This is a genomic window from Mucilaginibacter sp. UR6-11 (assembly GCF_020880695.1).
Lineage (GTDB): Bacteria > Bacteroidota > Bacteroidia > Sphingobacteriales > Sphingobacteriaceae > Mucilaginibacter.
Map to the genome: position 1 here is coordinate 288357 of NZ_JAJIWO010000006.1, position 46628 is coordinate 334984.

Consider the following 46628-nt stretch of genomic DNA (forward strand, 5'->3'; position numbering starts at 1 on the left):
TTTTAAACCCTGAACATATTTTATATCGGTAAAGTTTATTTTTACCAGCATGTAATCTGACTGTACAAATAAGTATTCTTTTTGGAGCATAGCCGGCGCGACTACAGACGGTAAATTAATTCTTGATATAAAAAGCTGATAGGCCTTCTGGCAGGCTTTCAAAAACCGTTCCTGGGGTACCGGCTTAACCAGATAATCAAGCACCTCCAGTTCAAAGCCGTCAATAGCAAATTTTTCATAAGCGGTTACAAAAATTACTATAGGCTTGTTAATTAAACTTTTAACCAATTGCAATCCACTCAGGCCAGGCATATGTATATCGCAAAATAGCAAATCCACCCGTTGTGTTTGCATAAAAGTCAGCGCCTCCGTAGCGGTGCGGCATCGGCCTATAATATTAATATAACCCACATCTTTTAAATTGTCTTCCAATAGCTTAAGAGCCAATGTTTCATCATCAACTAGCAGACATTCCATCATATAAACTGTATTTGCAGATTAACATTATAATTATCAGCGTCCTGAGTAATACTGAGGCTGTATTTGCCGGGATACAACAGCTCAAGCCGTCGTTTTACATTATTTAAGCCGATACCGTGATGGATGTCTTCATACGGACGATCAGCAGGATTATACCTATTACTCACATAAAAAAAAAGCATTTTATGGGTAGTTTTAAGGCTGCCTTTGATTGCCGGGTGTAAGACATCGCCGGTGCCATACTTAAATGCATTCTCAATAAACGGTATAATTAACATAGGCTCGATGGTTTGTTCCGGATTATTTACTTCAAAGTTGAAATCTACGTCCACTGTATCCTCAAATCTTAGTTTTTGCAGGTCGATATAACTGCGCAGGTATTGGGCTTTTTGATTCAGCGTAACTTTTTCTTCGTCAGTAATGTAAAGCATATAGCGCATTAATTGCGACAATTGCATTAAGGTAGGTTCAACCGCCGGCGGATTTATTCTTGACAATGCCACAATGCTATTTATTACATTAAAAATAAAATGCGGGCTTATTTGTGATCGCAAAAACGCCAATTCTGAAACCAGCGTCGAATTAGTTATATCACGGGTTTTGTTAATCTGCTTAAACCTGTCAACCAGGTAATGATAAGCAAAGGCGGCTGCCGTGATAGCCGTCAGCGGCAATAAATTAAAATGCGCCATTAATGGTGCCCCGCCAAACGGGGGCCTTGGACCAACATGTAGTAACGGGGGCTTAACATAAATGATGCAAAAATCAATTACAACAAACGATATTAATAACAAGCCGACATATAGCCAGGGTTTATTTAATCTATTTAAAAAATGAGGAATGAGTATGAATGCGTTAAGGTAGAACTGTGCCGCAAGCAACACATTTATAGCCAGCAAATGCCATGGCGAAAATAACATCTTAAAGGCTGGATCAGATGGGCGTAACACAATGGGCAATATTGTAACACACGCCCAGAACAGTAAATGCAAGAGAACCTGGAGGAATGAAACCGTTTTAAATCGCCTGAACCACATAACATAATCTACCAAAGACCGAAATTCGCCTGTATCAACCACAATTATAGCTATAAAAAGCCTCAGCAATTGTCTGGGAACTACAAAAAACCTTCATTTTAACATTTTTTAACTAACCTCAATTAAATGATGTTCATCCTAAAGCAAATCAGTTTAAATAAATCGAAGTTCTTTTATAAATTATTGAGCCTATGCTCTGTTTAATACCCCCGCTCCTCTTCCAGGTATGTGAGCAAAGTTGTCTGCCCTTTTAAAAATAATGCTAAGCGTGTTCTTAAATCCATGTCGTATAACCAACTCTTCGATAATGAATAATTTATTTCTTTAGATTTATAAGTCATCATACAGCTAATAATCTTAACTACTACAATGTGCTGATTGCGTATGATTATCGGCCATTATCTTATTTTGTCAGTAATTAATGCTTACTTTCGTTATCTACCTCCGTTCGTCCCTTGCTAAAAACACCGGATCGATGCCTGTAGTTTTCTGAAAACATACTCAAAAAAAAGTCCATGTGGAAAAGAGCGGTGATGAACATCTGGCGTATTCGTATTTTTTCAAATAGACGTGCCGCTGCGCCTATAGTGCATTTTGGGGTGACCAAACGGTCTGACCGGCTCATCAACTATTTCCTGACCTCTTATTTTTTACTGGGGCTAATATTGACACCCTTCCATGGTACCTTACTGGTAGCGGTTAGCGTCGGCGGGCTTTCGCTGGTCGTTTATTATTCGGCTAAGAACGCTTTTCCGGGTTCTTGTCTGTATCAATATGTATTGAGTGTGGTGCTGGGTATTTTTATGGCCCAGTTTATCTATCAGCTCCATGGGATGTTTGAGATGCACTTTTTCGCTTTTATTGGTAGCGCCTTGCTGATCACCTACCAGAACTGGAAGCTCCAATTACCCCTGTTGCTGTTTATATTATTATATCATTTCCTGTTTAATTACCTGCACAATGCGGGTGTACCCCATATCTATTTCAGCCAGTCCGGTTATTTAAACTGGCGAACTTTCACTATACATATCCTGTTGACCGGCGTAATCTGTTTCATTTGCGGGTTATGCGCCTTTCAGTTGCATCAATATCACCAGATCCAACTCGTTCAAACCGAGCAAATGACCAAGCTGCAGGAAGCTGCCCGGCTGGCCATTGTCAGCGACAAAAATGCGGAGGCGCTCGAAGAAAAGAACATGATCCTTGAAAGTATAGGTGATGCCTTCTTCGCCCTGGATAAAAACTGGACGGTAACTTATTGGAATCGCACAGCAGAAAAGGCATTGCAGAAAAGCAAACAGGAAATAGTAGGCCAGAATTTGTGGGAGGCGTTCCCGACCGCGGTGAACTCTGCATTTTACCGCAAGTACCATCAGGCTATGAAGACAGGCCGACCCGTCCATTTTGAAGATTATTTTGCTTTGCTGAATTGTTGGTACGAGGTAAGTGCCTTTCCATCGCCAGCCGGCTTATCGGTATATTTTAAAGATATCTCTGAGCGAAAAAAAAACATCAGCGACCTGAAAGAATCCGAGCAGCGTTATAGTGACGTATTTCATTTCAGCCCATTGCCCATGTGGGTCGTGAACCTCGAGTCCCTGGCATTCATGGATGTGAATAAGGCCACACTCACGCATTATGGGTATACGCGCAAAGAGTTTTTAGCTATGACCTTAAGAGATATCCGTCCGGAGAATCAGCTTGAAAACATGCAGCATGCGCTGGACCAGGGTAGCACGGAGCCGGATATCGTCTACCACCGGCAAATGGTACACCGGAAAAAGAATGGCGAGCTGATAAACATGGAGATACAGATCGCGCCCTTCCAGTTCAAGGGAGTCAAGACCAGCATCGTTATCGCCACTGATATGACCGAACAGTTGCGCTATGTCGAAGCTATAGAGCAGCAAAATGAAAAGCTAATGGCTATTTCCTGGATGCAGTCGCACGTTATCCGGGCACCACTTGCCCGGATCATGGGGCTGATCCCGATGTTTATCGACCCCAAGACCTCAGTAAAAGAAAAGCGGGCAATCAGCGTCTACCTGGTCCAGTCTGCGAACGAGCTGGATCAAGTGATCAGAAATATCATTGAAGTTACCGGCGCTGGCACCCTTAATAATGCGTCCGAAAACTTATCGGAACACCTTACGTAAAAGTCTTTTAACCCCTATTCTTATGCGTTACCTGATTGTTCTATTTTGCTTGCTCACCCTTCCTGTGTTTGCGCAGCAACGCGCGACTCCGCGGACGCGACCGAAAACCGAACAACTAAAAAATTACCTAACCGTTAGCCAGGCATATGCCCAAACCCAGCCTGATTCAGCCGTTCATTACGCCAATGAGGGGATAAAACTGGCCGAGCAACTGAATGACCGGGAGGGCCTGGCGGCGTTGTTCGTACAGCTAGGCTATATTAACGCCCTGCATCATCATGCCGAACTGGCCCGGAGTTTTTATAACGAAGCCCTGGGTAGGTACCGCCGCTTGCATGATGCCGCGGGCATTGCGCACACCTACGACCAGTTGGGACTGCTGGACGGCAACCCGCAAGACTTTAGCCAGGCCCTAAAATATGACCGTGACAGCATTGGTCTGGCCGAGACCTACGAAAACATGGGTCGCAGGCTTGAAGAAAAAGGTGAATACGAAAAAGCACTCAGCAATTACCTGCACGCTCTGACTCAATACGAACACCGTAATCCCAAGCCCGAGGCCTATTTTGCTTTGCTGGAAAATATCGGGGCTCTTTATCAAAAGAAAGGCGATAGTAAAACGGCCCTGCATTACCTACAGGAAGGCATCCGTAACAGTGAGACCCAAGGTGCCAGGGATACTGAAGTTCATTTGGTGAATGCCGAAGGCAGAATATTTGCGCATGACCATAATCCGTTACGGGCCCTCGGCCTGTTTAAGCAGGCGCTCGCCGAGGCCAAAAAATACCGCCAGCCAGATGAACAGGTGGAGGCCCTGATCCAGATCGCCGACGTTCTTAAAAAGCAAAACGCAGCCACTTGTATTCGGGACCTGCAGCAGGCACTTCAGATTGCCAGAAAATTGCGGGAACCTAAACTGGAAGCGCGGATATTTGAAGCGATGGCCGGGGTCTACAGGCAGCAAAAGAACTACGGCGAGGCCATGGCTGCCCTTGATGAACAGCACCATCTGCTGGATAGTTTACTCCGGGCAAACACGGCGAAAGACGTTGCTGCACTAGACAGCAGCTATGTGCTGGAAAGAACCTTAGAAAAGGTCGGGAGCCTGGAACAGCTTAACCGGCTCGAAAAGGTCAGCCTTAACCTTGGGTTGGTTACCCTTCTGGTCATCCTGCTGCTTGCTGTCCTGCTTTGGAGCTACCTCCGTAAGATAAAACGTCTTAACGAAGAACTAACCAATTCCAACCGCGTAAAGGATACATTATTTTCGGTGATCGGCCATGACCTGAAAGGCCCCGCAGGTAGCGCGGCCCAATTGTTTGAACTGATGGAGACCGAGGATTTTACACCGGATGAGATGAAGGCCATGATTGCGGAGCTACGCAAACAGACCAAGATTTCGCTGGAACTCCTGCAATCTTTATTTGAATGGGGGAAAGCCCAGCTGCAAGGCATCCAAGTCCGGCCCTCAGATTTTGATCCTTGTCCCGCCGTGGAACGGTGTATAAGTTTTCTTTCGCAACAAGCCAGCCAGAAGCACATCAGCGTACAGCTGCAGCTACCCGATGACCTACGCGTACATGCAGACCCTGACCATTTTGAATTTATAGTCCGCAACCTGCTATCCAACGCCATCAAATTTAGCCATGAGGACGGCCTTATCGAAGTAAGTAGCAAAACAGCCGACCCCAACGAAATAGTCCTGGCCATCAAGGATAACGGGATTGGGATTTCCCGGGAGCAACAGGCGGCTTTCCTTACCGGCAATCTCCGGGTCAACTTTGGCACACGGCAGGAAAAAGGCAGTGGCCTGGGTCTGTTATTGACCAAAGATTTTATCAAGGCCAATCAGGGACGTATTTGGCTGGAAAGCGAAGAAAGCAGAGGCACAACTTTCTATATTGCCATACCGCGTGGCTTAAGCAACTGATTTACTTTTAATATATTCCTAAGCTTTTTTTAAGCGAATGAAGGGGATTGAATGTTCCCATATCTGATATAGTTTTCTGTGTCATGTGCAAAAGCCAGACAGCACTTAATTAAGTTAGGCTATAGTGCGTGCACACATCTTGATTTGTATTATACATTTTGTAGTTATGATATCTTCGGTTTGCAGAATCGGGAGTTTAATGAATTTGAAAACAAACCCCTTCCGAAAGGTGTAATTTCAGCAAGAAGGGACAAACCTGTACAGATAATTTCCTGAATAACATCATATGCTAAGTTTTATATAAGACCGGTTAGTGTGAAATAGTGTGTATAAATTGGTCATTCGTTTTACAATTTCGTTTTTATTGAATAGCATAGGCCTGATTATCATTAATTTAGATGACAAGTCAGCGAAAAATAAAGCTGGCAGGTTAAAGTGTGAAACATTCTATATGAAACGAACTAATAATGATTATGACGATGTGGAAAGAAAAAGTAATGCCAATGACAATTGGCCTGGTCTTACATATGCCATTTGTGAAAACACTATTGTCGTACAGAACGGGTGGTACTATTGAAAGTAAATATTGCTACTCTGTCTGGCTGAGACACCTTAAGATGTTTAATTCTGTACGGAATGGGGTCCCGAAAAGGGTTGCAGAGCTAGGTCCGGGAGACTCTTTGGGAATTGGATTTGCGGCTTTGTTGTCTGGTTGCGAGTCTTTCAGGGCATTTGACGTAATAAAATACTGGAATGTTGAACGAAATTTAAAGATCTTCGAAGAACTGATTATTTTGTTTAAAAATAAAGCGTCTATCCCAGATAATACTGAATATCCTAAGGTTCAACCTCAACTTGATACTTATGAATTTCCGGATAAGATACTTTCAGAGGAAATACTTAAAGAATCCCTATCTGAATCGCGCCTTGAGGCAATACGTGAAGAAATTAAGAATCCTGGCAATCCCCGAAACACCCTTGTTAAATTTTATGTCCCCTGGGATGATTATAAGGTAATAAGCCCCAACTCTGTCGATTTTGTGTATTCCCAGGCAGTACTGGAACATGTTGAAGATCTTGATGGGACATATGTTGCCTTTTCAAGATGGTTGAAAAAGGGAGGGATAATGTCCCACTCAATTGATTTTAAATGTCACCGAACAACTAAACGCTGGAATGGACACAGAACCTATAGCGAGTTTGAGTGGAAAATTGTGAAGGGGGGGCGAATGTTTTTGATAAACCGTCTTCCATATTCAGTACATCAGAAACTACATACAAAGAACGGTTTCAAAATATTGAAAGAACTCCCAGTGATCACGGCTAACGATATCCCACGGAATAAATTTTCCAAGAGGTTCAGGAATATTTCAGAGGAAGATATGACAACAAGCGATGCGTATATGCTCTCCGTAAAAGAATCATGATACCCGGATGCAATTGTGATAATTAAAATTTGGCCGCTTCATTTCCCTTTGCATTATTGAGGTGAGATAGGCTATGATCGAAATTTCTTCTTTGTATCCAGGAGATTACTTGCGATTTTTTTTTCCTGTAATTCCCTGTATTATTGATCTTACTGCATCGATCTGTGTTGGGTTGATACCTAATGCAACTGTGACACATAATAGTTTACAACCTTTCACAATAATCAAATCAAGTTAACAATTTTTCTGGTCAGCTGGGACCTCAGCTAGCGGTTAACCAACTTATATTCCGCATTAACAACCAAAAAATTAAAAAAACCTCACCTACTGCTAATATAGCATTAGCTATTTATTAATTGTAAAATAACTTCACATGAAATTTCACAACTATTTAAATATCAATGTTTTAACTACTTATTATATTATATTTAACAACTTTTTGTTTGTAGTATGTTATTCAATTCTTTAATATTCTTAAACTTTTTTGTAGTAGTTACTACGCTGTACTTCTTAGTTCCTGATAAACACCAGTGGAAATTATTGTTGTTGGCAAGCTGCTATTTTTACATGTTTTTTGTTCCGGTATACCTATTAATATTGGGTTTTACCATTGTTATAGATTACTACGCTGGTATTTTAATTGAAAGAAAAACCGGAAGCAAGAAAAAACTGATGCTTATTGTAAGTTTGATGGCTAACGTTGGTGTGTTAGCTGTGTTTAAATATTATAACTTCATCGCCAATAACCTGTCCTTTTTATTAAAGCTATCCGGGGTTCATCATCATATCCCCTATTTAAATATACTCCTGCCAATTGGTTTGTCGTTTCACACTTTTCAGGCAATGAGTTATACTATTGAAGTATACCGCGGGCATCAAAAACCGGAAAGAAATTTTGGTATATATGCTCTGTATGTCATGTTTTACCCGCAATTGGTTGCAGGCCCTATAGAAAGGCCGCAAAATATGTTACCGCAATTTCATCAAAAACATGCTTTTAACTATGACGACGTGGTTACAGGACTTCGGAAAATGCTGTGGGGCTACTTTAAAAAGTTAGTTGTTGCTGATAGGTTAGCTATTTATGTAAATGCCGTCTTTCATCATCCCGGGAAACATAGCGCTATTACGCTAATTACAGCTATTATATTTTTTTCATTTCAAATATATTGCGACTTCTCAGGTTATTCAGATATCGCATTAGGAACTGCAAGGGTAATGGGATACAAATTGATGGTCAATTTCCGCCGGCCGTATTTTGCAACATCTATAAAAGAATTTTGGTCACGGTGGCATATTTCTTTGTCAACATGGTTTAGGGATTATCTATACATCCCCTTAGGAGGAAACAGGCGCTCAATCAGCAGATGGTGCTTAAATATCCTGCTTGTTTTTATGATTAGCGGCTTATGGCACGGGGCTAGTTGGACATTTGTTGTCTGGGGAGCTTTACATGGCTTTTATCTGATAGCAGGCATTTTTTTTAACAAAGTTTTTAAAGACCGTTTCTTAATTATCAAAAACACGGTTACGGGAATATTTTTCAGGACGTCATTTACTTTCATGATTGTGTGTTTCGGTTGGATATTCTTTAGGGCTAATTCGATCGACGATGCCTTTATAATTATCAGGAATATAGTAACGTGGAAGGGCGGTGGTTTTTATATTGGATCGATTTCCGATATTTTTTATTCGATAGTTGCATTGGCCATACTACTCATTACCGAGTATACGCAGGAGTTTTACTCAGAATCTTTTTCACTAATGAATAGCCGCTATAAATTGGTTCGCCATCTTAGTTATGTTGCCATAATTTTATTGATTCTGTTGGCAGGTATTCTTAATCAATCACAGTTTATATATTTTCAATTTTAGCTATGAGCAAACAGGCAGTATACCACTATATAAAAATGTTTGAAAATATTGTCATATTAACTGGCACACTATTTATTGCTGATAGGCTTATCGGCCATACATTAAAAAAAATATATTTCAAGCAACAAAAAGGAGATTATTACCAAACTACCTATGCAGTTGACAGTGCACGGCAACAGTTATTGATTTTTGGCAGCTCGCGAGCAAGCCATCATTATGTGTCTTCAGTTTTTGAAAAATACACCAACAAATCAGTGTACAATTTAGGACGCGACGGAAGGAATATCTTATATAGTGAGGCGATTTTTTTACAGGTTTTATCTAATCATAAACCCGATGACGTTATCCTGGATGTTACACCAAATGAATTTTCATGGAAAGCGGGAAACGAAGGGCGGAGTGTGATGGTAAACACGCTATTGCCCTATACTTATCAGCCGACGATTTATAAAATCATTGAAAAAGCCGATAAAAGCGAACTGATCTTATCAAAAGTTTTTCAAACGTACCCCTATAATTCAATAGCTGTGCAGGTGCTTGGAAATTACTTTGGTGTATTAAATGGCGAACAAAATATTAAAGGCTATGTGCCACTCTTGGGTAACAAAATAAGTAAAGAAGTGACCATACAAACCCCAGAAACTCGCAATGCGGTTAATAATGATTTGGCTCTGGTAAATTCATTTAAAAATTTTCTTGCACTTGCAAAAAGCAACAAAATAACCTGCCGTGTTGTTGTTTCACCAATTTATCATGTTGATGAACCAAACTGTTTACCTTATTTAAAAAAAATTACTGAAAGCTATGGACTACGGTTTTATGATTATTCCGATTTGAAAATTTTTAAAGATTCTTCGCTATTTTATGATAACACACACTTAAATGATAAAGGTGCTACTATATTTTCAAACCTATTGGCAAGTAATTTAACAAACGACTTAAAATAAAAAAGCTTGCTCCGGGCGGATTGCAAGCTTATTGATTCAGTTATATGTGTGGTCAAATATTGACGCTACAGTTAAACAATAAATCCCAAATGATCTTTGTTTTTTAAGTTGGTATTAGCAAGTATAATTAAGGCATATTGCTCTTTGGCTAGCCTATAACAAATTCGGCGGCATGTATCGCCACCGAATTTGCCTTCATTATCATATTATTCTCATAGGATTTCGTAGGGAACAACCGGCCTAACAATTACTTCAATAAAAAATCGGATAACTTTTAAGGCCAAAATATTGCCTGATTACGGCCAATCGTTATTGTCTTCTGCTATTGATAATTTACGGGAAACAATCGTTTATACATTCCATCAATGTAGGTAAATCAAACGGTTTTACAAGGTATCTTTTAACACCGAGCGCCAGGGCCCTCTCTTTATCGCTATTTTCAAATTTAGAAGTTGAGAATATAACCGGTATACTGGGAATTTGAGGATCATTTTTTAGTTGGGTTAATACTTCGTAACCATCCAATCCGCTCATTAAAATATCGCAAATAATCAGATCAGGCAAGTATTTTTTCGCTAATGCAACACCCGTTATACCATTGTTGGCAGTAATCACTTTAAAATTTTCAAGCGTCAGTATTTCCTCTATATTTTCCCTGATCGTGTCGTTATCCTCGATAAGCAATATCAAGACCTCCATATACCAAGTTTTAAATGCGATTAGTAAGCACAATAAAGCTACAGCGCATACCATCGAAGAAAAACCTGTTGGAGGTCTATTTTTGCCTTTTTAAGATTTAGAATAAAACATTGTAAATTTTAACAGCCCTTATGTCGACGAACCTTAATGCTTAGTTGAATTTATATTTAGTTGAATCTTGAAATATGCCGTACATTCTCTCACATTTTCCGTTAACAATATCCGGAAAACTCATCGCCCTGATTGAAATGGGGTTACCTTTCGCAGTTACCATATCTATTTCAATGCTAAATGGTGTACAATTTTGTTTCGAAGATCTAAGTAGCTTTATCATTACGTTACGGGCTGCAGCATCTTTGCAAAACGCCAGGGCATTATCAAAATTAGGATCAAAACTTTCCGGAACTTCTAAAATTTCCTTTAATATGGAATTCCACTTAACCGTATTGTTTATTAAATCCAATTCCCACGCCCCAACGCGCGCTATCTTATAAGCATCATCCAGCATTACGTTTATCTTTTTATACTCTTCTCTGAAAGTTTCTTCTGTAATACTCTCGCTATATATTAATGCTCCCCCAATACAATTTTCGGAATTATACCATGGGCGTATGTCCCAGCGTCGCAGGCATGATGTCCCGTCAGCTTTTTTTAACCGGCTACCATCTGAACGGCTTACCTGCCCAATTAAACATAGTTCGAGTTTTTCTTTGTATAATTCTTTCGATTCGGGCCAAATATCAAAAAGATGTTTACCTACATAATTTTTATTATGCAATTGATGTCCGGCAACAAATTCTTCTGAGGCTTTTAATATATGAAGCCTATTATCGAGCACCGCTATTGGAACAGGTGTCTGATCTATAATTGCTTGGTATTTTTTTTCGTTCTCGTCATCAATTTTATTAATTGAGCATTTAGGTGACTTGTTTTTTATATAACTACGGTAACGGGCTGAAAAGTTGGAAGGATTAGCAAAATTCAAGATATGGGCCATCTGGCTTTTATTGGCCCTTTTTGTACTTATATAATCATGTGCCAGTTCCATCTGTAAGTTTCGGTAGAATGAGAAAATCGTATCGCCAAAACGTTCTCTGAAATCTCTTTTTAATTTTGACTCAGAAATATTGTGCTTTTTTGACAGAAATGCAATGCCGGTAAAACCGGTTAAAACTGATGACTTAAGCGATAAAACAACCTCTTCTAAGATATCTTTTACCAGCGGTAAATTACTAAAAGTTGGATTAAAATTACTTAATGTATCAATAAATGGCATTTCAGGTATAGTGCCTGTTGCTGAAACCTTTATGAAAAACCCCTTCACTTCTCCTTTATTCATATGCAGAATATAACTGATGCGGGCCTTTTTTACAGAACCATTTGGCAGAGTAATGTAATGATCAAAAATACAATCTTTCCCACTTAACACAGTAGATATGTGGGGTAAACTGTAATTATATAACGGGCCCAATATTTCTTTAAAATGCATCTGATGCATCATCTTAGACGAATCAATACCAAAACAAAGTAAATAAGCACTATTTGCATATTTGCAAATCAAATCTTTGTTCAAATAAACCAACATATCTTTGGTGTTCCAGACAATTTCGTCCGAAGCCAAAGTGGTATCCTCGTCTACACCAGGATTGAATTTCATAATTTATTATCTGAAAGTTTTTGCTAAACTGTCTAAATGATATTTTAATAATATGATAACAATCATATTATTTTTTAAAAATCATCATAGTCAGCTGGTTAGGTTGTCAATTGGCGCATTAATTACGCATTTTTTTATGTTAGTTATTGAATTAGGAGATTTTGCTTTCACTACTTTGCGCATGGCTAAGCAGTTCATTAAATTTCTCCAATAATTTAATGTACCGGTCCATCCAATAATAAACCGGATCTTTAACTTTGTCGTCTGTACTCTGCGAATTGCTTAGCAGCCCGACATTTAACGAACTTGCTTTTTTTGTAAATTCTTCTGGAAATTCCTTTGAAAAATCATAATCTATTACAAATCCTATTTTATAAATAATATCAGGCGCTAATTGCTTTGTTTCAAACCAATTGTATAGGGTTCGGCGGCTAACATTTAACCTTCTAGCAATTTCACTGATTCCCATTTGGTTACAGCGAACAGCACGCTCTATAACTTGTCCATGGTGAATGTTCAGCTTTTCGCTGGCTTTTCTTATTTCTCGCCCGTCTGACTGTGTTGCAGACAAGGAGTTTACAGAATAATCGACGTGGTTATGCATATACATAGATTATTTGTGAAAAAATAGTTTTTTTTGTAAATGCGCTACATTAGCTCTAATAGTTCTTATTTAATATAAATTTAATACCATTTTTTGATTAAAAACCACCTATTAACGCTCAAATAATACTCGCACAGGACACTGACTATTAAATATTTATAATAAATCTATATTATTTTTTATTTATAATTTAAATATTGTTATTAGCTTGATAACATTACTGGAAAATAAAAGGTAAAACATTGGGTTAAAATATAAAGAAAATTATTATATTTTAAGAAGGCCTTAATTACTCGTTAATCAATTTTATTTCATGAAAAATTCCTGATATTTTTTTACACCTACCATTTTCAAACTCCGAATACCCGATTACTCTAACATGCTTTGCGTTCCCTTTTGCGGTGATCACTTCCACCTCGATATCAAAAGAACTTCTTTTTTTCAGAGCTTCTTTTAATGAACGTCTAACTATGTCACGACTTTTACCTTTATAAAAGTTTAACGAGGCTTCCAGATCAGGTACCACATAATCATCATCTACCTCTAATATTTCCCTGGTAATTTTGCTCCATTCGGCAATATCTAAAGCAAAATTGCGATACCAAACGCCTATGCGCTCTATTTCGCTGGTTTTGTTAAAAATTTCAAAAAACTGTTTATCCTTCTCCTCCTCTTGCTTAATGTCTGTTATGTTTTCGGCAATGATCAGTACACCGCCAACCTCGTCAATATTGGTGTACCATGGCTGTACAACTAATCGCAGCCATTTAGGCGTATTATCCTGTTGAGCGAAATCAATATCTATATAATTATTAATGTGGCCCTTTAGCAAATCAAATTGAATTACTCTTAATTTTTCTTCTATCAGGGGTAAAATATCATTGAGGGTTTTACCCGGTGCTTCGGTATCATTTAAAGGATAAACGTATTTCCATTTTTTTGAAGTAACTATTAAGTGCATGTTTATATCAAACATTGCTACAGCCGCGGCAGAATGCTCAACAAAATACTTGTAGTTAACATAATTACTTTTTGAGGGAATAATATTAGCCTGTTTGTTTTTTAAGTACTTTTTATAACACGACGAAAAGTTTGAGGGATTTGAAAAATTGAACATTAATGCCAATTCGTTCTTATTAAATTTTTTTGTATCAATATATTGGCTAGCTAATTCCATTTGCAAATTGCGATAATATACAAAAATGGTTGTACCATATTTATGTTTAAAATCTCGTTTCAGCTTTGATTCTGATATACCGTGTTTTTTTGCGATATTTGATATACCCGGAAAATTAGCTAATATGCTTTCCCTTAAAGTTTGCTCAACGCTTTCAATACCGGGGTGATTGTAAGGGGCGAGTTTCGTTATAGTACCATTTAAGATTGATTTATCTCCGTGTTTGAGATTACTTACATCAGCTAAGTGCACAAATATGCCTTTCACTTCGTCTTCGTCAACGGCGGGTACATATGTAATTCTGGTGTTTATAACTTTTCCTGAAGACACTGGAAACATAACGTCGTACACGTGAGTCTCACCCTTTAAAGCGCTTAACACAAACGGACGGTTTTGTTCATAAAAAGGGCCAAAAATATCCCGGAGACTCATCTTATTTATCACCCCTTTCGGAAGTTTACCAAACCAATTAATAGCTGCGTTATTAATAAACCGGCAAACTTCACTTTTATCACAGTAGGCCAATACGGTATTGATATTTTCATTTAAACCAAAACTATAATCACTCGGGCTTTCGCCATTATTTAACGACATAACTTTTTACAAGATTGGAAACAAATGTAATGGAAAATAAGACCAGTAATTGCAAGTACATTACACGGCGTCTGCCGATTCAAATATTTTATCCAGCTTTTGATATTGAGAATTGTTGCTTACAAAATCCGGCAAGATAGCTTTCATTTTGCTTACCGTTTCTTCCGCATTATCAAACAGGTTAATTGCTAATAATTCTTTAACTGCCGCGTTAATGTTAGCATATGAGTTCGGAATTGTTTTTGATATTTTGATGTCTTTATTATATGTAGGCATTACCGTTTCTTCGTCATTTAATAATTCTTCGTGAAGTTTTTCTCCGGGCCTAAGGCCAGTAAATACAATTTTTATATCTACATGTGGTACAAAACCCGCCAACTTTATCATGTTAATTGCCAAATCAGTTATTTTAACTGGTCTTCCCATATCGAAAATAAATATTTCACCACCATCGCCCATAACAGAAGCTTCCAAAACAAGATGAACAGCTTCTGGAATAGTCATAAAATAGCGCGTAATATCCGGATGGGTAATTGTTAATGGCCCCCCCTTTTCAATTTGAGCTTTAAACCTGGGTATGACAGAACCATTAGAGCCTAGTACATTTCCGAAACGTGTGGTAATAAATTTAGTTCGGCATCTAAAATTGTCTCTATCTCCGGTGTAAATAGGCCGGTTGTATAATATGGAATTATTTAATGATTGTATATACATTTCGGCAATACGCTTAGATGCCCCCATGATATTGGTGGGCCTTACCGCTTTATCGGTTGATATCATGACAAATTTTTCCACACCATAGTCGACAGATATATCAGCAAGATTTTTTGTGCCCCAAACATTTGTTAAAACAGCCTCAGTTGGATTATTTTCCATCATGGGCACGTGTTTGTATGCCGCGGCATGGAAAACTACCTGTGGCTTATACAATTCAAATAGCTTTTTTACCCGGTTTTGATTTTGAATGTCGGAAACAAATATTTTAATTTTATGTGAATAAAAGTCATCTTCAAGCTCAAGCTGAAAGTCGTGAAGTGGTGTTTCAGCCCGATCGCATAATACAACCAACTCAGGGTTATATACCACTATTTGCCTTACTATTTCGGCACCGATAGAACCTGCCGCACCGGTTACTAATATTCTCTTGCCTTTAATATCACCGCATAAATGAGTTTTGCACAAATCAATGGGTTCGCGTTCCAGTAAATCCTCAATCTTCAGGTCTTTAAATTGATTAAATGTTGGCTTACCATTTAACCATTGATTTGATGGAGCTACTGTAATAACTTTAATGCCGTGCTCGATACATTTTTCTACAGCGCTTCTTTTACCATCTGTATTAAGACCTTCCGCAGTAATAAACATTGTTGAGATTGAAAATTTTTGTTTCAAATTAAAGATTGATTTTACTGGATAAACTTGCACCTGTTCAATAAATTTATGTAGTTTATCTAAACCTGTATCAACAAAACCTTGTACATTTATTGATAACCCTTTTTGAGTTTCGAGTGCCTTTTTAATTAAGATTGAATGCTCTCCGGAACCATAAATTAAAACACTATCCCGCTTTGCGGTGTAGCCAGATTCGCCGAGGTATCCAAAAATGTCTTTCAGAACAATCCGTATACTCATAAGTATTGAGGATGATATAAAAAAATTAATTAGCAAAACCGAACCCAGGCCGCTCATACTGAAATAGCTGCCCAAAAAAGCTAAACCAAGCAAAACAAAAACAACATTGCTAACAAACACGGCTAATATAACACGCAGCATATCCTTGGTATTAGAGTACCTTACAATACGGGTATGTACCTGCATTAATATAAATATAAAAAGTGCACTTACACAGTAAACCGTCATGTAAATGATGGTACCCGGTTGAAGAGTTAGCTTCTCCCTTAGTGAAAATGACAGGCAAATTGAAAACACTACAATAAGCATATCTGTAAAAAGTACAAGCCACCTGGAATGGAACTTATCGTGAAATAGTAAGTTTTTAACATAGATCATAACAAAATGAATTAGATGATTATAGAATCAGGCTAACCTATATAATGGGAAGAAGTCAACTTTAGAGTCTTTATCAATGCCTCTTTGATCAAGCAGATGCTGATATACGGTAGGATTTGCTATATATCGCCAGGATCTGTAGTCAAAAAACAAATCCGAAAATGAGCTTTTCCAGTTAAAAAGCGAGTCTTTTTGAAATCCTAATCCTCCCCCAAGGTTAAAATATCGCATCCCTGATTCACGTCCGATTTTCCCTATACCGTCCGCTAAAAATTTTGCGGGACTATCACATAAATATTCGGCTCTGGTTCCAATTAAATATGATTGTATTATTTCGTTTTTAAATACTACTATAGTGCTACAGGCTACTTCATCGCCTTTATAGGCCATAAATAGCCGTGCATCATATTCTGTAGTATTGAGCATTTCTAAATAATAATGTTCATCAAACAGGTAAAACCCAGCGGCACCTATCCTTTTCATGTTTTCATCATAAATTTCTTTGAATACTTTAATTGCAGCAGCACTGTTTTCTTCTTTGATATAATAACCCTTGTTTATTGCACTTTTTACATTAGCTAAAGTTGTTCGGTTATATTTTCTACGCTGGTCTTCAATGCTTCCATTTAAGTCCATTACCACTACTTTGCCATTTTCGTACACGTCAGCAATTTTATTGAGTAATAAATATTGATTGTAAAAAGGGTTCATCCTTATAAAAACTGAAACATAATTTCCGTCAGATAAAAATTTAAGAAAGGCGTCTTTAAAATTGACAATCAATTTCGAATCGATAGCTTCCATTTTTTTATTTGACAACGGGCCCGAGTACCCATATACACATGTTAGGTCGAAGTATATTGATTCGGGGATATTTCGCCGAATCAACGGTATCGCAATAAAATCAGAGCCCTCTTCATAAACACATAACAGCGCTGTTCCCTTATTATTAAGCGAATGGTAATGCCAGGTATGGTAAAAATCGGTTTCGGCCGATCGGTTTATGTATGATACCCATTCCGTTTTGTCGGCGATAGTTAATGTCCTGATCATAAAAATAAGTACTTAATCGTTATCTACTTTGAATGAAGGTTCGAGTTCAGAAAATCGATCAAAAGAGATACTCATAATGATATTCCCGTCGTCCTTACCGGTAATTTGAAATCCGGCTTTTTCGTAAATTGATATTGCCGCAATATTTGCGGGGTGCACTTTTAAATAAATAACCTCAAGTTTTCTATTAAAAAATCCATATCTTAAGATCAATACCGTCGCTTGGAAACCAACTCCCTTGCCCCAGTAAAGTTTATTACCTATAAATAAATGCAACTCAGCAGTTTTACCATGAAAATCGAGCAGCTGAACATTACCGATATAGGTATCAAGCCTTTTAACGCATATAGCGAAGCGGCTTTGATCGGGTCTGTTTAAATTATTTCGCAGCCATTCTGTTTCCATCTCTTCTGTAATAATTCCATTTGCTTTAAATCCGGTATAGGTCCATATTGATGGATCATTTCTCCACAAATAGGATATTTTAGCATCTTCAAGAACGAGCGGCCTTATATAGATAGAAATGATCATATAAAAGTGCGTAACGTATTTAACATGTAATTCATATCAAAAAGGCTATACCTATGATCAATAGGCAGCGGAACAATGTTACGAGCCAGGTAATTTTCATACATACTTGTATCTGTCCATTCAAAAACATTTGGCCAATAAGTAGGTACAAAAATATTACGTTGTATTAGGTGCAATTTTAGCTGCCTGTCATTTGACAAAAAAGGATACACTAATGGTGAAAACGTTTCGGGGAAATTAAACTTAAACAAGTTGTAATGTTTCAGATGTTTATGAATAAAGTTAAAATTGCGCATCCTGATTCTGGCACACTCAGCATAGTTTATACCAGAGAGTATCCTCTTTGTTAATGGCGACATGATGCGAATTGGATTGTTCTCCAGATCTTTGTTATTTTTTAAATAATCACTATAACCCTGTTGTATACCTTGATCTATATTTTTTAAAAGATGTGAAAATCGATGGACGGAACTATCCACAGGATATCGCTTACTTGATTTCCTTTTTATTTGCAAATATGCCCCATCAGATACTCCAAAAAATTTCCTGCATGAATAAAAGGTATCAACCCCCTTCAATGGTTCTGAAAAAAAAGCCTGAGAATTATCAATAATGAGGTTGGTAATTTTGTCGCTCAAATTTTTTACAGCTTGATATTTTATGCCAAAATAATCAGTATATAAAAAGCAAGCGTCAGGTTCAATTTCAAAATCAATTATAGGTTCAAGTTGCTCATTGATAGAATAGAACTGATACTCAAGGCCTAGTTTAATTATTGGTTCAAGCAGCACAACACAAGTAAAATATGGGATGTAAATTTTACGGTAATGTTTTTCTCTTAAAATATACTCTAATGCATTTCTGCCGGTATTTAGCCGGACAAGATGTGGATAATATTCGTTTCCCACCGGAAGCTCCAAACCCAAATATCCGCCTATTACTTTTTGGGCTGTTTCTACTTTCTTCATAATACAATGAATAGTAAAGCAAAAATTTAAGTTTAGCCCTGATCACGCTGATACATCCGTAAATGAGGGGGTTGGTAATACTCGTTTAAATCAGCCGGTATACGCGCGTTGTAACCTATAATCTGTCTAAGTTCAGGCTTTAGCCCCGCAACAAAATCATAGCCCAAAAATCTTGGGTAATCCATTTGTGGTTTAAAAAAAGGCAAAGTGAACCCTAAGGTTAAGGCTCTCCTGGGCATCGACGTTAAATTCTCTCCGGCAGCGTGCCATAAATTTGAGTCGAAAAGTATAATACTTCCTTTGGGGGTTATTGCCCGGTCAGCGTGTTTAAAAAAATATTCCTCATCCGGTTTCAAAGCGCTTTTATGTGATCCCGAAAGGAAACGTGTTGCCCCGTTTTGTAACGTGAAATCATCAAGGGTTATAATCATCTGTAGCAATAGTTTGGTTTCGCTTACAAATGTTCGAATGTCCCTATGCATGTTGCTCAAATACGGGTGTTCTTGTTTTGAATGTATCACTCCGTTCATGCCATTCAAAATATATTTTCCTCCAAAATATTGGGTTATCTCATTATCACAATACATTCTTTCAAGAAGCGGTATGCTGAAGTTATCGCGCTCCAGAAGATGGTGAAGGGTACCATCCATATTTGCACTGATGCCATTCTTTATTTGTATATTTCTACGTCGTATATATCCATCGTATATGTCGTTGTTAATTATATCAATAAAATCAGGTTCAATTGCATTTTCATAAACTATCCATCCATAACCCTCTAATGATGTCTTAAAATCATTTATTGTTCTTTCGGAGTAATTGACTTTGTTTTCCATAATTGTATTATATAATGTTAATGCTTAACTCAATTGCATAATTTTCAGCATATGACGATTGATCAGGTTGACATCAAATTTTGTTCTGGCCAGTTTTTGACCATTTAATCCATGTCTTAACACATCTAGTTTGTTGTTCAAGTAAAACTCCATTTTTGAAACAAGTTGGGACACATTTTTTATCGGAACCATAAAGCCATTCACAGCCATATCTGAGTTAATTGTTTCCCGGCACCCTACAGAATCGCAGGTTATAATTGCCCGGCCCATGGCCATACTCTCTAACAGGCACCGCGGTACGCCTTCGCCGTAATAGGAAGGTAATACTACTACGGATGAATCTTTGATATATGGACGCACATCGTCTACTTCACCAACATACTGAACAATTTCACTATACCGTATCTGACTATATAAATTAGGGCTTATGGCATCAATATTATTATCATAAGCGCCAATGAGTGTAAATTTTATATCTGGATATCGTTTGCGAATGTTTTTCGCAGCCTGGTAATATTCATAAATACCTTTGGCATTTATTAACCGGGCTACCATAATGAAATTTATTTGATCCAGATTAGGCGGGCTATATTTATACTGTTCAAGGTCAACACCAGACCCATTAACAAAAAAGACTTTATTCTTATCGTTTAATATCCGGTGTCGTATCAGGGTATAATAATCATCTTTGTTTTGAAAAATTACTCTCAAATTACGGCCAGGTCTTAAACTAAGTTTTAATAATAGCTTTGTTATAGTGCTAATCAAATTAAGTGGTTTACCGTTAGTGAAATTATATCCTAGACCAGTTAACATCGGCGTTATACGTTTAACGCCACATAATCTGGCCATTAACGTGCCGTAAATAACCGGTTTAAATGTATAAGGAAACAACACGTCGGGTTGAGTCTGTTTAATCAATAAGTATAATTGAATGATGAACTGAATGTCGCGCATAATAGATACGTGGCTACCTTCCAGGTTGCTTTCATAAATTGTTACACCCATGGATGTTAACCTATTACGTATGTTTTGCTGTGGTATTTTGGGGGTGAAAGCATAAACATGATGCTTTTTTCTAAGTTCCTTTATTAAGTTTCCTCTAAAATCGAGTAAGGATTTAGACGAATCACATACGATAAGTACCTTTTTTCCGGATTTACTCATAGCGATCTGAATTATTTGCTAACACATGTGTTATTCCAATCGGGATTGCATGCTAGCTGGTTAGTGTTTTTTGTAAGACTGGAAGAACATTAAGCGCCTAATTGAACTGTAGGCCGATCTTTTATGCTTTGACAGATAAGGGCTTATCTTGCTTGTAGTTAGAATAGGTATTAAGAAATAATGCTATTACGATATTGATTTAGTCACATAAAGTTGAATAACCCAACTACCGTTTATTACAGTAGTTGGGAAAACAAGAATATGATTAGTTTAAAATTGCGCCCGAACCTTTTTGAACGATGGTTGGCACATCGGCTGCAGGATCAAGTACAGCGCTGTATGAATACGATGGTAGCCAAGACGAGACTGCTGTTGTAATGTTGTTAGCGCCACAATTTGAATAAATATTAGTGTTAACACCGCTAAAATAACCCGGAGGGTCGCCTGCAAGATTGGTACTAAGTGGTTTCGAACAACTCTGAAAATACTCATTGTCAGTACGCACGTTCCCAGCCGCCCTTGCTCCTATTGAATAGCCACTGTTGTTTAAGTGGTAATTATTAAACACGTGTACGCTACCGTAATTCATGTCAGGTTCACGCTCGCCAATATTATACCAAAAATTGTGGTGTAATGTTACATGTAAATGGCCTATATCTTCAGTATTACCTGCAATGCCTCCGCTTATCAGCACAGATAAGTTATTGTCATGAAATTTATTCCACGACACAGTTATATAATCAGATGCACGGGTAATTGAAATATCTTTACCCCAATACGCCCATCCGTGGCTACGGTCAGTACTGAAATCACAATGATCGATCCAAATATGTGTAGATGCATACTTGATCATTACACCAGCATCAGTCACATAATTTCTAAATGTTATATTTTGTATTATAATATTATTTACTTGCATTATATAAAGTGGCGCACCTTCAATAATAGCTCCGGGTTTACCAATAATTGTTTTATTTGATGATACGTTAACGGCATCGTCGCCTGTACCCATAATGTGGCCACTTACATAAATAATTTTAGCCGTGCTACCAGAAACTGCGGTTTTTAATTCAGATAATGTAGTAACGGTAACGGTTTGGCCACCAATACCACCTGTAGTAGTTCCGTTTACCATTGCATATCCCATAAGCGCATTACTTAAACCTGTTGTAGTGGTGCCTGTACCAGTCCCTGTACCTGTGCCAGTGCCATCAGCTACCGGCGTACCTCCCATAGTATAAGTATACTTTCTTCCATTGGTAGCCGGATTTGTATTATCCGATGAAGAAAAATACAGTTTGGTGCCCCAATGAACAAAACGCCCCTTACCATAGTTACAAATATTGTTATAAGTGGAGTGGGCGGGATTCAATTCAACTCCATCCTCAAAAAGCCGCAATGTAGATGCTGTCGGAGAGCTATTCGAATCACCACTTTGCGACAGTGGATAGCCAAGATGGTAACCATACGCACCATCAGCTGCCAACCCAGTTAAATTTACTGTGTACACTGTGGATGTTGAAGTGGTGGCCAAGCTATTCCCAACAACAACATTTGATAATGTCGTTTCGCTTAACGAGGAGGGAACGGGGCTTTCACCATTTTTTTTACAACTATCAATCAGGAAAACTGCGCTTAAAATAAAGCTTACAACCGCCATTTTTTTAAAGATTTTTTTTGTTCTTTTCATACTTTACATTTTAGGCTTTCCAAACGGGCTTATTTGAAAAAATTATAACCTAAAATTTTGTATGAAAATTAGACTGATTTTAAAAATGGTTCAAAACATGCTTCAATCAATCAAAAACGCTTAAAATATGTAAATACAGTTGTAAAATAGTTGTATAAAATTGCACACTTCATGACATTTATATGACACTTTTACACTTCTAATTCCATTTTTTTATTGGCGAAAGAGGGTTCGTTTATTCTATAAAATGCCTTAAACCAATCTATAAAATGCCTAATTCCAATAGGCACAGATATAGAAGGTTTGTAATTTACGTGGCTATCCAAATTTGATATATCAGCGCAGGTCTCTGCAACATCTCCGTCCTGGAGTGGCTTAAATATTTTCTTTGCTTTTATTTTAATTTGATCCTCTATCTCGGTAATAAAATCTAAAAGGCTCACCGGCGCTCCTCTGCCAATATTAAATATTCTAAAAGGTGCATTTGAAGTAGCCGGATCCGGACAAAGACCATCCCAGTCTGTATTGCGTTTGGCAGGGTTATCAATAACGTGTATAGTGCCCTCAATAATATCATCAATGTATGTAAAATCGCGTTTCATATTTCCATTGTTGAAAATTTCGATAGGTGTCCCTGTAATTATAGCTTTTGTAAAAATAAACAAGGCCATATCCGGTCTTCCCCAAGGTCCGTAAACAGTAAAAAAGCGTAATCCGGTGGTTTTTAAATTAAATAAGTGGCTGTATGTATGCGCCATCATTTCGTTTGCTTTTTTTGATGCAGCATATAAAGATACCGGGTGATCGGCAATATCGTGCTCATTAAACGGCATCTTTTCATTCAAACCATAAACGCTTGACGAACTTGCATAAACCAAGTGTTCTATTTTATGATGTCTGCAACATTCAAGTATGTTTAAAAATCCTTTAATGTTGGAATCCACATATACCTCAGGATTAGTTAAACTATATCGCACACCTGCCTGAGCTGCCAGGTTGCAAACAGCATCGAACTTAGTGGTCAAAAATACACGTTCTAATACTTCTTTATCCAACAGGTCTACCTTAATAAATGTATAATTTGGATATTTCTGGCTAACAATACTTTTTCCATAGGTTAACTTAGAAGCATTAATACCCGTTTCAGCAAGTCGTGCGCGTTTTAACTTGACGTCATAATAATCATTAATATTATCGATGCCTACAACCGAGTCGCCTCTTTCAAGAAGCCGTTTTGCCAAATGAAAGCCAATAAAACCGGCAGTGCCGGTGATTAAAATTTTCATAAAATTTATTTTAAAAGGTAATTATTGCCTCGATAAAGGCATCTGATGGAGTTTGTAACTATAATGCTTTAGTTATTACATCAACAAATACTGCTGGTATTCTGTTAAGCAAATAGTCGTTATGTTTTGCTTTGCTCACTTGTTGTTGTAAGCAAAGCGCTTTTTTGATGGCAATGGCCAACTGATCAACATCATTCGCCTTAGCGGTAAAAATTTCCGGAATATTCTCAATTCCGCCTGCACATAAGGTTGAGACTACCCTCGGATTTACCGACAGCATTTCTAACAACACATTAGGAAATCCTTCTTCAATTGATGAAACAACGCAAACACTGGCATTTTTAAAATAAGGTATCGGATTTTCTGTCCATCCTTTTAAAATCACTCTATTAGTAAGCCCATGATCAGTAATCATTTTGCTGAGGAATGCTTTTTGAGGCCCATCGCCAAATAGCAATAATTTTAAATTGGGGTATTGCTTTTTGATACAATTAAATGCTCTTATTAAAACATCAAATCCTTTTTCAGGTATCAATCTTCCGGCTGCGCAAATAAATTGAGTATTGTAATAACCATCATCTAAGCACTTTTCAGCTTTTTTGATAATTGTTTCCCTATCAATAGGATTATTCAACACAATTACCTTATCCGGCTGAATGAACCGAATATGTTTTAAAAACTGCTGTTTCATCAACTCTGTTTGACAAACCACAAGGTTGACAGCGGAATACCCTATACCATAAACCAGCTTGTAACTAAATTTTTTAAAGCCGGAATACCTTGTAAAAACAGAAGAACATTCTCTGACAACCAGATAAGATCTTAAATATCCAATTCTCTTAAGTATACCCAGATAAGCATTCAAATAAGGATGGGTACTCATTACAATATACTCTTTACGGTATCTAAAAAGCAGAATTATTAGTTTTAAGAATCCTTTGATCATGCTCCTGTCAGAAGCATATATATGTACAATTTCTTTTGGGATATGCAGGCCGTTTTTATCCGATTTTTTTAAAAAGATTATTGGAGCCATGCTGGCCTTGGCTGCCATCAATAATACTTTTTCGGCGCCATTGGCAACGTCAGACATCGAAATAAATACCATTCTATTTGCAGAAGGTGCCATTTCTAACTTATATAAATTCTAGTTGATGTAGTTCCTAACCTTTCGTACAAACTTTTTTAGCGGATTAATTAAGCTGTATACTTTGCGCTTTCCATCAACAATTAATAATCCGTTGCAAAAATTAATGGTGTGTAAACCTTGGTTATAAGGCGGTTGGGCGCCTATTTTAAAAACTGACGCGCATTTAAATTCGGTCTCACTAAGTAGCGTTATCTCGTTTATCACAACCGATCCGCCATAGCACTTTTGATGATTTTGACTAGGCATATACAGCTTTTTATCTGCGATGAACAATCGCCCTGCCGATCGGCACATTGAAGAATTAACTTTTATAGGGTTTTGCTTGTGTGGTTCAAATTTGCCCATTAGGCTATCCGCATGAAAAATGTACAGCAGGTTAGTATTTTTTGATTTACTGTTGAATAACCAATATTTTTCGTTGTAGTATATAATTGAGCTGTCTACAAACCTTCCTGTTAACAATACGTTCAGTTTTTCAAATTTTTGGGGCTTGTCAACATTTACCTGATATAATACAACTTCATTTGCTTCAGATGATTCGGGTACACAATAAATTTTGCCTCCTATAGAAAAAGTATAAGGATAAGAAAGATGAACACTATTACTGTAAAGCGCTGATATTTTCTCTTTGCTTTTAAAACTCATGCTATTAAGCAACATCAATTCCCCTTTGCCTTTCCAAAAATTCAACTCCTCATAATACAAATGCATATGGCCATTTATCATTACCGGAAACGGATCGGCGGCATAATCAACGTCATCTTCAGTTAACCAGGTTACTTTGCCGGCCAGTTGTTTGGCCTTTATTAACTCTTGCGGCGTTTGATTTAAGTACCCAATGTTCCATCTACTACAGGTAAAGAATTTATCAAACAGGTTTATAAAGGTTTTTAAAGGCTCCATGCTTTAAAATTTTATTAAAGAACGTATAAAGCCTTGCTGCTATTGGCAAAAAATCACTTTCCTGCACCAGGGTTCCTCCAAAACTATCTTTAAATTGATTGATCTTTAAAAGCGCTTCATCTGTGGTGCCTGCGGCATAACCACCCAGATCGTATGTCTTATACCCATTTTCTTTAAAATGGCACATATCCTTAAAATGCAGCAACCTGTTTGCCCTCCCTATTACCGCCCTGGATTGTGTGGCCTTTTCTACCCGAAACAGGGACGCAGAATACAACAACCTTACCCGTTTCAAATCATCATCAACGAGGTAAGCATGCATTACAATATCCTCATCTTTATAAGTTGCTTTAGTAATAACGATGTTAGACTCATATTTATAAAAGGAGGAATTGAGCCCGGGAAGTTGTTTTGAACTGGCAAATAAATTATAAAAGGTAATAAAATATGGCAGGTTAGTTTCAACAGAAGTTTCAACACCATCTTTTAAAGCCCTTCTAATTTCATAAGCTGTATTTCGATCAAATTCCGCTTCAAAAACCGATACTTCTGTATTAATATTTATAACTTTCGTAAAAAATGGCTCCCGGTAATATCCGGTAACGGGACCGCAGTAGCTACTTTGCTTGTAATAATTAAGTAAACAATTACTAAGACTCGGCCTGTCTGCAAACCATATCACATTAACAGGCATGCAACTTAATACCCGGGTATTTATCTGAACCATAAATTGGTATAAAAATCAAGCCGTTTGGTACACGGTTGATGTGTTTATCTTTTGATTTTCAAGCCACTGCGTCATCACCAGCAATTTCCATATCTGCGGAAATTTATTTTGTTTGCCACTTATGTGATCCTTTATCATAAGCGCTACTTTAGATGAATTAATCCCGGGTATATTGTTTAAGTTACTTAAAGACAACCGATCTTGTACGTAGTCTTTTAATTCATTTCTAAACCAATGACGAAGCGGAACTGTAAAACCTGCTTTAGGCCGGTTAAAAAAATGTTGTGGGACATGTTCATAAAGGATGTCTTTCAAAATGCGTTTTTGAATTCCGCGATGGAATTTATAGCTGTCAGGCAGGCGCTGTGCAAATGATACAATTCTATGATCCATCATCGGCGCTCTTGCCTCTATTGCAAAAGCCATCGAAGCCCGGTCAACTTTGGTGTTTATATCTCCGTTGAGATATGTTTTAACATCAAAAGACGACATTCTTTGTAAAAAACTTCTGCCCGGCTGTGAAAAATAATCCATAAAAGGAACCTCTAATCCAAGCCTGGGTTGCTCTAGCCAGGAATATTCTAAACCACCAAGCATAAGGGCATACAGTGATTCTATATTTTTACACCGGAGGCCCGTTGCTATTAATTTATGCCTGTAATTGGAAGATATTCCTAAAGCCCCACTAAGTAACATCCGCGCCACTACCGGATACTTAAACAATTTATTGGCCGTGTTAAGCCACCGGTACCTGGCATAACCCAAAAAACTTTCGTCACCACCATCACCGCTTAATGTCACGGTCACATAATTCTTAGTGTACTTACTTAAAAGTAAAGTTGGTATAGCGCTCGAATCGGCAAAGGGCTCATCATAATATTTGCCAAAATTTTCTATTAATGACATCCCCTCTTCGGCCCGGCATGTTATTGTGTGATGATTTGTTTTTAAATGGTTAGCAATTTTTTCGGCAAATGCACTTTCATCATAATCCTTTTCATCAAACCGTATACAAAAAGTATTTACCCGGCTTGAATTTTTAACGGCAAGCGAAGCAATAAGTGATGAATCGATACCCCCTGATAAAAAAACCCCAAGTTTAACATCGGCATGCATTCTGATATCTACTGCATGGGTTAATAATGCTTTAAGGTCGCTTTTAGCTTTATTGTATGTGCCTGTATAATAATTATCAACGTTTGTATCCAAGTCCCAATACTTTTTTTCTTCAAAACTTCTTGTAGTTAAGTTATAAGTAAAAATATATCCTGCAGGCAGTTTTTTAATCTCATTCCAGGCAGAGCGCGGTTCGGGAACATACCCCCATATAAAATACTCGTTAATGGCTTGCTCATCATAAGTTAAGCGCCTTCCAATGGATATTTGCGACGGTTGGCTGGCAAACTCAAATCCGCCTGAATCTAATGCGTAGTAAAACGGCTTCTTACCTAATCTATCGCGTGCACCAAAAAGCTGGTCTGCAACGGGGTCGTAAATTACAAATGCAAACATGCCGTTAAAATGTTCAACGCAATGCTTACCAAATTTCAGGTAGGCCGCCGCCACTACTTCAGTATCTGAATTAGTATAAAAAGTATATCCGAATACTGTTAGTTGTGCCCTTATAGCTCTGTAATTATATATTTCGCCATTAAAAACAATTTTAAGATGCCGGTATGAAAAAGGCTGATCCGAGCGATGGTCGAGATCAATAATGGCAAGCCTGTTATGCCCCAATATTACTTGTCTTGAGCGTTCAAATCCTGTATGATCAGGGCCTCTAAAATTTACTCTCGCCAATTTCTCACGAACAACCTCGTCACTATAATAAATAGTAGATCCGTATATTCCGCACATAAATTTGTTTATTGGGTTAACAAGCTTTCATAAGCCCGCCCTATTAATTCTAAACTGAACCTGGAATTTATATCTTCTTTAATATCATCGTGTAACCAAGCTTGGTTACACGCTTTTTCGATGCAGGTGCATAATTGTGTGTCATGACCTTGCTCTACAACAAAACCGTTAAAACCGTCACGAATAAGCTCATTAAGGCCCCCTACCCTAAACGCAACCACCGGCACACCTACCGACAGTGCTTCGAGCACTACATTTGGAAAGCCTTCTGTATACGAGCAATGAACCATCACGTCATGCTTTATAAGTTCTGAAGCGACATTAGTGATCTCGCCCAAGAATGTTGTCCGTTGCTCAAGACCATTTTTGGCAGCATATTGTTTAAGCGGCCCCATCAAAGGGCCGTCGCCAACAATTGTTAATTTATAATTAACCGGTAATCGTTTAATAGTATCCAGCAACCTAAACCATCCTTTTTCTTTTGCTAGCCTCCCGACTCCTATTAGTTTCTTCTCCCTATTAAAGTTCCGCTCATTTTTTACCAGAACATTTGTGAGTACCGGGTTCGCTATAACTTTAAGCTTTTTTGCGCTTATACCATATGCCGTTGCCATTGCTTGTTGCATTTCATCAGATTGACAAACAACAAAATCAAACCGGCAGAAAAACAACCGGGTAAAAAAATTATAAAACTTCATTTTAGCGCCATAATATCTCCGCATTTGTTGAGGATTATTTGACGCCCTTGCAACTAAATGAGGTATTTTTAAAAAAAAAGCAACTATACCGGTAAGTATATTAACATGATCGGCAGTTGAAAAAACCGCAAACGGATTTTCATCCCGTAATACCCGATATAATTTAAAAAAAGACCTAGATGCTTTAACTGTTTTAAGGTTAAGAAAGCGGATACCCTGGACATCAGTACAAAAAAAATGTTCGTCGCTATTAAGTACAACCACCGAAACGCTGTATTGAGCGTTGTTAAAATATTGTGAAAGCAGCCAAAATACACGTTCAGATCCGCCTGCGCCCAATGACGCAACGATCATAAATACCTTTTTTTTCATTTTAACCAGATATAGTACATGCTGATTATTGAGGCAATAGCACTAATTCTGTGCTACTATCTGCATCGCGCCGGTTAGGAACAAATATTTTTGCACATTGCAATGTGCCGAAATATAAAAAAACGGTAGGTCCATCTGCGGTTAGTAACCACCCATTATGCGAAAAGGCGTTTATAGACACAGCGGTGAGTGCAAATAAGAAACACAGGAGTAAAGCGTAGTTTTTTTTACGAATATTTTTTATTGTTTGATGAAATAACAATAAAATCCTATAATAGATAGCACCTAATAAACCGAAGGCTAAAAATGGCCCCAGATATGTTATAAACATTAGGTAGGCGTTGTGAGACGTTATACCAAATTGGAAATAATAGTTTTTATAACTTACGTCATTCCAATTTTTTCCATAAAAAATTAAGCCAAAGGGATAATCGGCATAAATTTTTAAATTTTCTAACGATAAATCTATCCGATTAAAGTCATTCGCTTCTTTTGCCTGGTTCTTTGCGAGAATATTATTTTTATCATCAAGCGTATCTTTTATTATATAAGTATAAGCTAATAAACCAATAAGTAACGTAAATGCAACCAGAATTAAGGCTTTAAATCGGTAATAAAACAATAAAAATACAACGGCGGCAACAATAAAACTAATAAAGGCGGATCTATTCATACCCAGATAAATACAAACAGCGCAAACAAAAAAAGCCACTAACTTAAGTATAATCTGACCTTTAGACTTATATGTCAAAACAAAAATGAATGCCGTAAATGCGGCTACCTGATAGCCAAAAGTAAATTGAGTGAGTGCTATTCCGGCTGGACTTTGTATAACCTGCGACCCAAGTATTATAGTTCTTATCGGGTCGATCACACTTTGATAACTATGATCTAAAACCATTAATAGCATAGAAAAAAAAAGCAGTGATAGAAACACACCGACGGACAAGATAAACCGCCTTTTATTTAATCCTACAAAACTTGAAAAATAGAACGCGCAAGTTAATATGGTGACAATGGCAACTACAAAGTTTTTATAGTCGCCTATCCCGACCAAATCGTATAAAAAGAGTGCGATAGTAAAAATCACCATTTCGTAATAATATGCAAATGGCCGTACCGGCTGTTCAATAAATAACAATAGCACAACGCCCAAAATCAATGGGGCAGGTATTCTCAAAAAATCAGTTAAGAAAATATCAAATGTTAGTGTATACAAATAAATTGCTATTAAGCAAAAACTCAATATTTTTTTTACTATCATAATATTAGTTGCTTATTATAATTTTTCTTAAAGTTTGATATATGATCTTCATATCCATCCAAAAACTCTGATGGTCGATATAATCAAGATTTTTAATTAGTTTGGAGGGGATAATTTCGGTAATATAAAATTTCTCCGGATTTTCTGATTTAGATAAAATCTCACCTTCATTATAATACTGGATAGATGCCCAATCAGTTAGGCCAGGTTTAACGCTCAAAACCCGTTGCTGCTCTGGCTTATAAAGGTTTACATACTTTCTTACCTCCGGCCGTGGCCCAACAAAGCTCATATCTCCTAAAAGAATATTGAACAATTGTGGTAATTCATCCAGTTTGTTTCTGCGGAGCCAACTACCACACCTGGTGATCCGATTGTCATTGTTTCCGATCGTCAGCAGTCCTTTTTTGTCAGAACCAACATACATTGTTCTGAATTTAATCAATTTAAAGTTGATATGATTTAAGCCAACCCGATCTTGCATGTAAAAAACCCCGGTGCCGGAGTCAATTATTATCCAGAGTGATATCACAATAAATAATGGACTCAACACTATAATTCCAATTACCGAAAAGCATAGATCAAAAGTCCTTTTCATAGTCGAAGAATCTTAAAATGCAATCTCTATCTTTTCTTTTTTCTCTATTTTGCTGGCCATTGCGTTTTTTACAGCGTTTATGACTGTACTAACTATAAATTCAATTTTCGCGTCTGAAAGCTGAGGATAAATAGGTAGAGATATTTCCCTGGAGTATTGATTATATGACATTGGGAAATCATGTATTGAATAACCAAGGTTTTTAAAACAGGTAAGCATGGGTAATGGAACGAAGTGGACGTTCACTACAACTTCCTTACTGACAATATCATCAATGATCTGGTCTCGTTGTTGTTCTGTAATATTTTTTATGCGAAGCGGGAAAAGATGATACGAAGACTCGCGTTTGTGATCAAACAACGGTGGTAGTTCGAATACTTCAAAGTCTTCAAATGCTTTCTTATATTTCAACGCGATAGCCTTCCTCATTGGCAAAAGCAGTGTTTCATATTTCTTTATTTGGGCTAACCCAATTGCGGCACAAATATCAGGCATGTTGATTTTAAGACCTTGAAAAAGTATATCATATCGCCAGCCGCCACCTTTAGCTTTTTCCAGGGCATTTTTATTTTGACCATTTAACGTATACATTTTAAGGTATTTATACTCTGCGTCGATATCAAAATTGCCGGGCAGATTCAAACAAATACAACCACCTTCGGCAGTAGTAACATTTTTTACGGCGTGGAAAGAAAAGATCGCAACATCACTTTCCAATGCGGCAGCATGTCCGTTAGTTTTAGCGCCAAGGGAATGGGCAGCATCCGCAATTAATAATATTCTGTTTAAAACTGTTTGCTTTAATGACTCGGCTCTAAATAACTTTTTTACACCTCTCCTATTAATAATTTCCATTAGCTTTGAATAATCACACGGCCAACCCGCAATATCTACAGCGAAAATTGCTTTTGTTTTAGGAGTGATTGCTTTGTACACAGCTTCTGGATCTATACAAAAATCCCTATTGATATCAACCATTACAGGGGTGGCACCACAGTGCAATACACTTAAGGCAGTTGCACAATAAGTATAGGCCGGAATAATTACCTCATCACCCGGTTTGATTCCAAACCACTTTAACATCAAAATAGCTCCAGAGGTCCATGAATTAACACATATGGCCGCTTTAGTGGAAGTTAGTTTAACTATTTCCTTTTCCATAGCAATTACTTTTGGCCCGGTGGTAATCCAATTAGTTTTTAGTGTATCTACAACTTCGTCAACAACACCTTGGTCTATATAGGGCGGCGAAAATGGAATTTGCATAATATTATCGGTTAAATTATAAGTGAAATTCTTTTGAAAATATGATCTGTCTAGCGAAGAGTTATCCGCAACTAAAGACAGTCGCGCAGCAAGCGGGAGTAAATAAGAAACTTCTCATGAAAGACATCCCAAAAAGAGTACCTCCTAAACTTAAGTTCTGACAATGAAACAAAGTATTGATGATTTCGATGTATAAATGCTTCTAACTTTTCAAAATCATTTTTGGAACAGGTTTCCGGATGGTAATTAAACGTCCAGGTTCTACTTAACTTCGGCTCAACTCCAGATAACTGGACCGGTATCCATTTAAAACCAAATCTTTTATAGGGTGATGTCAACAATCCATCACTAATAATTCGGATACTTGAATATTTTTTTAAAGCCTTTAATGTGTTATGATCAAATGAATGTGCCGGGGCTACAAAAATGTCTGAGCGGATATTTTCACGTTCAAAAATTTGTACCGCAGCCATTATTTTATTTTCCTGCATATATAGCGGCAAGCCGGCAAATTCAGACCTCCTGTTTTGTTTCATTATACCTGAATTGGTACTTACATAACAATGGTCAAATCCGTGCATTGCTATAGCATACTCTTTTTTTTGTAAGTCACGAACATACTGCCAGTAATTGTGATTAAGACTTCCGCATTTTAAGAGCTTAGGATCTTTATTATTGGGAATAACCGCAACAATCGGCCTTATAGAGTAATAATCGAAAAGATCAAAAAACGGCCTCCATTTTTCTAAATTACTTGTTGGGCACAGATCATCTAACCTGATTAAGTATTGTACCATAACAAAATAACATTCAGGTTGCCTTAGTTAATTTTGGAAATAACTGTGCTTCATATAAAGTTGATACCGAAAACAATTGTGCCCATTTTTTAAATATAATCTGGACCCTATTAGTTTGATTAATGCGCTTCGCATTAGCACTTATTTTCTTTTTCAATTCAAAATCGTTGCTTAGACGAATAATTGCATTAGTCAATGCCAAGATATTGCCAGTTTCCACCAATAATCCGTTATGTTCATTTTGAATAATTTCTGATGGGCCAAAATCACAATTCATCGCAACCGGCGGACAACCAAAACTCATTGCCTCTATCAAAGCATTTGGATAACCCTCATTGCGTGATGGTAAAATAAATAACTCAGCTTGGCTATAGTAATCCTGAAGATTAACCCGGGAACCAGGCATAAAGACTACTTCAGTTAAACCTAAATTTTTGATTTGATCAATCAGCGCTGCCCGTTCATTACCCTCACCAATAATCAATAAGTCAGTATCCCTTAGCTTTGCAGCGCCGAAGGCTGAAATAAGTTGGTCGAAACCTTTTACGTACGTAAGTCTGCCCACTCCTAATACGAATTTACGGGGATGAATTTCTTTTGGAGAAACCGGTTCAAATTGCGACAGTGCATTAGGAATAAGCTTTATATTACTGACTTTGCTAAAAGCTCGGTTATTTTTCAGACTGTCGCCAATACCTTTAGTGCTTACAACAATCGCAGCAGCGTGTTTATAAATTATGGCAGCCAGCGCTCTATTGAGGTAATTTAGTTTAAATAGACTTCGAGCCGGTGATGTTCTTTCTGACACAATATATGGGACATTTGCAATAGTAGCGGCAAGCCCTGCCCATAAGTTTGCTGACGTGATAAATGAGACAACATAAGCGGGTTTTTCTTTATAGACGATAAAAAGCAGTTTAAAAAACATCTGGAATATATAATATAATCTAAAAGCCATGCTATCGCTTTTTCGATCGGTAAGGTTAAAAACCATTACTTCTTTATCGATATTATAAGCCGGACAACTTTTATTTAATGAAATAATTAATGAGTTGTAATTTAACTGACTAAAATGGTTCGCCAGGTTAATCAGTATCCTCTCGGCACCACCACCGTTTAGTGAGGGAATAACAAAACATAATTTTTGTTTGGCGTTAGTTGTCGCTGTCATATCAACTAATTGGTAGTTATAAGCTTGTTATCTTAAGTATTGTTACTTATAAAGAGCCGTTAACCTTGACTGTTGGCTTTCTATTGGATATTGGGTGATGAGGGGCAGGCTTTTCTGTTTGGTGAACTTTTTGAACTTGATTTTCATTGAAATTTTGCCCTCTAAGTAATAACCGACATATCATATCCAAATCAGATACCGTTAACGTATGATATAGGGGAAGACACAATATTCTGCTTGCAACTGACTTGGAAACAGGCATTTCTACATTTTCAACGTAAGGCAGTTCTGACAGTGAGGGATAAAAATAGCGACGGCAATATATCTGGGCCATTTCCAAATTTGCCTTTGCTTGCTGCATTAAGCTTTCGCTTTCAAATAATATCGGGAAATAGGCATAATTATAGTCGTCATTGGCTTGAATTTTTTGAAACTGCACCCTGAGGTTAACCAGGCGATCCAAATATTGCTCCGACAAGTACTTTCGCATTTTCAGGATATCATCGATATGCTTTAGGTTACATAAGCCCATAGCAGCATGAAATTCACAATTTTTTGCATTTATACCTTGTTCTGAAAATGTGTCAATGCCGGAATACCCGAAATTACGCATCAGGGCCATTTTTTTTAACAGGGCGGAATCCTTGGTAAATACAGCTCCACCTTCAATTGTATGAAACAGTTTTGTAGAATGAAAACTTGTTGTGGTTATATCGCCATAAGCAAATATCGATTTGTTTTTGTAACGCGTACCAAAACAATGTGCTGCATCATATATAACTTTCAAATTGTGTTTATCTGCGATTTGCTGAATCAGCTCTATTGCACAGGGGTTTCCAAAAACATGGGTAGCCAATATAGCCGATGTTTTTGAGGTTATAGCCGCTTCGATTTTATAGGGGTCAATGTTAAATGTATCGGGATCAATGTCAACAAATACCGGTTTGCAACCTTGCCATACAATAACGCTGGTTGTAGCCACAAACGAAAATGGTGTAGTAATAACCTCGCCTGATAAATTAAGTGCTTTTATAGCAAGTTGCAATGCGACCGTTCCGTTAGAAACAAATAACAAATGATCAACTTTAAGATATTCCTTCAATCCTAGTTCGAGCGTGTTTACTAATGGCCCGTTATTAGTTAGCCATTGCCTTTCCCAAATGCTTTTAATATAATTTGTGAATTCTTTTTCGGAGGGCAAAAAAGGTTTAGTTACCGGTATCATCGTTTTAAAATTAATTGGTTAAAATCGTTTAACGCCTGTAGCTTAATAAACAAGGCTGTTCCAATATAAAGCGCCGCATAAACCAGACCTACAAATACGATCACTAGCATATCTGATAATAATAAACCCGTTAGTAAAACATTGAAAATAAAGGATAAAGCACCTATAATACAGGCTAATAACAGTATCGGAAAAATGTCTTTGATCTGATCCTGGATGGGATAAGAAATTAATTTGCCGCTATAGATAGAATTGATGTAATATGCTACAAAGTTGAAAGCGAATTGAAAATAGAGTAAACCATAAATGCCAAAATGGATAAAAGTTAAAATACCGGCTACACTAAGAACTTTTTTAAGTATTTCTAACTTCAGGAATAAAGCACTTTTGCCCAAAACTTTTATCACATTAAGGTTATAAGAATGCAAGGGATACATAATGCCGCTGATACATAAAATTTGAAAGTAGGGAACGGCGGGCAGCCATTTATCAGTTAACAAAAGATGAAACAATGGCCTGGCTATAAGGGAAAGAAAAATAAGCGATGGTGCATTCCAAAACAATACTTGCTGCATCAGTTTTTTATATAATTTCTTTAACTGGACAACGTCCGCTGATAATTCGGCAAACATTGGGTAAGTAGCTTTATTAACTGCCGCCGAAATATTGCCGATAGGCAGCTGGCTTATAGAATCAGCCCGGGAATAAAAACCAAGTTGTGACGCCGAAAAATATTTTCCGATAATAATGAGATAAAGATTTTGGTGAATTGTATCCAGTATACTGGATAATGTCATCTTGTAGCCAAAATCAATGTGTTTTTTAAAAAGTTGTTTGTCAAATATCCAGGCAGGCCTCCAAGGAGAAACAATCCAATGCATTGCAGTTGACAAAAATGATGTACACAGGCCCATCCACACCAAACTCCAAACCCCATAACCCATATGTGCCAGTACTATCCCTAATATGCCGCCGCCTATACCTGCCGGTATTTGCATATTGGTTTGCCTTTTAAACTTCATCTCTTTTATAAGCAGCGTACTTTGCACGGCAAAAAATGCATTGATTATAAGTACGAGCCCATATACCCTTGCCAAGGCTTTAAGTAGTGGCTGGTCATAAAAATCTGCTATTAATGGCGCGGTTAAAAACAGCAACGCATATATAAGTATGCTGCCCGCTATATTGAAATAAAAGACACTTGAATAATCTCGTTGATCAGCTTCCGTTGTTCTAACCAGCGACGCTGTCAAACCACTATCTAATAACGTATGGCCAATTGCAATAAAGAGCGACAGCATTGCAATTAAACCAAATTCGGCAGGTGCAAGTAGTCGAGCTAAATAAACAGAAATGCAAAAACTGACCAGCTTTGAGCTAACCTGCTGCCATAATGACCACAACAAGCCAGAAACAGCTTTTTCTTTTAAGCTCATTTAATTTATTAAAGACGAGCGCTAACTATGCTATCGGGCAAGAATGCTTTCAAATCATATAAAACTGCATTAGGCTTACATAAACTCTTCAGGTCCATTTCTTTAAATTCCTGGTGCGCTACCGCAAGCAAAACACCATCATATTTGCGCATTTTAGATTCTCCATTTTCGCAAATTATGCCATAAGTTTTTCTTGCATGGTCGGCATTGGCCCTAGGATCATGGACATGCACCTTTACATTGTACTCTTCCAATCTGCGTACAATATCGATGACACGGGTATTCCGCACGTCCGGGCAATTTTCTTTGAAGGTAAAACCGAGTACTAATACCTCCGCATTAACAAGTGAGGTACCACTACGGGTCATCTTTTTAATAAGCTGGTCGGCAACATATGCGCCCATCGCATCGTTTAAACGCCGACCAGCAAGGATTATCTCAGGATGATAACCAACTTCTTGTGCTTTCTGAGCAAGATAATATGGATCAACCCCGATACAGTGTCCTCCAACCAAGCCTGGTCTGAAATCAAGAAAATTCCATTTTGTTCTGGCGGCCTCAAGCACCTTTCGTGTATCAATCCCTATCTTATTAAATATCATAGCCAACTCGTTTACAAAAGCAATATTTATATCGCGTTGGGCATTTTCTATTACCTTGGCAGCTTCAGCAACCTTTATTGAGTCTGCTTTAAATGTACCGGCGGTAATAACCGACCTGTAGAGCTCATCAACTGTTTTAGCGGTTTTAGCATTCGACCCGGATGTGATTTTGCGTATATTGGCTACCGTATGTGTTTTGTCGCCCGGGTTGATCCTTTCAGGTGAATACCCGGCAAAAAAATCAACATTATATTTCAACCTAGATGTTTTTTCTAAAACTGGTACGCATTCATCCTCTGTAACTCCGGGGTAAACGGTCGATTCGTAGATCACGATATCTCCCTTTTTTAATACTTTACCAATTGTTGAACTTGCTTTTATTAATGGAGCCAATTCCGGGCGATTATTTTTATCTACCGGCGTAGGCACTGTTACTACGTAAATTGAACACTGTTTTAATACTTCGCTATCCGATGTTAAAAAAAGGCCCTTGGGAGATGTACATACATGAGTAAGAACATTTGTCAATTCCTGTTCACTCACTTCTTTTGTATGATCAATAGCTTCATTAAGTTGGTCTACTCTGTCGGGGTTGATATCATAGCCAATAACTTTGTATTTTTTTGCAAATTCAACCGCTAGAGGCAAACCAACATATCCTAAACCTATAACTCCAATTTTTTTATTATTTAACGTTCTCATATTCTTTATCTGCAGATTGAAGCACAATTTGATTAGATGGTACACGGGTTACCAGGGCACAATTTATATTGTCTAGGATCATGAGAACATTTTTGCCATTAACCTGCAAAACCTGACCTTTTTGGTTAACAAATACCCCCTGTTTAATTAACACGTGATCACCTACGGATATATTTCGGATATTAACTACCTCTATATCGTTATAAAGAGTAATGTTGATTTTCAGGTCCTCGATGGTTTTATCCGAAACCACGGCAGGTTTACCCATAAAGTATACATAATTGAGCACACCCATTGTATACAATACAGTTGCATCTTCGCGTAAGTCAACCCTTACAAATACATATGAGTTAAATAACGGCAGGCTTACCTTCTTTTTTCTATCTGCCCATTGATTTTGCACCTGGCGTAAGGGACAATAGGCTTCAATACCTTGCTCATTAAGCTGTTTTTCTACCTTTTTTTCCCATCGCGGCCTGGTATATATAACCAGCCATCTTTTTTCATATAATTTACCGGTCGGTTTTTTAACCGCATTCACATTCAATTGAGTATCCATAAAATCTGGGTGTTTATAATTTATTCACTTATAGCCACGGCTTCGCCATATCACTTACGTAACAGGCATATCTTACTTTAGAAAAATTGACGGTAAAACAGTACCCTTAACAGGCTGGAGAAGCGTTAATTATATAACGCTTCAAATTCATTAAAATTTATATCATTAAGCGCTATATCCATACCTGCCATAGGCATAGATCGAGCGGTTATCACTCTTTGCATCATTAAGAACAACCATAACGTTTTTTAATTTGTTATTTTCATGAACATCGTTCAGAATGTCCAGTTGTTCTGTATTGGTATAATTGTACCGTACTAAATAAATGCTTAAATCGGCGTGTTTGGCCAGGCTAAATGCATCTGCAACAGCTCCAACCGGGGATGTATCTACAATGATATAATCAAACTTTGGTGCTAATAGTTGGAACAGTTGATCAACTCTTTTACTTGTGAGTAATTCGGCAGGGTTTTCAAGCGTAATGCCACAACCCAATACATATAAATTAGGTGCTTTATCATAAGGTTGAATGTTTAATTCATCAATATTATATTCTAAATAGTCGGCAATGCCTCGTTGTTGGGATAGCCCCATTTTGCTAAGCAAATCAGGGTTTCTCAAATCAAACTCCATAATCAGAACCCTTTTGTTAAGCAATGAAAGCGTTAATCCTAAATTTATACTGAAAAATGTTTTGCCTTCTCCTTTCATACAAGAGGTAACAAGCATAATTTTATTTTGCGAGTGTTCATTTAAAAACCCAAGATTTGTGCGTATATATCTGAATAGTTCTGTTATGGTTGAAGTATCGCCACTTTGAATTGCTATGGTGTTTTTTAAATTATGATGAGGCAATTCGCCAAGTATTTTAATACCATTAAGCATTTTCAGATCGCCAGTATTTTTAACTTTTGAATTGAGTTTATTGCCGCCATATATCAAAAAAGCCGGCGCAATTAGGCCTAAAATACTTCCATACAAATACAGCAAGCCTGCTTTGGGATACTCCGGATCAGCATCATAAGAAGGCTTGTCGACCAGTTGTGAGGTTTGGACGGTTGCCGACAAAGACAATGCGGTTTCTTCTCGTTTTTGTAGTAAATATTGATAAAGGTTGGTTTTAACGATTTGCTCCCGGCTACGTTGCAAAAGCCCTCTTTCAAGCGCAGGCACCGATTGTATCCTAGAGGTATATTGGGCTGAGTTCTTTTTCAGTTGATCGTTTTCAATCAAAAAGCCCTTTTTTATATTTCCAAGATTCTCCATAATATTTGAACGTAAACTGGATATCTGATCACTGAGATTTTGAACAAGCGGATTACTCAAATTCGCGCTATGCAGCATCCTGTTCCTTTCTATTTGTAAATCATTAAACCGGCCTATCAACGTATTCAATACTGGATCTTTTAAACCCATTGTACTTGGTATAACAGCAAATTGATTATTGGTATTACTTAAATAGGCCGAAAGAGAATTCACGATATTCATTTGAACATTAGATGCTTCCAAAAGCTGGCCATATTCAGCAGACTTTTCCAGATTGATCTGTGTGCCTGCAGTTGCATCAATGGCAGAATTTTGTTGTTTATATTTTTCAATATCGCCTTCTGTTGCAGACAGTTCCTGTTCTAACGTTTTAAGCCGTTTATCTATAAAAACAATGGTGTTAACAGCCATTATATTCTTTTTTTGAACGTTTTCAAAATTGTAGGTATTAATGATGCTTGTAAGGATATCAACACCTCGTAAGGGTATGGCATCGTTTAAACTTAAATTTAGTGTATTGGACTCTTTCATAACCGGGTTAACTTTTAGCAGCCCGGCGCTGTATGATGCAGCCATTTGATTAACGTCATTAAATAATATAGAAACGGCTTTATGACTATCTGATGGTGCCAATCCTTTATTAACAATAAATTTATAGTCGGTGTGCAATATAGGTTGGCCATATTTATATCTCCATGACCTATTACCTTCTGTTAACAAAAAGGTGCTGTCAGATAAGCTTTGTAAACCCAGTTCTTTTTTATACGCGGGCTTTTCCAGTTTAATTATGGAAACTGCAAACGGCGTTTGGCTTTTATATAATTCTTCTGTTTTTAAACCATTTTTTATAAAATATCTCGTCGCCAGGTTTAGCTTACTCAATGAATTGTATATCAGATCTTTTGATCGCAATATCTCTATTTCATTTTCTCCCATTCTGGTTTCATGGAACATATCAAGATCGCTAAAAGCTGTTGATTTAAGTAAACCATCACCTTTCTTGTCATCCAGTACAAGCAGTGTACTGGTCACCTTATATATCGGCGTCGCATTTTTCAGGTAAAACCATACACAGCCTAAGCATAAAACAAGCGCTGTTAAAAACCAATACCATTTTTTTAAGTAAGGCATCGTTCTCTCTTTTAAATTATCAGGGCGATTGGCCGGATTTAAAACAAATTTGGTATCCATTGCTTTAATTTTAATATTGATTAATAATTTTATCGTTTTAACACAACAGCTGCTAAAACCGCCAAGGCGGATATTGATGCTATGACTATAGGCATTAGCCGCGTATTTTGACTAAACTCGACAGCTTTAGACTTATCTGGTTCAACGTATACAATATCGTTTTGCTTAAGGTAGAAATACGGTGAATTAAATGAAGCTTTATCGTTAAGGTTCAGTCGTGTCAATGTCTTTTTACCATCCTCATTGCGAATTACCAGTACGTTTTCTCTTTTACCATACACAGTCATGTCACCAGCCATTCCAAGTGCTTCAAGTACATCTATTTTTTCGTCTGTTATGTTAAATGTTGAAGGCCTGCTCACTTCACCTATTACCGTGATCTTAAAATTCACTATATGCACCTCAACTAATGGCTCTTTTACCTTCTTACTTAGTTCGGCCGTTATTACTTTCTGCGCTTCCTCTATTTTCATTCCTGCAACTTTAATATCACCAACTATCGGAAGATGGATCATGCCATTTTCATTTACTTTATACCCATCAATCTTCATTGGCGAATACATAGCGATTGATGTAGCATTTTTATTCAAGAAAAGATTGTCTGATTCGGGATTAAGGCTGTGCATTGTAACATTAATCAGATCATTTGGCGCAATATAAACTTCCTGGTTTGTTGGATTGGCAACTGAAGTTGCGTTTGCCATGTTACTAAAATACACCAGGTCTCGTCTTTGGGCGCACCCCGCTGCTAATAATAAAACCAAGGCGCAGTGGCCATAAAATATTTTAAGGTTCATGAGGTTTGATTTAAAAATGAGTTAATTAATAAATTCATAAACCAAATATATATAGTTGATTATCAATATAATACGATTTATTTCGATTGATATTAAATTGTAAAAATGACCGAATTATTTACAGCAAACCGTGAAATTAAAAGTTGGTTGCTTTACAAATGCTGTGAAAAGAATGTATATATCAGAAATTAATAAGGTTTTCATCAATGAAACTTCCGTGGCGAAATCTTAGGTAAATCGTCGTATTTTTTGCAAGTAGTTTTGAATATTGATTTAAGGTTATTCAACCGTAACAGATTTGGCTAAATTTCGCGGTTGGTCAACATTGCAACCACGTATCGTAGCCATGTGGTACGCCAGCAATTGTAAAGGCACAGTGGCTATCAATGGCATAAAGGCTTCATCTGTATCGGGTATCTCAATATAGTAATCAGCAATTTCTTTTACGTGAATATCGCCTTCAGTAACAATAGCAATTATTTTTCCTTTGCGGGCTTTAACCTCCCGGATATTACTAATCACTTTTTCGTATGACGAATTTTTTGTTGCAATGAAAATAACGGGCATCTCTTCATCGATTAATGCAATGGGGCCGTGTTTCATTTCTGCAGCCGGATAACCTTCTGCATGAATGTAGGATATCTCTTTAAGTTTTAACGCACCCTCAAGGGCTACGGGGAATCCGCTACCGCGGCCTAAATAAAGGCAACTTTTGGCATCTTTTATTTCAAAGGCAATATCTTTTATATGTTCATTTTCAGCTAAAACCCGCTGTATTTTACTCGGAATGCTATTTAACTCATTTAAAAGCACCGTTAATTCTGCCGGTGCGAGTATTCCTTTTTGCTGTGCAATATAAAAAGCTATAAGAGTTAAGATTGCTACCTGTGTGGTAAAAGCCTTGGTTGATGCCACCCCTATTTCGGGGCCGGCATGGGTATATACGCCGGCATCAGTGCTTCTAGGGATTGATGCGCCCACAACATTGCAAATACCAAAAATTGTTGCCCCTTTATTTTTTGCTATCTCAATAGCGGCGATGGTATCAGCTGTTTCCCCGGACTGAGAAATGGCAATTAGCAGATCATCCTTACGAATGATTGGATGACGGTACCTAAACTCAGAGGCGTACTCAACTTCAACTGAAACCTGGGCAAATTTTTCTATCAAATACTCGCCAACTAATCCTGCATGCCACGACGTCCCGCAGGCAACAATAATAATTCGGTCTATTTGGGTTAGCTTATCTGCGTAATGTTTAATTCCGCCCAGTTCAACCTTGCCCTCTTTCGGATAAATCCGGCCCCGCATACAATCTATTAGAGAGCGGGGTTGTTCAAATATCTCCTTTAGCATAAAATCATCGAATCCACCTTTTTCAAGTTCTTCCAATTTCAACTCAAGCTCATGTACCAACGGGGTTTGTACAACATTATTTCTTTGTTTTATGGAAAGCTGGTTTGTTTTTATCAGGGCTATTTCATTATCGTTTAGGTAAATAACGTTTTTAACGTACTCAACAATAGGCGTTACGTCTGAAGCAATAAAGTGCTCATCTGCCCCAATACCTATTACTAACGGACTGCCTTTTCTTGCCGCAATTAACTGGTCAGGATTCCCTCTATCCAGAATTACGATGGCATAAGCCCCAATAACTTCGTTTAGTGCCAGCCTAACTGCTTCCAGCAAATCGGTTTGCTCCATATTTTGTATTTCTTCAATTAAATGGATCAAAACCTCTGTATCGGTATCACTATCAAACTGATGTCCCCGTGTTAAAAGTGTTTCTTTCAGGACCGCATAATTTTCAATTATACCATTGTGGATAATATGTAAACGTTTGTCATTAGACGAATGGGGGTGTGAGTTGCAGTCAGACGGTTCGCCATGTGTTGCCCATCTGGTATGTCCTATTGCTATTTTTCCACTCTTATCTTTGCCATCGGTAAATTGTTCAAGCGAAGAAACTTTTCCTGCTTTTTTATATAGGTTAAAACCAACATCGTTTACGATGGCAATACCGGCACTATCATAGCCCCGGTACTCCATTTTTTTTAAACCTCTGGTCACTATGGGCCAGGCATCACGATGTCCGATATATCCAATTATGCCACACATATATTTTTGAATAATTTGCTTAGAAAACTAAAATCCACTTAAACCGACAAAGCCATTTTCACCTTTAACAACAAAGAGATAACGCGGTTAGATAATTGACGAGAGAGCCCGGTGGCGATATGAGATAGATTAAGCCTGGTCTTTAATATACTAATGTCCCATAATGCTTGGCTCAAATCGCATTTAATTATTTCAATACAGGTTAGTGATTACTTTTACTCTGCAGGTAAAGTAAAATTCAGAGAAAGGTAAACCGCTTTACGGCTAAATAAGATATTTAAGGGTATTATATATTTTGCGGATCCTAAATCGCTGGAGTTCAAATAAAATATCTCTCTTTAAATATAATTGTAATAATTTCATTTTTTGAAGTCGTTTATAATTAAAATGCCTGATAATCAGATTAAAGTCGCTGATTACCATATCCTTACGAGCATTGGATTTAATCATGCTCCATACCCCGCCAACATGATTTCGATAGCAGCTCATTACTTCAGGCATTACATAAATATTACGACCGGTTATATAGGTTGCAAAAATCTTAAATAATTTATCTGCAGCAAAAACATCAAAGTACCACGGCTTGTCAAAAATCTGATTTACTTCTGGAATATTATGATAAACTACAGTGGCGGTTTTTGTTTCCGTTTGTTTTCCGATTAATAGATCCTGATAAGTATGTACCAATGGTACCGGATTAGGGTCGACGTGCAAAGTGTTATAATTTGAGTCAATAACACGTGTGTAATGACAGCAAATAACGTAATCCGTATTTTGCTCTAGGAAATCGACTTGCTTTTGCAGCTTATATTGATCGATCCAGTAATCGTCACCATCACAAAGTGCTATATACTTCCCCGTGCAATGTCTAACCACGTTGCGGAAATTATTATGTGCACCGGCATTTTTTTTACCTGGGAAAAATTTAATTATATCGGGATATTGTTCTGCATATCCCTTTATCATGTCTGAAGAACCATCCGTTGAACAATCGTCACCTATAACAATTTCAAATGGAAATTTCGTTTTCTGCATCAAAAAGCTATCAATTGCCTCGCCTATAAACTTTTTATGATTATAGGTAATGCAACATACACTGACCATCATATCATTATTTTTTGACGTATCCCTTGATCTTTTTGTTATGTCCTGCAGTTCACAATTCATAAAAAACAGCAACAGTATTTTCTGCTTACAATACTATTTTAGCTATCCGGTGGGTTCTTTTACCAAGGTCTATTTATAGAAATAACGTGTAATTGGTTAAGACCACAGCTGAATATGGCTTCGCCACTCCAATTACAGATGTTTATTTAATGAACGTTCGTGGTAAATGGTGATGTTCATTTTACAGAAACAATTGTTTTGTAATTGCTTTTGATATTCAAAGGTATTCAATTGACGTTCAATATATCAAGCCTCTTATGTGAGTTGCTCCAAACTTGTGCTATATCGCAGATTTTTCACGGCTGCTGCACATAAAAATTTACAAATCTGTAAAAAAAATACGTTTGCGATGGTATAACTAGCCAGCTTCTGCTATGCCAGTTTTCGAAGCTGATTGCCTCTTAGCAGCCTGCCGGATAATGATCCCAGAATGTATAGTGAACAATTCTAAAAATTGATTTTGTCCTTCTTTTTGTTCACCTAAAACGAGGAATAGTATGTACTAAAATAATACTAAAGTAAACAACCCCCACCTAAGGTGGGGGCTTTATTCTAACCTCTGAAAGAGGTATTCGTCAAAACAACTTCAAATCAGTCGAGCCATCTTCTTTTCGTTCTTCCTGCTCCTGATACTTCAC

General features: G+C 37.4%; 37 protein-coding genes (1 of these 37 only partly in view). 5 read left to right on the top strand and 32 right to left on the bottom strand.

The genetic code is table 11. The annotated features are described in order from the left end of the window. Positions 1–480 carry the 5' portion of a LytTR family DNA-binding domain-containing protein gene (locus LJ658_RS15415; protein ID WP_230547423.1) on the bottom strand. 243 nt of this gene lie to the left of the window's left edge, so the window shows 480 of its 723 coding nt (coding positions 1–480); it begins with the start codon at positions 478–480; its stop codon lies beyond the left edge, outside the window. Continuing rightward, positions 477–1172 (bottom strand): sensor histidine kinase, encoded by a 696-nt coding sequence (locus tag LJ658_RS15420; RefSeq protein ID WP_230547424.1) that lies wholly within the window; start codon positions 1170–1172, stop codon positions 477–479. The genes LJ658_RS15415 and LJ658_RS15420 overlap by 4 nt, the downstream gene beginning before the upstream one ends. Before the next feature lie 860 nt (positions 1173–2032). On the opposite strand from LJ658_RS15420, the gene LJ658_RS15425 reads away from it, so the two are divergent. From LJ658_RS15425 to LJ658_RS15445, 5 genes are all read left to right on the top strand, one after another. Then, entirely contained in the window at positions 2033–3673 is a 1641-nt protein-coding gene (locus tag LJ658_RS15425) for a PAS domain S-box protein (protein WP_230547425.1), read from the top strand. 49 nt (positions 3674–3722) lie between these two features. Continuing rightward, the gene (locus LJ658_RS15430; RefSeq protein WP_230547426.1) at positions 3723–5603 is read left to right on the top strand and encodes an ATP-binding protein; all 1881 of its coding nucleotides are present in this window, start codon (positions 3723–3725) and stop codon (positions 5601–5603) included. Between the two features lie 479 nt (positions 5604–6082). Further along, positions 6083–7030 carry a methyltransferase domain-containing protein gene (locus LJ658_RS15435; RefSeq protein ID WP_230547427.1) on the top strand — a complete coding sequence of 316 codons (948 nt, stop codon included), beginning with the start codon at positions 6083–6085 and terminating at the stop codon, positions 7028–7030. Between the two features lie 450 nt (positions 7031–7480). Then, positions 7481–8905, top strand: coding sequence for an MBOAT family protein (locus LJ658_RS15440; RefSeq protein WP_230547428.1), 1425 nt, complete (start codon positions 7481–7483; stop codon positions 8903–8905). A gap of 2 nt (positions 8906–8907) precedes the next feature. Beyond that, complete coding sequence (locus LJ658_RS15445; protein ID WP_230547429.1) at positions 8908–9852, top strand: DUF1574 family protein; 945 nt, start codon at positions 8908–8910, stop codon at positions 9850–9852. 333 nt (positions 9853–10185) lie between these two features. On the opposite strand, the gene LJ658_RS15450 is transcribed toward LJ658_RS15445, so the two are convergent. The 30 genes from LJ658_RS15450 to LJ658_RS15595 all read right to left on the bottom strand — a co-directional run bounded on the left by LJ658_RS15450 (position 10186) and on the right by LJ658_RS15595 (position 45930). Next, positions 10186–10551 (bottom strand): response regulator, encoded by a 366-nt coding sequence (locus tag LJ658_RS15450; protein ID WP_230547430.1) that lies wholly within the window; start codon positions 10549–10551, stop codon positions 10186–10188. Between the two features lie 151 nt (positions 10552–10702). Continuing rightward, positions 10703–12208, bottom strand: a complete 1506-nt coding sequence (locus LJ658_RS15455; protein WP_230547431.1) for a PAS domain-containing protein — start codon at positions 12206–12208, stop codon at positions 10703–10705. Positions 12209–12359: 151 nt separating this feature from the next. After that, positions 12360–12818 (bottom strand): helix-turn-helix domain-containing protein, encoded by a 459-nt coding sequence (locus LJ658_RS15460; protein WP_230547432.1) that lies wholly within the window; start codon positions 12816–12818, stop codon positions 12360–12362. Between the two features lie 283 nt (positions 12819–13101). Then, positions 13102–14583, bottom strand: a complete 1482-nt coding sequence (locus LJ658_RS15465; protein WP_230547433.1) for a PAS domain S-box protein — start codon at positions 14581–14583, stop codon at positions 13102–13104. A gap of 60 nt (positions 14584–14643) precedes the next feature. After that, positions 14644–16356: a nucleoside-diphosphate sugar epimerase/dehydratase gene (locus LJ658_RS15470; RefSeq protein WP_230547434.1), complete on the bottom strand. Its 1713-nt coding sequence runs from the start codon at positions 16354–16356 to the stop codon at positions 14644–14646. 264 nt (positions 16357–16620) lie between these two features. Next, positions 16621–17397, bottom strand: coding sequence for a GNAT family N-acetyltransferase (locus LJ658_RS15475; protein ID WP_230547435.1), 777 nt, complete (start codon positions 17395–17397; stop codon positions 16621–16623). A 261-nt stretch (positions 17398–17658) separates the two neighbouring features. Further along, positions 17659–18177: a GNAT family N-acetyltransferase gene (locus tag LJ658_RS15480; protein WP_230547436.1), complete on the bottom strand. Its 519-nt coding sequence runs from the start codon at positions 18175–18177 to the stop codon at positions 17659–17661. Further along, the gene (locus LJ658_RS15485; RefSeq protein ID WP_230547437.1) at positions 18174–19145 is read right to left on the bottom strand and encodes a hypothetical protein; all 972 of its coding nucleotides are present in this window, start codon (positions 19143–19145) and stop codon (positions 18174–18176) included. The genes LJ658_RS15480 and LJ658_RS15485 overlap by 4 nt, the downstream gene beginning before the upstream one ends. Positions 19146–19177: 32 nt before the next feature. Next, a complete protein-coding gene (locus LJ658_RS15490; RefSeq protein ID WP_230547438.1) occupies positions 19178–19981 on the bottom strand; it encodes a phytanoyl-CoA dioxygenase family protein in 804 nt (267 codons plus the stop codon). 24 nt (positions 19982–20005) lie between these two features. Then, positions 20006–21148 carry a glycosyltransferase family 4 protein gene (locus LJ658_RS15495; protein WP_230547439.1) on the bottom strand — a complete coding sequence of 381 codons (1143 nt, stop codon included), beginning with the start codon at positions 21146–21148 and terminating at the stop codon, positions 20006–20008. A 265-nt stretch (positions 21149–21413) separates the two neighbouring features. Then, a complete protein-coding gene (locus tag LJ658_RS15500) occupies positions 21414–22838 on the bottom strand; it encodes a polysaccharide lyase family 1 protein (protein WP_230547440.1) in 1425 nt (474 codons plus the stop codon). A 191-nt stretch (positions 22839–23029) separates the two neighbouring features. Beyond that, positions 23030–24124: an NAD-dependent epimerase gene (locus LJ658_RS15505; protein ID WP_230547441.1), complete on the bottom strand. Its 1095-nt coding sequence runs from the start codon at positions 24122–24124 to the stop codon at positions 23030–23032. 58 nt (positions 24125–24182) lie between these two features. Next, on the bottom strand, positions 24183–25253 hold the full coding sequence (locus tag LJ658_RS15510) for a glycosyltransferase (protein ID WP_230547442.1): 1071 nt from the start codon (positions 25251–25253) through the stop codon (positions 24183–24185). A gap of 18 nt (positions 25254–25271) precedes the next feature. Next, positions 25272–26177: a hypothetical protein gene (locus LJ658_RS15515; RefSeq protein WP_230547443.1), complete on the bottom strand. Its 906-nt coding sequence runs from the start codon at positions 26175–26177 to the stop codon at positions 25272–25274. Then, on the bottom strand, positions 26143–26904 hold the full coding sequence (locus tag LJ658_RS15520; RefSeq protein ID WP_230547444.1) for a hypothetical protein: 762 nt from the start codon (positions 26902–26904) through the stop codon (positions 26143–26145). Before LJ658_RS15520 ends, LJ658_RS15515 begins: the two co-directional genes overlap by 35 nt. Positions 26905–26919: 15 nt before the next feature. Further along, on the bottom strand, positions 26920–28761 hold the full coding sequence (asnB, locus tag LJ658_RS15525) for an asparagine synthase (glutamine-hydrolyzing) (RefSeq protein WP_230547445.1): 1842 nt from the start codon (positions 28759–28761) through the stop codon (positions 26920–26922). A gap of 8 nt (positions 28762–28769) precedes the next feature. Then, a complete protein-coding gene (locus LJ658_RS15530; RefSeq protein WP_230547446.1) occupies positions 28770–29831 on the bottom strand; it encodes a glycosyltransferase in 1062 nt (353 codons plus the stop codon). 25 nt (positions 29832–29856) lie between these two features. Further along, positions 29857–31095: an O-antigen ligase gene (locus LJ658_RS15535; protein ID WP_230547447.1), complete on the bottom strand. Its 1239-nt coding sequence runs from the start codon at positions 31093–31095 to the stop codon at positions 29857–29859. 4 nt (positions 31096–31099) lie between these two features. After that, positions 31100–31693, bottom strand: a complete 594-nt coding sequence (locus LJ658_RS15540; protein WP_230547448.1) for a sugar transferase — start codon at positions 31691–31693, stop codon at positions 31100–31102. Positions 31694–31705: 12 nt separating this feature from the next. Further along, the gene (locus tag LJ658_RS15545) at positions 31706–32959 is read right to left on the bottom strand and encodes a DegT/DnrJ/EryC1/StrS aminotransferase family protein (RefSeq protein WP_230547449.1); all 1254 of its coding nucleotides are present in this window, start codon (positions 32957–32959) and stop codon (positions 31706–31708) included. A gap of 71 nt (positions 32960–33030) precedes the next feature. Then, a complete protein-coding gene (locus tag LJ658_RS15550) occupies positions 33031–33756 on the bottom strand; it encodes a DUF2334 domain-containing protein (protein ID WP_230547450.1) in 726 nt (241 codons plus the stop codon). A 13-nt stretch (positions 33757–33769) separates the two neighbouring features. Then, a complete protein-coding gene (locus LJ658_RS15555; RefSeq protein WP_230547451.1) occupies positions 33770–34927 on the bottom strand; it encodes a glycosyltransferase family 4 protein in 1158 nt (385 codons plus the stop codon). Between the two features lie 46 nt (positions 34928–34973). After that, complete coding sequence (locus LJ658_RS15560; protein WP_230547452.1) at positions 34974–36152, bottom strand: DegT/DnrJ/EryC1/StrS aminotransferase family protein; 1179 nt, start codon at positions 36150–36152, stop codon at positions 34974–34976. After that, positions 36149–37588, bottom strand: coding sequence for a lipopolysaccharide biosynthesis protein (locus tag LJ658_RS15565; RefSeq protein ID WP_230547453.1), 1440 nt, complete (start codon positions 37586–37588; stop codon positions 36149–36151). Before LJ658_RS15565 ends, LJ658_RS15560 begins: the two co-directional genes overlap by 4 nt. 8 nt (positions 37589–37596) lie before the next feature. Next, positions 37597–38892 (bottom strand): nucleotide sugar dehydrogenase, encoded by a 1296-nt coding sequence (locus LJ658_RS15570; protein WP_230547454.1) that lies wholly within the window; start codon positions 38890–38892, stop codon positions 37597–37599. Further along, entirely contained in the window at positions 38876–39451 is a 576-nt protein-coding gene (locus tag LJ658_RS15575) for a UpxY family transcription antiterminator (protein ID WP_230547455.1), read from the bottom strand. Before LJ658_RS15575 ends, LJ658_RS15570 begins: the two co-directional genes overlap by 17 nt. 165 nt (positions 39452–39616) lie before the next feature. Continuing rightward, positions 39617–41908: a tyrosine-protein kinase family protein gene (locus LJ658_RS15580; protein WP_230547456.1), complete on the bottom strand. Its 2292-nt coding sequence runs from the start codon at positions 41906–41908 to the stop codon at positions 39617–39619. 29 nt (positions 41909–41937) lie between these two features. Continuing rightward, positions 41938–42705, bottom strand: coding sequence for a polysaccharide biosynthesis/export family protein (locus LJ658_RS15585; protein WP_230547457.1), 768 nt, complete (start codon positions 42703–42705; stop codon positions 41938–41940). Between the two features lie 279 nt (positions 42706–42984). After that, positions 42985–44823 (bottom strand): glutamine--fructose-6-phosphate transaminase (isomerizing), encoded by a 1839-nt coding sequence (gene glmS, locus LJ658_RS15590; RefSeq protein WP_230547458.1) that lies wholly within the window; start codon positions 44821–44823, stop codon positions 42985–42987. A 264-nt stretch (positions 44824–45087) separates the two neighbouring features. Then, positions 45088–45930 (bottom strand): glycosyltransferase, encoded by an 843-nt coding sequence (locus LJ658_RS15595; RefSeq protein ID WP_230547459.1) that lies wholly within the window; start codon positions 45928–45930, stop codon positions 45088–45090. Positions 45931–46628: the final 698 nt, after the last annotated feature.

Excerpts from the sequence above, each read along its gene's own strand:
- LJ658_RS15540 (WP_230547448.1), bottom strand. The coding sequence starts at position 31,693 with ATGAAAAGGACTTTTGATCTATGCTTTTCGGTAATTGGAATTATAGTG.
- LJ658_RS15480 (WP_230547436.1), bottom strand. The coding sequence starts at position 18,177 with ATGATCATTTCTATCTATATAAGGCCGCTCGTTCTTGAAGATGCTAAA.
- LJ658_RS15500 (WP_230547440.1), bottom strand. The coding sequence starts at position 22,838 with ATGAAAAGAACAAAAAAAATCTTTAAAAAAATGGCGGTTGTAAGCTTT.
- LJ658_RS15435 (WP_230547427.1), top strand. The coding sequence starts at position 6,083 with ATGTGGAAAGAAAAAGTAATGCCAATGACAATTGGCCTGGTCTTACAT.
- LJ658_RS15570 (WP_230547454.1), bottom strand. The coding sequence starts at position 38,892 with ATGAGAACGTTAAATAATAAAAAAATTGGAGTTATAGGTTTAGGATAT.
- LJ658_RS15505 (WP_230547441.1), bottom strand. The coding sequence starts at position 24,124 with ATGAAAATTTTAATCACCGGCACTGCCGGTTTTATTGGCTTTCATTTG.
- LJ658_RS15445 (WP_230547429.1), top strand. The coding sequence starts at position 8,908 with ATGAGCAAACAGGCAGTATACCACTATATAAAAATGTTTGAAAATATT.
- LJ658_RS15460 (WP_230547432.1), bottom strand. The coding sequence starts at position 12,818 with ATGTATATGCATAACCACGTCGATTATTCTGTAAACTCCTTGTCTGCA.
- LJ658_RS15450 (WP_230547430.1), bottom strand. The coding sequence starts at position 10,551 with ATGGAGGTCTTGATATTGCTTATCGAGGATAACGACACGATCAGGGAA.
- LJ658_RS15515 (WP_230547443.1), bottom strand. The coding sequence starts at position 26,177 with ATGGAGCCTTTAAAAACCTTTATAAACCTGTTTGATAAATTCTTTACC.
- LJ658_RS15535 (WP_230547447.1), bottom strand. The coding sequence starts at position 31,095 with ATGATAGTAAAAAAAATATTGAGTTTTTGCTTAATAGCAATTTATTTG.
- LJ658_RS15595 (WP_230547459.1), bottom strand. The coding sequence starts at position 45,930 with ATGATGGTCAGTGTATGTTGCATTACCTATAATCATAAAAAGTTTATA.
- LJ658_RS15560 (WP_230547452.1), bottom strand. The coding sequence starts at position 36,152 with ATGATACCGGTAACTAAACCTTTTTTGCCCTCCGAAAAAGAATTCACA.
- LJ658_RS15485 (WP_230547437.1), bottom strand. The coding sequence starts at position 19,145 with ATGAAGAAAGTAGAAACAGCCCAAAAAGTAATAGGCGGATATTTGGGT.
- LJ658_RS15555 (WP_230547451.1), bottom strand. The coding sequence starts at position 34,927 with ATGACAGCGACAACTAACGCCAAACAAAAATTATGTTTTGTTATTCCC.
- LJ658_RS15490 (WP_230547438.1), bottom strand. The coding sequence starts at position 19,981 with ATGGAAAACAAAGTCAATTACTCCGAAAGAACAATAAATGATTTTAAG.
- LJ658_RS15465 (WP_230547433.1), bottom strand. The coding sequence starts at position 14,583 with ATGTCGTTAAATAATGGCGAAAGCCCGAGTGATTATAGTTTTGGTTTA.
- LJ658_RS15475 (WP_230547435.1), bottom strand. The coding sequence starts at position 17,397 with ATGGAAGCTATCGATTCGAAATTGATTGTCAATTTTAAAGACGCCTTT.
- LJ658_RS15530 (WP_230547446.1), bottom strand. The coding sequence starts at position 29,831 with ATGAAAAAAAAGGTATTTATGATCGTTGCGTCATTGGGCGCAGGCGGA.
- LJ658_RS15575 (WP_230547455.1), bottom strand. The coding sequence starts at position 39,451 with ATGGATACTCAATTGAATGTGAATGCGGTTAAAAAACCGACCGGTAAA.
- LJ658_RS15510 (WP_230547442.1), bottom strand. The coding sequence starts at position 25,253 with ATGGCACCTTCTGCAAATAGAATGGTATTTATTTCGATGTCTGACGTT.
- LJ658_RS15470 (WP_230547434.1), bottom strand. The coding sequence starts at position 16,356 with ATGCTGCGTGTTATATTAGCCGTGTTTGTTAGCAATGTTGTTTTTGTT.
- LJ658_RS15455 (WP_230547431.1), bottom strand. The coding sequence starts at position 12,208 with ATGAAATTCAATCCTGGTGTAGACGAGGATACCACTTTGGCTTCGGAC.
- LJ658_RS15550 (WP_230547450.1), bottom strand. The coding sequence starts at position 33,756 with ATGGTACAATACTTAATCAGGTTAGATGATCTGTGCCCAACAAGTAAT.
- LJ658_RS15440 (WP_230547428.1), top strand. The coding sequence starts at position 7,481 with ATGTTATTCAATTCTTTAATATTCTTAAACTTTTTTGTAGTAGTTACT.
- LJ658_RS15585 (WP_230547457.1), bottom strand. The coding sequence starts at position 42,705 with ATGAACCTTAAAATATTTTATGGCCACTGCGCCTTGGTTTTATTATTA.
- LJ658_RS15520 (WP_230547444.1), bottom strand. The coding sequence starts at position 26,904 with ATGGTTCAGATAAATACCCGGGTATTAAGTTGCATGCCTGTTAATGTG.
- glmS (WP_230547458.1), bottom strand. The coding sequence starts at position 44,823 with ATGTGTGGCATAATTGGATATATCGGACATCGTGATGCCTGGCCCATA.
- LJ658_RS15545 (WP_230547449.1), bottom strand. The coding sequence starts at position 32,959 with ATGCAAATTCCATTTTCGCCGCCCTATATAGACCAAGGTGTTGTTGAC.
- LJ658_RS15565 (WP_230547453.1), bottom strand. The coding sequence starts at position 37,588 with ATGAGCTTAAAAGAAAAAGCTGTTTCTGGCTTGTTGTGGTCATTATGG.
- LJ658_RS15495 (WP_230547439.1), bottom strand. The coding sequence starts at position 21,148 with ATGAGTAAATCCGGAAAAAAGGTACTTATCGTATGTGATTCGTCTAAA.
- asnB (WP_230547445.1), bottom strand. The coding sequence starts at position 28,761 with ATGTGCGGAATATACGGATCTACTATTTATTATAGTGACGAGGTTGTT.
- LJ658_RS15580 (WP_230547456.1), bottom strand. The coding sequence starts at position 41,908 with ATGGATACCAAATTTGTTTTAAATCCGGCCAATCGCCCTGATAATTTA.
- LJ658_RS15425 (WP_230547425.1), top strand. The coding sequence starts at position 2,033 with ATGTGGAAAAGAGCGGTGATGAACATCTGGCGTATTCGTATTTTTTCA.
- LJ658_RS15420 (WP_230547424.1), bottom strand. The coding sequence starts at position 1,172 with ATGGCGCATTTTAATTTATTGCCGCTGACGGCTATCACGGCAGCCGCC.